This is a genomic window from Streptomyces sp. 2A115 (assembly GCF_052245575.1).
Classification (GTDB): Bacteria; Actinomycetota; Actinomycetes; order Streptomycetales; family Streptomycetaceae; genus Streptomyces.
The window spans coordinates 170208-227620 of sequence record NZ_JBQQCG010000006.1 but is presented as its reverse complement, the minus strand read 5'-3'; the positions used below and the strand labels follow the sequence as shown (position 1 = coordinate 227620).

49 protein-coding genes and 2 pseudogenes (2 of these 51 cut by a window edge) are annotated in these 57413 nt (G+C 70.7%); 27 read left to right on the top strand and 24 right to left on the bottom strand.

Going from position 1 to position 57413, the window contains the following annotated elements; all coding sequences use genetic code 11:
* From ACTWQR_RS08380 to ACTWQR_RS08365, 4 genes are all read right to left on the bottom strand, one after another.
* Positions 1–325: the 5' portion of a 1,4-dihydroxy-6-naphthoate synthase gene (locus ACTWQR_RS08380; protein ID WP_443226284.1), read on the bottom strand. Its footprint begins 572 nt before the window's first position; the window shows 325 of its 897 coding nt (coding positions 1–325); the start codon lies at positions 323–325; its stop codon lies off the left edge, out of view.
* Positions 315–1019 carry a futalosine hydrolase gene (locus ACTWQR_RS08375; RefSeq protein ID WP_443226283.1) on the bottom strand — a complete coding sequence of 235 codons (705 nt, stop codon included), beginning with the start codon at positions 1017–1019 and terminating at the stop codon, positions 315–317. Before ACTWQR_RS08375 ends, ACTWQR_RS08380 begins: the two co-directional genes overlap by 11 nt.
* Positions 1020–1047: 28 nt before the next feature.
* Positions 1048–1560, bottom strand: coding sequence for a hypothetical protein (locus tag ACTWQR_RS08370; RefSeq protein ID WP_443226282.1), 513 nt, complete (start codon positions 1558–1560; stop codon positions 1048–1050).
* A gap of 73 nt (positions 1561–1633) precedes the next feature.
* On the bottom strand, positions 1634–3061 hold the full coding sequence (locus tag ACTWQR_RS08365) for an MFS transporter (RefSeq protein ID WP_443226281.1): 1428 nt from the start codon (positions 3059–3061) through the stop codon (positions 1634–1636).
* Between the two features lie 367 nt (positions 3062–3428).
* Between ACTWQR_RS08365 and ACTWQR_RS08360 the strand changes: the two genes are divergently transcribed.
* The 3 genes from ACTWQR_RS08360 to ACTWQR_RS08350 all read left to right on the top strand — a co-directional run bounded on the left by ACTWQR_RS08360 (position 3429) and on the right by ACTWQR_RS08350 (position 8902).
* Entirely contained in the window at positions 3429–4349 is a 921-nt protein-coding gene (locus tag ACTWQR_RS08360; RefSeq protein WP_443226280.1) for a DUF3027 domain-containing protein, read from the top strand.
* Between the two features lie 242 nt (positions 4350–4591).
* Entirely contained in the window at positions 4592–7738 is a 3147-nt protein-coding gene (locus ACTWQR_RS08355; protein ID WP_443226279.1) for a sacsin N-terminal ATP-binding-like domain-containing protein, read from the top strand.
* A gap of 231 nt (positions 7739–7969) precedes the next feature.
* Positions 7970–8902 carry a hypothetical protein gene (locus ACTWQR_RS08350; protein WP_443226278.1) on the top strand — a complete coding sequence of 311 codons (933 nt, stop codon included), beginning with the start codon at positions 7970–7972 and terminating at the stop codon, positions 8900–8902.
* A 163-nt stretch (positions 8903–9065) separates the two neighbouring features.
* Here the strand turns inward: ACTWQR_RS08350 and ACTWQR_RS08345 are convergent, their stop codons facing one another.
* The 3 genes from ACTWQR_RS08345 to ACTWQR_RS08335 all read right to left on the bottom strand — a co-directional run bounded on the left by ACTWQR_RS08345 (position 9066) and on the right by ACTWQR_RS08335 (position 12519).
* Positions 9066–11516 (bottom strand): HAD-IC family P-type ATPase, encoded by a 2451-nt coding sequence (locus tag ACTWQR_RS08345; RefSeq protein ID WP_443226277.1) that lies wholly within the window; start codon positions 11514–11516, stop codon positions 9066–9068.
* 121 nt (positions 11517–11637) lie between these two features.
* Positions 11638–11943, bottom strand: a complete 306-nt coding sequence (locus ACTWQR_RS08340; RefSeq protein ID WP_443226276.1) for a DUF2530 domain-containing protein — start codon at positions 11941–11943, stop codon at positions 11638–11640.
* A gap of 393 nt (positions 11944–12336) precedes the next feature.
* Positions 12337–12519 (bottom strand): ribbon-helix-helix protein, CopG family, encoded by a 183-nt coding sequence (locus ACTWQR_RS08335; RefSeq protein ID WP_443226275.1) that lies wholly within the window; start codon positions 12517–12519, stop codon positions 12337–12339.
* A gap of 176 nt (positions 12520–12695) precedes the next feature.
* Here ACTWQR_RS08335 and ACTWQR_RS08330 point away from each other — a divergent pair, with 176 nt between their 5' ends.
* The 4 genes from ACTWQR_RS08330 to thpR all read left to right on the top strand — a co-directional run bounded on the left by ACTWQR_RS08330 (position 12696) and on the right by thpR (position 16162).
* Positions 12696–13133: a MarR family winged helix-turn-helix transcriptional regulator gene (locus tag ACTWQR_RS08330; RefSeq protein WP_443226274.1), complete on the top strand. Its 438-nt coding sequence runs from the start codon at positions 12696–12698 to the stop codon at positions 13131–13133.
* 107 nt (positions 13134–13240) lie between these two features.
* Entirely contained in the window at positions 13241–14662 is a 1422-nt protein-coding gene (locus ACTWQR_RS08325; protein WP_443226273.1) for an MFS transporter, read from the top strand.
* A 158-nt stretch (positions 14663–14820) separates the two neighbouring features.
* A complete protein-coding gene (locus tag ACTWQR_RS08320) occupies positions 14821–15468 on the top strand; it encodes a CatB-related O-acetyltransferase (RefSeq protein ID WP_443226272.1) in 648 nt (215 codons plus the stop codon).
* 118 nt (positions 15469–15586) lie between these two features.
* A complete protein-coding gene (thpR, locus tag ACTWQR_RS08315) occupies positions 15587–16162 on the top strand; it encodes an RNA 2',3'-cyclic phosphodiesterase (protein WP_443226271.1) in 576 nt (191 codons plus the stop codon).
* A 296-nt stretch (positions 16163–16458) separates the two neighbouring features.
* Here the strand turns inward: thpR and ACTWQR_RS08310 are convergent, their stop codons facing one another.
* From ACTWQR_RS08310 to ACTWQR_RS08300, 3 genes are all read right to left on the bottom strand, one after another.
* Positions 16459–17454: an aldo/keto reductase gene (locus ACTWQR_RS08310; RefSeq protein ID WP_443226270.1), complete on the bottom strand. Its 996-nt coding sequence runs from the start codon at positions 17452–17454 to the stop codon at positions 16459–16461.
* A 267-nt stretch (positions 17455–17721) separates the two neighbouring features.
* Positions 17722–18414 (bottom strand): glycoside hydrolase family 11 protein, encoded by a 693-nt coding sequence (locus ACTWQR_RS08305; protein ID WP_443226269.1) that lies wholly within the window; start codon positions 18412–18414, stop codon positions 17722–17724.
* A gap of 383 nt (positions 18415–18797) precedes the next feature.
* Complete coding sequence (locus ACTWQR_RS08300) at positions 18798–19478, bottom strand: GDSL-type esterase/lipase family protein (RefSeq protein ID WP_443226268.1); 681 nt, start codon at positions 19476–19478, stop codon at positions 18798–18800.
* A 131-nt stretch (positions 19479–19609) separates the two neighbouring features.
* On the opposite strand from ACTWQR_RS08300, the gene ACTWQR_RS08295 reads away from it, so the two are divergent.
* On the top strand, positions 19610–20593 hold the full coding sequence (locus ACTWQR_RS08295) for a WD40 repeat domain-containing protein (protein WP_443226267.1): 984 nt from the start codon (positions 19610–19612) through the stop codon (positions 20591–20593).
* Positions 20594–20850: 257 nt separating this feature from the next.
* Here ACTWQR_RS08295 and ACTWQR_RS08290 read toward each other — a convergent pair whose 3' ends face one another.
* Complete coding sequence (locus ACTWQR_RS08290; protein WP_443226266.1) at positions 20851–21285, bottom strand: PPOX class F420-dependent oxidoreductase; 435 nt, start codon at positions 21283–21285, stop codon at positions 20851–20853.
* Between the two features lie 31 nt (positions 21286–21316).
* Positions 21317–22087 (bottom strand): TetR/AcrR family transcriptional regulator, encoded by a 771-nt coding sequence (locus ACTWQR_RS08285; RefSeq protein ID WP_443226265.1) that lies wholly within the window; start codon positions 22085–22087, stop codon positions 21317–21319.
* A gap of 133 nt (positions 22088–22220) precedes the next feature.
* Between ACTWQR_RS08285 and ACTWQR_RS08280 the strand changes: the two genes are divergently transcribed.
* Positions 22221–23261, top strand: coding sequence for an ATP-binding cassette domain-containing protein (locus ACTWQR_RS08280; RefSeq protein WP_443226264.1), 1041 nt, complete (start codon positions 22221–22223; stop codon positions 23259–23261).
* A complete protein-coding gene (locus ACTWQR_RS08275) occupies positions 23258–24103 on the top strand; it encodes an ABC transporter permease (RefSeq protein ID WP_443226263.1) in 846 nt (281 codons plus the stop codon). Before ACTWQR_RS08280 ends, ACTWQR_RS08275 begins: the two co-directional genes overlap by 4 nt.
* Before the next feature lie 110 nt (positions 24104–24213).
* Here ACTWQR_RS08275 and serC read toward each other — a convergent pair whose 3' ends face one another.
* The 6 genes from serC to ACTWQR_RS08245 all read right to left on the bottom strand — a co-directional run bounded on the left by serC (position 24214) and on the right by ACTWQR_RS08245 (position 29613).
* On the bottom strand, positions 24214–25332 hold the full coding sequence (gene serC / locus ACTWQR_RS08270; RefSeq protein WP_443226262.1) for a phosphoserine transaminase: 1119 nt from the start codon (positions 25330–25332) through the stop codon (positions 24214–24216).
* A gap of 320 nt (positions 25333–25652) precedes the next feature.
* Positions 25653–26900, bottom strand: coding sequence for a cytochrome P450 (locus ACTWQR_RS08265; RefSeq protein ID WP_443226317.1), 1248 nt, complete (start codon positions 26898–26900; stop codon positions 25653–25655).
* Complete coding sequence (locus ACTWQR_RS08260; protein ID WP_443226261.1) at positions 26900–27070, bottom strand: hypothetical protein; 171 nt, start codon at positions 27068–27070, stop codon at positions 26900–26902. Before ACTWQR_RS08260 ends, ACTWQR_RS08265 begins: the two co-directional genes overlap by 1 nt.
* A complete protein-coding gene (locus tag ACTWQR_RS08255) occupies positions 27051–27407 on the bottom strand; it encodes a DUF742 domain-containing protein (protein WP_443226260.1) in 357 nt (118 codons plus the stop codon). The genes ACTWQR_RS08260 and ACTWQR_RS08255 overlap by 20 nt, the downstream gene beginning before the upstream one ends.
* A complete protein-coding gene (locus ACTWQR_RS08250) occupies positions 27404–27922 on the bottom strand; it encodes a roadblock/LC7 domain-containing protein (RefSeq protein WP_443226259.1) in 519 nt (172 codons plus the stop codon). The genes ACTWQR_RS08255 and ACTWQR_RS08250 overlap by 4 nt, the downstream gene beginning before the upstream one ends.
* Positions 27919–29613, bottom strand: a complete 1695-nt coding sequence (locus ACTWQR_RS08245; RefSeq protein WP_443226258.1) for a sensor histidine kinase — start codon at positions 29611–29613, stop codon at positions 27919–27921. Before ACTWQR_RS08245 ends, ACTWQR_RS08250 begins: the two co-directional genes overlap by 4 nt.
* Positions 29614–29873: 260 nt before the next feature.
* Between ACTWQR_RS08245 and ACTWQR_RS08240 the strand changes: the two genes are divergently transcribed.
* The 10 genes from ACTWQR_RS08240 to ACTWQR_RS08195 all read left to right on the top strand — a co-directional run bounded on the left by ACTWQR_RS08240 (position 29874) and on the right by ACTWQR_RS08195 (position 44738).
* Positions 29874–32717 carry an FAD-binding and (Fe-S)-binding domain-containing protein gene (locus tag ACTWQR_RS08240; protein WP_443226316.1) on the top strand — a complete coding sequence of 948 codons (2844 nt, stop codon included), beginning with the start codon at positions 29874–29876 and terminating at the stop codon, positions 32715–32717.
* Between the two features lie 355 nt (positions 32718–33072).
* The gene (locus tag ACTWQR_RS08235) at positions 33073–34041 is read left to right on the top strand and encodes an EamA family transporter (RefSeq protein ID WP_443226257.1); all 969 of its coding nucleotides are present in this window, start codon (positions 33073–33075) and stop codon (positions 34039–34041) included.
* Positions 34042–34299: 258 nt separating this feature from the next.
* The gene (locus tag ACTWQR_RS08230; RefSeq protein ID WP_443226256.1) at positions 34300–35097 is read left to right on the top strand and encodes a TIGR03084 family metal-binding protein; all 798 of its coding nucleotides are present in this window, start codon (positions 34300–34302) and stop codon (positions 35095–35097) included.
* A 62-nt stretch (positions 35098–35159) separates the two neighbouring features.
* Positions 35160–36971 carry an acyclic terpene utilization AtuA family protein gene (locus ACTWQR_RS08225; protein WP_443226315.1) on the top strand — a complete coding sequence of 604 codons (1812 nt, stop codon included), beginning with the start codon at positions 35160–35162 and terminating at the stop codon, positions 36969–36971.
* Entirely contained in the window at positions 36968–38575 is a 1608-nt protein-coding gene (locus ACTWQR_RS08220) for an acyl-CoA carboxylase subunit beta (RefSeq protein ID WP_443226255.1), read from the top strand. Before ACTWQR_RS08225 ends, ACTWQR_RS08220 begins: the two co-directional genes overlap by 4 nt.
* 25 nt (positions 38576–38600) lie before the next feature.
* Positions 38601–40484 (top strand): ATP-binding protein, encoded by a 1884-nt coding sequence (locus ACTWQR_RS08215; RefSeq protein ID WP_443226254.1) that lies wholly within the window; start codon positions 38601–38603, stop codon positions 40482–40484.
* An 82-nt stretch (positions 40485–40566) separates the two neighbouring features.
* The gene (locus ACTWQR_RS08210) at positions 40567–41733 is read left to right on the top strand and encodes an acyl-CoA dehydrogenase family protein (RefSeq protein ID WP_443226253.1); all 1167 of its coding nucleotides are present in this window, start codon (positions 40567–40569) and stop codon (positions 41731–41733) included.
* 103 nt (positions 41734–41836) lie between these two features.
* Positions 41837–43402, top strand: a complete 1566-nt coding sequence (locus tag ACTWQR_RS08205) for a 4-coumarate--CoA ligase family protein (RefSeq protein WP_443226314.1) — start codon at positions 41837–41839, stop codon at positions 43400–43402.
* A complete protein-coding gene (locus ACTWQR_RS08200; RefSeq protein WP_443226252.1) occupies positions 43399–44145 on the top strand; it encodes an enoyl-CoA hydratase family protein in 747 nt (248 codons plus the stop codon). The genes ACTWQR_RS08205 and ACTWQR_RS08200 overlap by 4 nt, the downstream gene beginning before the upstream one ends.
* On the top strand, positions 44133–44738 hold the full coding sequence (locus ACTWQR_RS08195) for a TetR/AcrR family transcriptional regulator (protein WP_443226251.1): 606 nt from the start codon (positions 44133–44135) through the stop codon (positions 44736–44738). Before ACTWQR_RS08200 ends, ACTWQR_RS08195 begins: the two co-directional genes overlap by 13 nt.
* Positions 44739–44875: 137 nt before the next feature.
* Here the strand turns inward: ACTWQR_RS08195 and pdxH are convergent, their stop codons facing one another.
* The gene (pdxH, locus tag ACTWQR_RS08190) at positions 44876–45550 is read right to left on the bottom strand and encodes a pyridoxamine 5'-phosphate oxidase (RefSeq protein WP_443226250.1); all 675 of its coding nucleotides are present in this window, start codon (positions 45548–45550) and stop codon (positions 44876–44878) included.
* A gap of 339 nt (positions 45551–45889) precedes the next feature.
* Here pdxH and ACTWQR_RS08185 point away from each other — a divergent pair, with 339 nt between their 5' ends.
* Positions 45890–46990, top strand: coding sequence for a citrate synthase 2 (locus ACTWQR_RS08185; RefSeq protein ID WP_443226249.1), 1101 nt, complete (start codon positions 45890–45892; stop codon positions 46988–46990).
* A 347-nt stretch (positions 46991–47337) separates the two neighbouring features.
* Here the strand turns inward: ACTWQR_RS08185 and ACTWQR_RS08180 are convergent, their stop codons facing one another.
* Positions 47338–47733 (bottom strand): hypothetical protein, encoded by a 396-nt coding sequence (locus ACTWQR_RS08180; protein ID WP_443226248.1) that lies wholly within the window; start codon positions 47731–47733, stop codon positions 47338–47340.
* 8 nt (positions 47734–47741) lie between these two features.
* Here ACTWQR_RS08180 and ACTWQR_RS08175 point away from each other — a divergent pair.
* The 3 genes and pseudogenes from ACTWQR_RS08175 to ACTWQR_RS08165 all read left to right on the top strand — a co-directional run.
* A pseudogene (locus tag ACTWQR_RS08175) lies at positions 47742–47891 on the top strand (GNAT family N-acetyltransferase); the annotation flags it as partial.
* Positions 47892–47920: 29 nt separating this feature from the next.
* Positions 47921–48157, top strand: a pseudogene (locus ACTWQR_RS08170) (hypothetical protein); the annotation flags it as partial.
* 88 nt (positions 48158–48245) lie between these two features.
* Positions 48246–49640, top strand: coding sequence for a PAS domain-containing protein (locus tag ACTWQR_RS08165; protein ID WP_443226247.1), 1395 nt, complete (start codon positions 48246–48248; stop codon positions 49638–49640).
* 137 nt (positions 49641–49777) lie between these two features.
* Here the strand turns inward: ACTWQR_RS08165 and ACTWQR_RS08160 are convergent, their stop codons facing one another.
* Positions 49778–50533 (bottom strand): SIS domain-containing protein, encoded by a 756-nt coding sequence (locus ACTWQR_RS08160; protein WP_443226246.1) that lies wholly within the window; start codon positions 50531–50533, stop codon positions 49778–49780.
* Positions 50534–50922: 389 nt separating this feature from the next.
* Here ACTWQR_RS08160 and ACTWQR_RS08155 point away from each other — a divergent pair, with 389 nt between their 5' ends.
* Positions 50923–51615, top strand: coding sequence for a metal-dependent transcriptional regulator (locus ACTWQR_RS08155; RefSeq protein ID WP_443226245.1), 693 nt, complete (start codon positions 50923–50925; stop codon positions 51613–51615).
* A 730-nt stretch (positions 51616–52345) separates the two neighbouring features.
* Positions 52346–53212 (top strand): alpha/beta fold hydrolase, encoded by an 867-nt coding sequence (locus tag ACTWQR_RS08150; protein WP_443226244.1) that lies wholly within the window; start codon positions 52346–52348, stop codon positions 53210–53212.
* A gap of 46 nt (positions 53213–53258) precedes the next feature.
* Here ACTWQR_RS08150 and ACTWQR_RS08145 read toward each other — a convergent pair whose 3' ends face one another.
* The 3 genes from ACTWQR_RS08145 to ACTWQR_RS08135 all read right to left on the bottom strand — a co-directional run bounded on the left by ACTWQR_RS08145 (position 53259) and on the right by ACTWQR_RS08135 (position 56435).
* A complete protein-coding gene (locus ACTWQR_RS08145; RefSeq protein ID WP_443226243.1) occupies positions 53259–54881 on the bottom strand; it encodes a transporter in 1623 nt (540 codons plus the stop codon).
* Positions 54878–55669, bottom strand: coding sequence for an ABC transporter ATP-binding protein (locus ACTWQR_RS08140; protein WP_443226242.1), 792 nt, complete (start codon positions 55667–55669; stop codon positions 54878–54880). The genes ACTWQR_RS08145 and ACTWQR_RS08140 overlap by 4 nt, the downstream gene beginning before the upstream one ends.
* 106 nt (positions 55670–55775) lie before the next feature.
* Positions 55776–56435 (bottom strand): bifunctional DNA primase/polymerase, encoded by a 660-nt coding sequence (locus tag ACTWQR_RS08135; RefSeq protein ID WP_443226313.1) that lies wholly within the window; start codon positions 56433–56435, stop codon positions 55776–55778.
* A 324-nt stretch (positions 56436–56759) separates the two neighbouring features.
* Here ACTWQR_RS08135 and ACTWQR_RS08130 point away from each other — a divergent pair, with 324 nt between their 5' ends.
* Positions 56760–57413 carry the 5' portion of a transcriptional regulator gene (locus tag ACTWQR_RS08130; RefSeq protein WP_443226241.1) on the top strand. 732 nt of this gene lie beyond the right edge of the window, so only the first 654 of its 1386 coding nucleotides appear in the window; the start codon lies at positions 56760–56762; its stop codon lies off the right edge, out of view.

The following is a 57413-nucleotide window of genomic DNA, read 5'->3' as shown; positions in this document are numbered from 1 at the left end:
CGGGCTCCCGGGTGAGCACCAGGGGCCCGCAGCCCCGGCCCAGCGCCCCGCCGCACGGCAGCAGCGCGTACTCGTCCAGGACGTACGGCAGGACGGCGTACGACACCTTCAGCACGTCCAACTCGCCGCGTTCCGCCATGCCGTTGGTGATGTCGATGTCCGCGAAGGTCACGTCGAGCGCGGGCGCCCCGGGGACCCGGCCGTGGGCCCAGGCGTCGAAGACGAACGTGTCGTTCGGGCAGGGGGAGTACGCGATCTTCAGGGCTTCGGACTCGGCTTCGGCTTCGGACTCGGACTCGGACTCGGACAGCTTCTCAGGACTCATGTGGGCTCCAACTCTCCAGTACGGGCGCGAGCTTCCCGAACGCCTCCGTGAGCGCCGCCAGGGCGTCCGCGATCCGCCAGGCGGCGCGGTCGCGGGGGCCGACCGGGTTGGACACGGCACGGATCTCGAGCACGGGCACGCCGTGCGCGGTGGCCGCCGCCGCGACCCCGAACCCCTCCATCGCCTCGGCGAGCGCCCGAGGATGGCGCCGGCGCAACTCGGCGGCGCGCTCGGTGCTTCCGGTCACGGTGTTGACGGTGAGGACGGTCCCGGCGCGTCCACCGGTGACGACCGCGAGGTCTCGTACGAGTGTTTCCGGCGGACGGTGGGTGACGGCCCCGAAGCCCAGTTCGGTAACGGGGACGAACCCGTCCGGGGTCTCCGCGCCGAGGTCCACGACGGTGATCTCGTCGGCCAGGACGAGTGACCCGACGGGCGCCTCGGGCTGGAAGCCGCCGCCGATGCCGGCGCAGACGACGAGGTCGTACGGCTCCCCGGCCAGCGTGGCGACGGTGAGCGCGGCCGCGGCCGACGCGGCGGCGGCCGCCGGGCCCACGCCCGCGGCGACCAGATCGAAGAGGGAGATCCTGTGCAGGCTCGCCCCCGGAATCGCATGTTCCCGCGCCTCGGCCGTGAACGCCCGTGCCACCGCGTCCCGTTCGGCCGGGACCGCGGTGGCTACCAGGATGCGCATCGGCGGCGGGTCACGCTGCTCGGGCGGCTCAGGCGTCCGCGTTCTCGAGCTTGAAGTTCCAGACGCCCTGGAACTTCTGGCCGGACTCGTTCTGCTGGACGATGCTGACGTTCAGCGTCTTCGGGGCGGCCTGGCCCTGCTGGTCGGCGAAGAGATCGACGCCCTGGAAGGCGTAGTACGTCTTCTTGAACGGCGCCGTGGCCTGCTGACCGTTGATCCACAGGGCCCAGCCCTCGTCCGCGATCTCCGGGTCGACACCGATCCGCAGCGTCTCGCCCTGCGGGACGCTGATCGTGTCCGAGGCCTTCTCACCGACGCACTTGGTCGCTTCTTCGCGACTGATGTCGTCGCCGTCCTCGTAGCACTCGGCCTCGGCACTCACCGAGGTCGAGCCGATCGTGACGGTGGCCATCGGCGTCGGCTTCTCACAGGCGGACAGGACGAGAAGTCCGGCGGAAACAGCGCCGACAGCGGCGACGGCGCGGCGACGGCGGGCGGGGCCGTGTCCATTAGCGGCTCTGCCGCGGGGCAGGGAGGTCATGGCCGAAGGCTATCGGGCGCGTCCGGCGGCCCGGCCACCTGGGGTACGCGGCGAGCCGCCCGCCCCGGTCGCGTCAGGCGACCCGCGTGTGCGCCCGGCTGCTGTTCCGGGCCGTGCTCACCAGGCCGCGGACCGTGGTGAGCCAGCCGATGGCGATGACCGCGGCGGCCACCGACAGGCCCAGCGTGCCGTTGAGCGGCAGCGCCATGGCGACCGCCCCACCGACCACCCACGCCATCTGCAGCAGCGTCTCCGAGCGCGCGAACGCCGACGTACGCACCAGCTCCGGCACGTCCCGCTGGATCAGCGCGTCCAGCGACAGCTTGGACAGCGCCTGCGAGAAACCGGCGAACGCGGCGAGTACCGCCACCACGATCACCCCGAAGAACACCGCCGCCGTGATCGCCACCCCGAGCACCACCGCTATGACCGTCACGATGATCAGCTCCGGCGACCGTGACCTCAGCGCCGCCCCGACCGTCGTGCCCAGCGCGTTGCCGACGCCCGCCGAGACGGCCACGATGCCGAGCGAGACCGCAGCGCTCGCGCCCGCGAGCGGATGCTCGCGCAGCAGGAACGCGAGGAAGAACGTCAGGAACCCGGACAGCCAGCGCAGTGCCGCGTTCGCCGCGAGCGCGTGGGTGACCGCCGTGCCGACCGTGCGCAGCCCGGGCCGCCGCAGTTTCTCCTTGATCAGATGTGGCCCGTGCAGATGCTCCTCGTCCGCGGCGAGCAGCGCCTTGTCCTCGCCCTTGGCCGAGTCGACCTTGTGCGGGAGCGTGAGGGACAGGAACGTACCCGCCACGAAGATCAGGAAGGCGCCGTAGAGCGGATAGCGCGGCCCGAGTGCCTGGAGCCCCGCCCCGATCGGCGCGGCCACACCTGTGGCGAGGAGACCGCCCAGCGTGACCCGCGAGTTCGCCTTCACCAGGGAGAACGTGGGTGGCAGCAGCCGGGGTACCACGGCGCTTCTGACCACGCCGTACGCCTTCGACGCCACCAGCACGCCGAGCGCCGCCGGATACAGCTCGATGCTGCCCGTGACGACCGCGCCCGACAGCAGCAGCGCCAGGAACGCGCGGGCCATGAACGCGCCCGCCATCGCGGCGCGGCGGCCGTGCGGGAGGCGGTCCAGGAGCGGGCCGATGACCGGGGCGAGGAGCGTGAACGGGGCCATCGTGATCGCGAGGTAGAGCGCCACGCGGCCGCGGGCCTCGTCCGTGGGGACCGAGAAGAAGACCGTCGAGGCGAGCGCCACGGTGATCATCATGTCGCCGGCGCCGTTCACACCGTGCAGCTCGATCAGCTTGCCCAGGCCCGACTCGCCCGCGCCGTGCGCGTGGGTCGCCTTCCTGATCCCCCTCGCCGTCCCCGTGAACGGCAGGTGCAGGGCACGCCCGACCGAACGGACGGCCCCGCGCACCGGGCCCGAACCGCTCACCCGTCCTGCCCCGGCACCACCGATCCCGGTGGCATCATGGGGCGACCTCGCAGCTGCCACTCCGCAATAGTGCCCCGAGAAGGGCATAGGTAGTGCGGTTACCGCCCGTATGGGGGCTGAGTGAACCCTGTGAATTTGTAGACGGGCGGTCCTGAGCGGTCTTGAATGGCCTTCGGGCGGGAGAACGCCGCAGAGCGGCGAAGAGACCGCGGTGTAGGCCCAGCGCCGACGAGACGGTAGCGTGCGTAGCGCGCCCGCGGCAGTTGTTCTCGGCCGCGCGCCTCTCGGCCATCCCGCAGAATGGATGCTGTAGGTGCGCCCGAGTGCGATCGGGCGCGGACGTCGACGCGGCCCACTGGTCCGCTCCGTCCGCACCCCGTCGAGGGATGGCGCACTCGTGAGACGGCGTAGGAGAGAAGCGATACCTGTGAGCGCGACAACGCGAAGCCGAACCCCCGACCGTCTGTGCGCCGAGGCAGTCGACCTCGCCCGGGCCGCCGCCGAGGAGGCCGCCGCGCCCGGCGTCGTCGGCGAGCACGCGGGACTCGTCTCCGAAGGAGACCGTGTTGTCACGCACTTCTTCGAGTGCAAGGAACTCGGTTACCGGGGCTGGCGCTGGGCCGTGACCGTCGCGCGGGCGTCCCGGGCGAAGATCGTGACGCTCGACGAGACGGTTCTGCTGCCCGGGCCGGATGCCCTGCTCGCCCCCGAGTGGGTGCCGTGGAGCGAGCGGCTCCGGCCGGGGGACATGGGCCCGGGCGACCTCCTCCCCACGGATGCGGAGGATCTCCGTCTGGAGGCCGGGTTCTCCGGTGAGGACGAGCCCGCGCCGAACTCGCCGATCTCCGAGGAGATGGCCGAGCTGGTCGAGGCGGAGGACGTCGAAGTCACGGCCGGGACGCCGGCCAGCCTTCCGGCCGTGCCCACCCGCGGCTCGATCGCGTCCGTCGCCGAGGAACTCGGGATGCGGCGGGCGCGTGTGCTGTCGCGGTACGGGCTGCATGTGGCCGCCGACCGGTGGGAGGAGTCCCACGGGCCCAAGACCGCCATGGCCCAGGCCGCCCCTGCCACGTGCGTCAGCTGTGGCTTCCTGAACCCCATCGGGGGCTCCCTCGGGCAGGCCTTCGGTGTCTGCGCGAACGAGTTCTCGCCGGCGGACGGGCGTGTGGTGTCGTTGTCGTACGGGTGCGGGGGGCACTCGGAGGCGGCGGTCATGCCCTCGCCGCCGCGGCCCGCTCCACCGGTGATCGACGAGACTCGGGTGGACCCGTTCCCGCTGCGGCCTTCGCCGGACTCGGGGTCGGTGCCGTTGGCTCCGGACGAGTCGGCGGAGTTCGGTCACTCCTGAGCTTCCGCCGGTCTGATGTGATGTGCGGGGTTGTAGTGGGCTGAGCGCGCCCACGCGGCGGAGCCGCACGTGTCACAGTCTCGCGCCCCTGACAGGTCGGCGGCATCCCCATTCAGACAGTCGGCCCCACCCCTGCATCACCCACGCCCACACCGGGAACCCGCACACCACCCCGCGCGGTACCTTCTTGCGGCGACCGAGCCACCGCGTGCGGCCGTACAACGTGAGAGGGAGAGTGGAGCGTGAGCAAGTTCGTGCGGCCGGCGGCCGAGGGCGCGGACCCCTTCGGGACGGCGCGGCTTCGGCGAGGGGTGCTGGACGCCTGGGCGACGAGCCCGGCGCGGTTCCGTGAGGACGCCAACGCCGAGGAGGACCTGGTCCTGGGCGGCTACCGGGACAGGCTGGTCGTCGAGCTCGCGCAGAACGCCGCCGACGCCGCGGCCCGGGCGGGAGTGCCCGGACGCCTCCGGCTCACCCTCCGCGGCGGTGTCCTCGTCGCCGCGAACACCGGCGCCCCGCTGGACGCGACCGGTGTCGAGTCGCTCTCCACACTGCGTGCCTCCGCCAAGCGGGACAGCGACGACGGCACGGTCGGCCGCTTCGGCGTCGGCTTCGCGGCCGTCCTCGCGGTGAGTGACGAGCCCGCCCTCGTGGGGCGGCACGGCGGTGTGCGCTGGTCGCTCGCCGAGGCTCGTGAGTTCGCCACCGACACCGCCCGCCACAGCCCGGGACTCGGCGACGAGCTCCGGCGTCGCGACGGGCATGTGCCGCTGCTCCGGCTGCCGTTCGCGGCCGAGGGCACCGCCCCGGACCCGTACGACACCGCCGTGATCCTGCCGCTGCGGGACCCCGCGGCCGAGGACCTGGCCGAGCGGCTCCTGGGCGGTATCGACGATGCCCTGCTGCTCGCCCTGCCCGGGCTCGAGGAAGTCGTCGTCGAGATCAGGGACGGCGATGTCCGTACGATCCGGCGCCGGGCCGACGCCGAGGGCGGCGTGTTCGTCGAGGACTCCCGCGACGGCATGACGGGTACGACCCACTGGCGCACCGTTTCCGCACACGGGCCACTGGAGCCCGCGCTGCTCGCCGACCGGCCCGTCGAGGAGCGGCTGCGCCCCCACTGGTCGGTCACCTGGGCCGTTCCGGTCGACGCCGACGGCACCCCGGTCAGGCCTCGCACCAGCCCCGTCGTGCACGCGCCCACGCCCAGCGACGAAGCCCTCGGCGTACCCGCCCTGCTCATCGCCTCCCTGCCGCTCGACACCACCCGCCGCCACGCCGCCCCCGGCCCGCTGACCGACTTCCTGGTGCAGCGCGCGGCGGACGCGTACGCCGCCCTGCTGGCCGCCTGGCGGCCGGTGACCTCCGGGATCATCGGCCTGGTGCCGGGCCCGCTCGGCAAGGGCGAACTGGACGGGGCCCTGCGCCAGGCGATCCTCGACCGGCTGCCGCGTACGGCCTTCCTGCCGCCCGCGGTCGACCCGGGCGACGACCCCGACCTCCCCGAAGCCCTCCGCCCCCGCGACGCCGAGGTGGTGGAAGGGGCGGGCGCGGAGACGGTGCGGGTGCTCGCCGAGGTCCTGCCCAGTCTGCTGCCCGCCGGGCTCGAACGGCGCGTGGAGCTACGGACGCTGGGTGTCGCGCGGGTGCCGCTGACCGAGGCCGTCGACCGGCTCGCCGGGCTGGAGAAGGATCCGGGCTGGTGGCGGCGGCTGTACGACAGCCTCGCCGGAGTCGACCCGGACCGGCTCTCGGGACTGCCCGTGCCGCTGGCCGACGGGCGTACGACGATCGGCCCCCGCCAGATCCTGCTGCCGGTCCCCGATGGGCCCACCCCCGACGACACCTGGGCCGCCACCTCCGAAACCCTGGCCCGCCTCGGCCTCAAGGTCGCCCACCAGGACGCCGCCCACCCGCTCCTGGAGAAGCTGGGCGCCCTCCCGGCCACGCCCCGCGCCGTCCTCACCACCCCACAGGTACGCGCCGCCGTCGCCGCCTCCATCGACGACGACCGCGGCTGGGACGAGGACACCCCGGACGCGGAGGAACTGGCCGACACCGTCCTCGCCCTCGTCCGCGACGCCAACCTGGAACCCGGCGAAGAGCCTTGGCTCGGCGCCCTCGCCCTCCCGGACGAGGAGGGCGAACTCGTCCCCGCCGGCGAGCTCGTCCTCCCCGGCAGCCCCTTCGCCCAGGTCATGCGGGAGGACGAACTCGCCTTCGTGGAAGCCGAGTTGGCCGAACGCTGGGGCGAGCAGCCGCTCGCCGCCTGTGGCGTGCTGGCCACGTTCGCCCTCGTACGCGCCACCGATGTCGTCCTCGACCCGGACGAACTGGAGCCGAGGGAAGGGGACTTCGCCGAGCCCGACGACGCGGGACTGCTGGACGCCGTCGACGTGTGGTGCGAGGACGTCCTCGACCGGCTGCCGGACTCACCGGTGCCGCCCGTCGCCACCGAGCTCGTCGCCGTACGGGATCTCGACCTCGTGGACGACGACCGCTGGCCCCAGACCCTCGCCCTGCTCTCCCGCCCGCCGCTGCGGGACGCCATCACCCAGCCGGTCCGCGTCCTGCTGCCGGACGGCACGCACGAGATCGTCCGGCCGTACACCGCCTGGTGGCTGCGCGGGCATCCCGTCCTCGACGGCCGTCGCCCGGCCGGCCTGCGCGCCGAGGGCGGCGACCCGCTCCTGCACGGCCTGTACGACCCCGCCGACGCCACCGGCTTCAACGACGAGCAGGTGCTGCGCGCCCTCGGCGTCCGCACCTCCGTGGCCGCCCTCCTCGCCGAACCCGGCGGCGCCGCCGAACTCCTCGACCGCCTCGCCGACCCCGACCGCGAGGTATCGGCGGCCCAGCTCCACGCCCTCTACGGAGCGTTGGCCGACCTGAACCCCGAGCAGGTGACCCTGCCGGACGAGCTGCGGGCCGTCGTGGACGGACAGGTGACGGTCGTGGACGCGGCCGACGCCGTGGTCGTCGACTCGCCCGACCTGCTGCCCTTCACCGGCGGCACGCCCCTGCTCCCCGTACCCCCTTCGCGGGCCGCCGATCTCGCCGAGCTGTTCCAGGTACGGCGGCTGAGCGAATCGGTGACCGGCGAGGTCACGAGCGAGGGCGTCGAACACGACGTACCGGAGTCCGTACGGGCCCTGCTGGGCCCGTCGACCCCCACGATGTACGTCGAACACGAGGAACTCTTCGTGGGCGACACCGAGCTCGACTGGCGCCGTACGCGCGACGGCGTGCTGCACGCCGCCACCGTGGAGGGCGTCGCCGCGGGCCTCGCCTGGGCCGCCGGGCAGTGGCCGCGCCGCTTCGAGGTCGCCGCGCTGCTCGAAGATCCGTCCCGGACGGAGGAGTTGGAGCGGGACCGCTGGTTCGACTGACGGCGTAGTCGCAGGGGCTCAGAGCGGCGGTACCCCGGCCGCCGCTCGCCGCCCGGGGCGAGAGGCGAGATGGCGCTGATCTTGGTCACGAATGGACAACAGATTCAGGCCACGCACAACCATCAACCCTCGCCCCGCATCTGTTCACCTGAGTCAACAGACTCTTCGATCACTCGGGCCCCGACGTGAAGACGACCACCGTCGGGGTCCCTTTCTCCATCAGGGGAACGCATGCGCATACGTGCCACTGTGGCTGCCGTCACCGGCGCCCTGGCTCTCTCCGCCTTCGCCGTTCCGGCTGCGCAGGCCGACGACTCGGCCGCCGCCTCGCGCGCGGACGTCGCCAAGGTCCTCGAAGCCGCTCACGCCGCCTCCGGCAAGACCGGTGCACGCATTGTCGCCGCCGCCGAAGACGAGCCGTACGCCCTCGACGCCAGCTTCTCGGACGTGAAGATCAACGCCGGCAAGGCGATCGTGGTCGGCACCAGCAGGCAGGTCACCGTCCCCACGACGTTCACGCTGACGCACGGCGCCGACGTCGACATCACCGCCGACGACTTCATCGTCGACCTCGAGATCCACCGCGGTTCCTTCGCGGAGCCGGACAACCTGCTCTTCGGCGACCTCCTGCCGACCTGCACGCCGGTCAGCACCACCGTCGCCTCCTGCAAGGGCACCATCGACGTCCGCCCGGGCGAGAACGAGCTCATCAACTCCGACGCCGGCACCTGGACGGCCGACGCGTACGCCGTCGCCCTCAACGGCCAGGACCCGTCCGCCGACGACTTCGACGTCACCAAGGTCGGTGTCGTCGAGCAGGACGGCCTCGGCACCACCAAGGTCCAGCGCTACTCCAAGCTGACCGTCAACGCCTCCCCGGAGCCCGTGAAGAAGGGCAGGACCATCACGGTCACCGGCGCCCTGACCCGCGCCAACTGGGAGACGCACAAGTACGCGGGCTACACCGCCCAGCCCGTGAAGCTCCAGTTCAAGAAGAAGGGCACGACCACCTACGTGAACGTCAAGACGGTCACGTCGGGCTCGGCCGGCGCCCTCAAGACCACGGTCACGGCCTCCACGGACGGCTACTACCGCTACAACTTCGCGGGGACCACGACCACTCCGGCGGTCAAGGCGGCGGGCGACTTCATAGACGTCCAGTAACGCCCGAGCGTCAACGGCTGCGCACGCGCCCCGTCAGGGGCGCGTGCGCAGCCGTTTGTCGTTCAGGGGCGCGGGGAACTGCGCGACCAGCCCCCACGGCCCCGCAGACAGCAAACCGGCCCCAGCAAACCGGCCCCAGCAAACCGGCCCCCGCGCGGAGCGCTCACGCGGGGACGCGACGGTCGACCCACCTCCACGCGAACTCCAGGCAGGCCGCTCCCACCGCGGCGATCCCGACGGCGGTCCACGGCAACGTCGTCCCCACCAGCTTCAACGCGAAGAAGTCCTGCAGCCAAGGCACGACGAGCACGAGCAGGAATCCGGCCCCCATCGCGGCGACCAGACAGATCCGCCACCAGGTGTAAGGCCGGGCGATGATCGCCAGCACCCACATGGAGATCAGGAACAGCGTCAACGTCGCGGCACTGGTCTCCGCGTCCAGGGCCCCCTCGCCGGTGTAGTGGTGGCGGGCGATCAGGTACGTGGTGAAAGTGGCCGTCGCGGCGATGACCCCGCCCGGGATCGAGTACCGCATCACTCTGCGCACGAAGTGAGGCTGGGCCCGTTCCTTGTTGGGAGCCAGCGCCAGGAAGAACGCCGGGACACCGATCGTCAGGGTCGACAGAAGCGTCAGGTGCCGCGGCAGGAACGGGTACTCCACCTGCGAAACCACCACCAGCACCGCCAGCAGCACCGAGTAGACCGTCTTCACCAGGAACAGCGTCGCCACCCGCGTGATGTTCCCGATCACACGACGGCCCTCGGCCACGACCGAGGGCAACGTCGCGAAGCTGTTGTTGAGCAGCACGATCTGGGCGACCGCCCGGGTGGCCTCGGAACCGGAGCCCATCGCGACGCCGATGTCGGCGTCCTTGAGGGCGAGCACGTCGTTCACGCCGTCGCCGGTCATGGCCACCGTGTGGCCGTTCGACTGGAGCGCGCCCACCATGTCGCGCTTCTGTTGCGGGGTGACCCGCCCGAACACCGCGCCCTCGTCCAGGGCCTTCGCCATCTCCGCCCGCTCGGTGGGCAGCCGGCGCGCGTCGACCGTGGCCGAGGCGCCGGGCAGACCGAGCTTGGCCGCGACCGCTCCGACCGAGACGGCGTTGTCACCGGAGATCACCTTGGCCCGTACGTCCTGCTCCTCGAAGTACCTCAGCGTGTCCGCCGCGTCCGGGCGCAACCGCTGCTCCAGCACGACCAGCGCGGTGGGCCGGGCGCCCTCCGCGACCAGCGGGTCGTCGAGGTCCTTGGCGGCCCGGGCAAGGAGCAGCACCCGCAGACCCTGCTCGTTGAGCTGCTCGGTCTCGGCGAGCGCCGGGTCCTCGTCGCCCAGCAGCACGTCCGGGGCGCCCAGCAGCCACGTACTCGACTCGCCGTCGCCGTCGCTGCCATTGCCATTGCCACTGCCACGATTGCCGTTGCCGTCACTGAAGGAGGCCCCGCTGTACTTGCGCGCGGAGGAGAAGGGCAGCGACTTGGTGGAGCGCCAGTCCTCGCCGTCCGGGTAGGCGTCGATGATCGCCTGCAACGACGCGTTCGGGCGCGGGTCCGACTTCCCGAGGGCGCCGAGCACCTTCCGTACGTACGCCTCGTCGCTGCCGTTGAGAGGCCGCAGATCGGTGACGTCCATGCCGCCCTCGGTGAGCGTCCCCGTCTTGTCGAGGCAGACGGTGTCGACGCGGGCGAGGCCCTCGATGGCCGGCAGTTCCTGCACCAGGCACTGTTTCCGGCCAAGTCTGATGACTCCGATCGCGAAGGCGACGGAGGTGAGGAGGACCAGCCCTTCCGGGACCATGGGCACGATGCCGCCGACCGCGCGCGCGATCGAGTCCTTGAGGTCGTTGTCCTTGACGAAGAGTTGGGTGATCACCAGGCCGGTCGCGGCCGGCACCAGCATCCAGGTGACGTACTTGAGGATCGTGGAGATACCGGTCCGCAGCTCGGAGTGGACGAGCGTGAAGCGGCTCGCCTCCTCGGCGAGCTGCGCCGCGTACGCCTCGCGCCCCACCTTCGTCGCGGTGAACGCGCCGCCGCCCGCCACCACGAAGCTTCCCGACATGACCTGGTCGCCGGGCTGCTTGACGACCGGGTCGGCCTCACCGGTGAGCAGCGACTCGTCGATCTCCAGACTGTCGGTCTCCGCGCACACCCCGTCGACGACGATCTTGTCGCCGGGCCCGATCTCGATCAGATCCCCGAGCACGATCTCGGAGGTGCTGACCTCGAAGGCCTTCCCGTCTCTTCGTACGGTCGGCCGGGCCTCGCCGATCACCGCCAGCGAATCCAGGGTCTTCTTGGCCCGCCACTCCTGGATGATGCCGATGCCGGTGTTCGCGAGGATCACGTAGCCGAACAGGCTGTCCTGGAACGGCGCGACGAACATCATGATCAGCCACAGCACGCCGATGATCGCGTTGAACCGGGTGAAGACGTTCGCGCGGACGATGTCGGCCGTGGACCGACTGCTGCGTACGGGTACGTCGTTGACCTCGCCCCGCGCCACCCGCTCGGCGACCTCGGCCGCGCTGAGGCCTCCCGCGCGTGGCGCGGGGGCCGGTATGGGTACAGGGTGCACAGGATCGAGTTCGGCGCCCGCGTCGATGTGCGTCATGCCTCCGACGGTACGGGGGGATATACGGCTTCACCCGCCGAGTGCGGCAAAGATCCGACCAGGGGAGGAGTTGGGGAGGAGCCGGAGTGATGCCGTGGTTGTACGGAGTCGGCCGAAACTCTTATTCCGTGGCAGGTTCGGTGGTGGATCCGGTGGTGGTGGATCCGGCGGTGGCGGACGTCTTCTCCGTGTCCCGTTTGACCGCCGCGTCCCACTTGCGTACGTACCAGATGCCGATCAGGCCGAGACCCGCGCCGGCCAGGCAGGTCCAGAGCCACCACAGGTACCCGTGGTCGTCGAACCAGCCGTAGAAGGGCAGCTGCGCCAGGAAGAGGACGAACCAGAGGATCGTGCCGCCCGTGACGGTGGCGACCACGGGCCCCTCCAGGGGTGCCGGTGCCTCGTGCTTGGGGGTCCACTTCGCCATGGGGACAGCTTACGGGGGGCTTTGCGGGGGGCCTGCGGTGGCTTACGGGGCCAAGGCCCCCGTGCCCGGCAGCAGGCCCCCTGGTCCACTCACGGTGCCCTCGACCGCTACTTCAAGATCTCGGAGACCGCGCTGATCGCGCTGATCACGCTGCCGCGCTGACCGCGTGAACACGGTCGTCGCGCTTCAGCCCGCCCCCCCCGGATGTCCTGGCCGGACGCCATGGGCATGGTGGTGCCGGCGGGCTTCGTGGTGATGCTCCGCGTGCCGGTGGCGATGTACGTGGTGTCGGCGGTGTTCGGTTTCTACTGCCTGACACCCGGCCCTGGGTCTCATCTGAGCTCCGACCGGCTGCGGGCTCACGTCCGAGCGGCTGCGGGCTGGCGAGAGGGTTCACGTCACGCCGTAGAACCTTTCCGTCTCCTCGACCGCGGTCTGGAACCGCTCGTCGAAGTCGTCGCGAATGAGTGCCCGGACGACATAGTCCTGGACGCTCATTCCCCTCTTCGCCGCATGGTCCCGGAGCCGATCGAGCAGCTCCCCGTCTATCCGCAGGCTGAGCACGCTGGTCCCCATGGGGATGAGGGTCGCTGGCTCGTACGGGGCGGCGGGTCACTTTCCGCATCCAACTCACTCATATGGGTGAGATATGGGTGAGGGGAGGGGCTGGCGGGGCTCAGTGGTCGGAGTCACGGGCATTCGCGTGCCGTTCGAGTGGTCTTTAGGGAGAGTAATGAGTTAATCTAAGGAACATGGCTGACCTGACCCATGGCGACGACGCTGCCGCCGTGAACTCCCTGCGATCCGCCGTGATGCGCCTGTCACGCCGACTCAAGCACCAGCGAGTCGACGAGTCGCTGAGCCCGACCGAAATGTCGGTTCTCGGCACCCTCGCCCGCTGCGGCACGGCCACGCCGGGCGAGCTCGCCCGCAAGGAGCACGTGCAGCCGCCCTCGATGACCCGCATCGTGGCGCTGCTCGAAGCCAAGGGCCTGGTCAAGCTGGAGCCGCACCCCGAGGACCGGCGCCAGAAGGTCGTCACGCAGACCGAGCGGGCCGAGGCCATGCTCATAGAGAGCCGCCGCAAGCGGAACGCGTGGCTGGCCGGACTGGTCGACGGCCTCGACGAGGACGAGTGGGCGAAGCTCCGCGAGGCCGCTCCCGTCCTGGAGAAGCTCGCGCATCTGTAATCAGGAACCTGAAGCAGGTCCTGCTTCAGGTTCTGAAGCAGGACGTGAAGAAAGACCTGAAGAAAGACCTGAAGGAAACACCCCGATTCGCAAGGAGGCGAACGCCGTTGAGTACGGGACCCGGAGCAGACTCCGCCCCCGGACCGCAGCAACCCGACCACACCACCACCCCCGCCGCCCCCACGACCCCCACCACAGACACCGGGGCCGGGGCCAGGACCGACAAAGCGGCCGGTACCGGTGCCAGGACCGGCACCTTCGGCTCCCTGCGAATCCGTAACTACCGGCTTTTCGCCAGCGGGGCCATCGTCTCCAACACCGGCACCTGGATGTCCCGCATCACCCAGGACTGGCTGGTCCTCAGCCTGACCGGCTCCTCGGCCGCGGTCGGCATCACGACCGCGCTGCAATTCCTGCCGATGCTCCTCTTCGGCCTGTACGGCGGTGTCATCGCCGACCGTGTCCCCAAGCGCCGCATGCTGTTCTTCACCCAGGGCGCGCTGGGCGTGTGCGGCCTGGTACTCGCGGCCCTCACGCTCTCCGGTCACGTACAGGTCTGGCACGTCTACCTGGTCGCGTTCCTGCTCGGCATGGTCACCGTCGTCGACAACCCGACCCGGCAGACCTTCGTCTCCGAGATGGTCGGCCCCGACCAGGTGCGCAACGCCGTCAGCCTCAACTCGGCCAACTTCCACTCCGCCCGCCTGATCGGCCCCGCCGTCGCGGGCGTCCTGATCTCCACCGTCGGCAGCGGCTGGGCCTTCCTGATCAACGGCCTCGCCTTCCTCGCCCCCATCACGGGCCTGCTCCTCATGCGGACGAGTGAGCTCTACAAGGTGGAGCGGGTGCCGCGCGGCAAGGGCCAGTTGCGGGAGGGGCTGCACCATGTCGCATCCCGGCCCGAACTGATCTGGCCGATCGTGCTCATAGGCTTCATCGGTACCTTCGGCTTCAACTTCCCCATCTGGCTCACCGCCTTCGCCGACGAGGTCTACCACGCGGGCGCCGGGACGTACGGCCTGCTCAACACCCTCATGGCGGTCGGCTCGGTCGCCGGAGCCCTGCTCTCCGCCCGCCGGGCCTCGGCACGGATGCGGGTCCTGGTGGGCGCGGCTCTGCTGTTCGGCGTGCTGGAGATCGCGGCGGCCCTTTCCCCGTCCTTCTGGCTCTTCGCCCTGCTCCTGGTCCCCATCGGCATGGCGGCGCTGACGGTCAACACGACCGCCAACGCCAGCGTCCAGATGGCCACCGACCCCGCCATGCGAGGCCGTGTGATGAGCCTGTTCATGATGGTCTTCGTCGGCGGTACGCCCCTGGGGGCACCCGTCGTCGGCTGGGTCACCGATACCTACGGCCCCCGCGTCGGCTTCGCGGCCGGCGGCCTGGTCTCGGCGCTGGCGGCGGCCACGGTCGGGCTGATCCTGGCGCGCGTCGGCGGCCTGCGGCTGTCGGTGGGCTGGCACCGCGGGCACCCGCAGGTGCGCTTCGTACCGCGGGAGCGGGAGCGGGAGCTGGCGACTGTGGGTTAGGTGGTCGGTGTGGTCGAGGTGGTCTGGTGGTTTGGGCGGTCTGGGCGGTCTGGTGGCCTAGGCCGCGGAGGGGGACCAGGTCGTCTAGGGAGTCTCGCTCGCATCTGTTCGCCTGTTGCCTGTTGCATTCGCTGAGTGCGTGAGGAGTCCGATTCGCCATGTCGGCTGTTCCTGCCGATCCGACCGTGGTTCACCCGATGCCCGAGCAGCCGCGTGTGGTGCTGCTGAAACCGCTGGTCGCTTCGCCGCTGATCGAGGTGGGTGACTTCTCCTACTACGACGATCCGGACGATCCGACGGCGTTCGAGACGCGCAACGTGCTGTACCACTACGGGCCGGAAAAGCTGGTCATCGGCAAGTTCTGCGCGCTGGGCGAAGGGGTGCGGTTCATCATGAACGGCGCCAACCACCGCATGGACGGCCCCTCGACGTTTCCCTTCCCCATCATGGGCGGTTCCTGGGCCGACCACTTCGATCTGATCACCGGCCTGCCCGGCAGGGGCGACACCGTGGTCGGTAACGACGTCTGGTTCGGGTACCGGGCCACGGTGATGCCCGGCGTCCGCATCGGCCATGGAGCGGTCATCGCTTCGGGTTCCGTGGTCGTCGACGACGTTCCCGACTACGGCATCGTGGGCGGCAATCCGGCCAAACTCATCCGTCGTCGCTTCGGGGACGCGGATGTAGAGCGCCTGCTCGCCCTCGCCTGGTGGGACTGGTCTGCCCAGCACATCACCGAGCACATCCGCACGATCATGTCCGGCAGTGTCGACGCGCTTGAGGCCGCGGCCCCGACGAGCGAGTAGTCGTGCTCTCCCTCATCAGCGACGCCAGGTGATCCGTTCCGTGGGCCGATCGCGTCTGGACTCTGGCTGTCAAGGGATCTGTCAAGGGATCTGTCAAGGGATCTGGCAAGGTGAGTTCATGAGACTCTTCGCCGCCGTGGTGCCGCCGGAGGACGTGTCCGCCGAACTCGCTTCGGTGGTGGGTGGGTTGAGGAAGCTGCCGGGGGCGGACGAGGGGTTGCGGTGGACCGCGCGGCCCGGGTGGCACTTCACACTCGCCTTCTACGGGGAGGTCGACGACGAGCTCGTACCGGATCTGTCGGCGCGGCTGGAACGTTCGGCGCGGCGGACCGAGCCCTTCCCGCTGTCGCTGCGGGGCGGGGGCCGCTTCGGGGGCCGGGCGCTGTGGGTGGGCGCGGCGGGTGACGTACTCACGATGCGGCTGCTCGCGGAGCGGGCGGAGGCGGCGGGGCGGAAGGCAGGCGTATCGGCGGAGCAGCAGCACCACCGGTACCGGGCGCATCTGACGCTGGCCCGCGCTCGGGAGTCGGCCGACCTCTCGCCGTACGTCTCCCTGCTGGCCGACTTCACCGGCCGGACCTGGACCGTCGGCGAGCTGTGCCTGATCCGCAGCCGGCTGCCCCGGTCGGGGGTGCCGGGTGAGCAGCCTCACTACGAGACGCTCACCCGGTGGGCCCTCGGCGCGGGTGCGTGACCCTCGGCGCGGGCGCCCGGTCGCGGCCGGTTACGCTCGAAGGCGTGGACCCGAAAACCCGTAACCGGATCATGGCCGGTGTGCTTGTGCTGATGTTCTTTGTGGTGGCGGTGGCGGCGGCGGTCGGTCAGTAGACATACCGACCTTCCCGGCGCTGGGACCGCCGGCCGGCCGTGGCTGGTCGTGTGGCTGGTCGCACGTGGGGCGCGGAGCCGCGTATTCACAGCCCCGCGCCCCTTACGGGCGTCCCTGACGTGGTTCTTGTCCCCGACGTGGCTCTGGTCCCGGACGGGGCTCTACCAGGCGAACGCCTCTGGTGACGGGCCCGGGCCCGGGAAGATCTCGTCCAGGCCGGTCAGCAGTTCGTCGCTCAGTTCCAGTTCGACGGCCCGCAGGGCGGAGTCGAGCTGTTCGGCTGTGCGGGGGCCGACGATCGGGCCCGTCACGCCCGGGCGGGTGAGCAGCCAGGCAAGGGCGACCTCGCCGGGCTCCAGGCCGTGCTTTTCGAGCAGGTCCTCGTAGGACTGGATCTGGGCGCGTACGGCGGTGTTGGTGAGGGCGTCGGCAGAGCGGCCGGAGGCGCGTCGACCGCCCTCGACCTCCTTCTTGATGACGCCGCCCAGCAGTCCGCCGTGCAGCGGCGACCACGGAATGACGCCCAGACCGTACTCCTGCGCGGCCGGGATGACCTCCATCTCGGCGCGGCGCTCGGCGAGGTTGTAGAGGCACTGCTCGCTGACGAGGCCGATCGTGCCGCCGCGGCGGGTGGCGATCTCGTTGGCCTGGGCGATCTTGTAGCCGGGGAAGTTGGAGGAACCGGCGTAGAGGATCTTGCCCTGCTGGATGAGGGTGTCGATCGCCTGCCAGATCTCCTCGAAGGGAGTCGAGCGGTCGATGTGGTGGAACTGGTAGATGTCTATGTGGTCGGTCTGAAGGCGCTTCAGGCTCGCGTCCACCGCGCGGCGGATGTTGAGCGCGGAGAGCTTGTCGTGGTTGGGCCAGGCGCTTGTGCCGTCGGCGGCCATGTTGCCGTACACCTTGGTGGCCAGGACCACCTTGTCGCGACGTTCACCGCCCTTGGCGAACCAGGTCCCGATGATCGATTCCGTACGGCCCTTGTTCTCGCCCCAGCCGTACACGTTGGCAGTGTCGAAGTAGTTGATCCCCGCGGCCAGCGCCGCATCCATGATGGCGTGGCTGTCCGCCTCGTCGGTCTGCGGACCGAAGTTCATGGTCCCGAGGACCAGTCGGCTGACCTTGAGTCCCGTGCGTCCGAGCTGCGTGTACTTCATGAGGTCTTAGCCAACGACGTGGAGTGCGCTCTAGGCAAGGTGGGGCGCGGTGGTGTGTGCAGCCGCCGGGCGGGCACAGCGACCGCGGCAAGTGACGGGGATGCCCCGGCGGCGGCCGCCGCCGGCCGGCAAGGTGATTGGAAGGCTCGGGCCCTGCGGCTGGGTGTTTGGGGGCCCAAAAGCTTCCAATCACGGCTCGGGGGGCGGGGGTGGTGGCAGGGTGGCGCGGGGCCGGAGGCCGCCGCGCCACTGGTTGGAGGTGGGTGGTCAGCCGCTTACCGTGAGGTTGGAGTTTCCGCTGCTCTGGTAGCCCTCGGTTGCGAGGATCATGTAGTAGCTGAAGCTGCCCAGCGGCATTCCGGCGCGGGCCCAGGCGTCGAAGTGGTTGCCGGTGGTGATGGTTCCGCCGGTTTTCTTCGACTGACGGACGCTCCAGTACTGGTTGAAGGTTCGCGTGCCTTCGACGGACGGGGCGTTGTACCGCGTCGTCTGGTAGATGTCGTACGTACCGCCGTCGCTGGTGACGCTGCCCTTGTACGTTCCTGTGGGCCGGTAGGTGCCCCAGTTGTCGACGATGTAGTACTCGACGAGTGGGTTCGACGTCCACCCGTAGAGGGTCAGATAGCCGTTGCCGGACGGGTTGAAGCTGCCGGAGTACCGCACGGTCCTGCGTCCGCCGTTGCTCCAGCCCTTGCCGCCGACCCAGTTCCCGCAGTTGGTCCACGAGGACCGGTAACTGCCGCCGGATGCCAGGGTCATGGAGACCTGGCCGCCGCCGTCGGTCCAGAACGAGTAGTAGTAGCCGTTGTTGGTGCCGGTCTGGTTCGTGGTGATGGTCGTGTCCGCATGGGCGGCGCTGGGCAGTATCAGCCCGGACGCGGTGCCCAGCGCTAAGGCGCCGGCGCCGCCGATCAAACTCCTGCGGCTGACCGCGCGGGCGGGAGCGTCGTCCTCGGGCATGCTTCCTCCTTGTGAAAGCCGACGGCGGCCAGGCAGCTTTGTGCGACCCGGCGGGCCTGTTGTGCCAGGTCGCGGGGCTGTGCGTGGTCGACGATCGGGTGCGGGTCTTTCGGTGCCGCCAGTGTTTGGGCGAGGTCGTGAACCTGTCAACAGTTTCGGCACGGATTACGAAATCTTCTCCTGGGTGAATGAGTGATTGCGGCGCCATATTGGCTGGTCAATGACCTGGTCGGAATGTCGAAACGCTTGATTGATCGAAAAGGCTGGGTTCACAGATCGGAATATCGGGTCAACTTTCTCGAATGTTTCGAGAGTCGTTCCGATTGCTTATGGGTGGGCGAAGGGACCGCGATGGCTTGCCGGGGGCGCGAAATGTGTTGGCGTCAGGCGGGCAGCGCGTACGGTTCGCCCAAGTCCCATGCCTGGTACATCGCTTCGGCGAAGGCGGCGGCTATTTTGTGTTCGCCGGATGCGGTCGGGTGGGTGCCGTCGTACGTGTCGTGGTTGATGTCGTACGACTCCGGGACCGAGGCCAGGAGGAGCGGGGACGTCGGCTCGTCGAGGTCCGCGAGCGACTTTGCCACGAGCTCGTTGAGGAGCGTGACCTCGGCCGCGAAGTCGGCGTCCGTCTCTGCCCGCGTGTTTGGGATCACCGGGAGGAGGACCATGCTGATTTGGGAGTTGGCCGAGCGGGCCTCGGTGATGAAGGTGAGGGCCTTCGCCGCCGTTCGTTCCGCGTTCGCGTGGAAGCCCAGGTCGGTGAGGCCGAGCGAGATCAGGAGGACGTCAGCCCGTGTCCGGGAGACCGCTTCGCCGATCAGCGGGGTCAGGTCGTGCCAGCTCTCGCCCCAGCCGGCGAGGTGGGCGCGGGGGAAGTCCGGGTCCGCGTACTCGTACGAGTCGGCCGCGTCCGTGGCCTTGTCGTAGAGCGTCTCGCGGGGGCCGACGATCTTGAACGGGCCGCCGTACGTCGCGCGCAGGTGCTGCCACATCCGGTAGCGCCATGTGTGTTCGCCCGCGCTGCCGATGGTCATGGAGTCGCCGACGGGCATGAACCTGAGCATCCGCACATCATGGACGATCGGCCGTCCGCCTCGTCGAACGGAGCCCTGCCGGGCGCTGTGAGCCTCACCACGAACCCGGCCGACGCCCCGCCACGCACCCGGTCACGCGGACGGGATGGCAGGCTGGGGGCATGCGTCGCTCGCTCGCGTTCCTTGTCGGAGCCCTCCTTGCCGGGGTGCTCGCCGCGCCCGCCGTTGCCGCCGATGACGACGGTTCGGAGGGGTTCACGATCAACGACCCCCGGATCACCGAGTCCAGCGGACTCGTCGCCTCCCGCGCCCACCCCGGCGTCTACTGGACTCACAACGACAGCGACGACGGGGCCTTCCTCTACGCCGTCGACAGCAAGTCCGGCGACACGGTCGCGACGGTCACCATGAGCGGCGTGGGTGCCCCGCGAGACGTGGAGGCCATTTCCATCGGGCCCAACGGCCACCTCTACGTCGGCGACATCGGCGACAACCTCGGCGGCACGTGGGATCACGTGTGGATCTACGAACTGCCCGAGCCGAAGGAGCTGAAGGACCAGACGGTCCGCGCCACGCAGTACGACGTGAAGTACGCGGACGGGGCCCGGGACGCGGAGGCGCTCATGGTGCATCCGAAGACCGGGCGGGTGTATGTCGTCTCGAAGAACGAGGACGGGGGCGGGTTGTACGAGGGGCCCGCCCAGCTCTCCGCCTCCGGCACGAATGTCTTCAAGCGAGTCGGCGACGTCGACCTCTGGGTCACCGACGGCGCCTTCTCGCCCGACGGCAAGCAGCTCGCCGTACGTGGCTACTTCGGCGGGATCGCGTACGAGTGGAACGGCGGGCAGCTGAAGAAGCAGGGGCGGCTGAGCGTGCCGCTCCAGGGGCAGGGGGAGTCGATGACGTACACCCCCGACGGATCCGCGCTGCTGTACGGGAGCGAGGGGGGCGGTAGTTCCGTGGAGTCGGGCAACGTGCCGGGGGGCGATGGCAAGTCGTCCTCGGGGGGCGACGGTTCGGCCGCGGGTGATGGCGAGGGCGATGGTGACGGGATGGAGGGCGACTTCAAGATGGGCGCGATCGCCCTGGCCGCCGCCCTCGCCGTCGTTTACGGACTGAAGCGGCTGCTGCGGCGCGGCGACTAAGCGCTCCGCTGGAAGAACGGTGATGAACCTGCGGGCCGGTGGGGGCTGGTCGCGCAGTTCCCCGCGCCCCTTGAAGGGTGCGATATCGCACCGGACTTGACCAAAGCCGCTCAGCGGCCTGGCGGCTGCCGCGACGCGACCGGCGGCCTGGCGGCTGCTTGGGTGCGACTGGTGGTCTGGCGGGCGCTGCGGCCCGACCGGCGGTCTGGCGGGCGCTGCCGTGCGACCGGCGGTCTGACGGGTGCTGTTAGAGGTTGTTAGAGGTCGGGTTCGGCGGCCTTCGCGTCCTTGTCGTCCCGTACGCGTACCTCGTAGTGCAGTGTCGGCGTGCCCATCACCTTGTGGGCGAGCGGGACGAACACGCCATGGGTGAGCGGGTACTTGTGGCGCAGTAGCTTCGCCGCGTGCTTGTCCTCCGGGCTGTCGTGGTCCAGCAGTCGGGCGCGTGCGTGGATCTCGGGTCCGGTGGGTGCGCCGCGCGCGGTGGAGGGGGCGATCTCCACCTCGGGGTCGTTGCGCAGGCGCTTGGTCTTCCAGGCCTTGCCGGGAGTGCGGAAGTACGCGTGGTCGCCCTCGACGACGATGTTGACGGGCGTGCCGACGCCGCTGCCGTCCCTCTTGTGGCTGGTGAGCAGGACGGCCCACTGCTTGACGAAGCGGGTGAGCTCGGGGCTCGGAGTCGGAGTACTCATGCCTCCATACATGCACCGAACGCCCGCTTTGTCACTCGCTGTCGCGGCCTTGGCGCTCGACAAACGCCTCCAGTCCGTCCAGGATCCGCTGCAGCCCGAACTCGAAGTGGTCGAATTCGGTGCTGAAGGCGTCATCGGAGAGCGAGGCCATCACGGGGTAGCGGCCGCTGGTCATGACCTTCTCCAGGACCGGATACTGAGCCGCCCAGAACTCCGCGTCCGTCAGGCCGGTCCGGTGCTCCGCCTCCTGGGCGTACAGCCGCGTACGGGCGGCACCGGTGACGTACGAGTCGATCATGATGACCACCGAGACCAGCTCGGGGTCGCGCAGGCCCATGGGTTTGATGCGGGAGATCACCTTCTCCATGCCGTCGATGGCGCTCGGGCCGAGCACCGGGCGGGACTGGTTGACCCGGAGCAGCCAGGGGTGGCGCTGGTAGAGGGCGAGGCTCTCGCGGGCGAGTGCCTCCAGGGTCGCGCGCCAGTTCTCGCCCAGGGCGGTCACGTCGTCACCCGGCCGCTGGACCCGGTCCAGCATGAGGTCCAGGAGCTCGCCCTTGCCGGGCACGTACCTGTACAGGGACATCGTGCCGGTGCCGAGCTCCGTGGAGATCCGGCGCATCGAGACGGCCTCCAGCCCCTCCGCGTCCGCGATCCGGACGGCCGTTTCCACGATCCGGTCCAGCGTGAGGCCCGGTTTGGGGCCGCGGCTGGGGCGCCTGCCCGTGTCCCAGAGCAGTTCGAGGGTGCGGAGGATGTCTCCGCTGCCGCTGGTCTCCGTGCCACCCGTGCCGCTCGTCATGGGCTCCAGAATAATCCCTTGGACCGAAACTGGGTACGGTGTACTCTCAAAAGGGTACGGCGTACCCAGTTTCTTGGTTTCCGGGTCCGGCTGTCCGGGCTTCCGTGGTGGATTTCAGGGGTGGAGGAGTGCTGTGAGCGGTTACGCGGTGCGGGCCGAGGGGCTCGAGAAGAGGTACGGGGAGAAGCGAGCCCTGGCCGGCTTCGACCTGGCGGTGCGGCAGGGCACGGTGCACGGCCTGCTCGGGCCGAACGGCGCGGGCAAGACCACCGCCGTCCGCATCCTGTCCACGCTGGTGAAGCTGGATGGGGGGAGCGCACGGGTGGCGGGCCTTGACGTGGCACGGCAGCCGCGTGAGGTGCGGGCGCGGATCGGGCTCACCGGTCAGTACGCCGCCGTGGACGAGGTGCTCACCGGGCGCCAGAACCTGGAGATGTTCGGGCGGCTGTTCCACCTGGGCGGGCGTCGGGCGAGGCTGCGGGCGGTGGAGCTGCTGGAGCAGTTCGACCTGACCGACGCCGCCGACAAGGGAGTCGGCCAGTACAGCGGCGGCATGCGGCGGCGCCTCGACCTCGCCGCGTCGATGATCCTCATCCCGAGCGTGCTGTTCCTGGACGAGCCGACGACCGGGCTCGATCCGCGCGGGCGGGGTGAAGTCTGGGATTCCGTACGGGCGTTGGTGACCGGCGGCACGACCGTACTGCTGACGACGCAGTACCTGGAGGAGGCCGACAAGCTCGCCTCGCACATCACCGTGATCGACCAGGGTCGGGCCATCGCCGACGACACCCCTGACGGGCTGAAGGACCTGGTGGGCGGCGACCGGATCGAGGTCGTCGTCGCCGAGCGGGCCGACATCTCGCGGGCCGTGAAGGTCGTCGCCCGGGTCACGGACGGCGAACCCGAGTCGGACGAGACCGAGTTGAGGGTGCACGCACCGGTGGCCGACCGGGTGGCGGCGCTCACCGAGGTGGCGCGGACGCTGCAGGACGAGGGCGTGCGGGTGGAGGACATCGGACTGCGCAGGCCGAGCCTCGACGATGTGTTCCTGCGCCTGACCGGACACCGTACGGACGTGCCGAAGGGCGACGGGAAGGACGCGTCGTCGAAGGGCGAGGCGAAGGACGCGAAGAGTGTGAAGGACACGAAGAGCGTGAAGGGGGCCGCGGCATGAGCACCGTCGACACCGGGGTCGACCGCAGCGTCGGTCTGACCGGGCAGCGCACCCACGGACGCGTCTACTGGGTGCTCGCCGACTGCTGGAACATCGTCCGGCGCGGGCTCACCCACTACCAGCGCCAACCCATCAACATCGCCTGGCAGCTGGGCTTCCCGATCCTGTCCGTGCTGCTGTACGGGTATGTCTTCGGCAGCGCGATGAAGGTACCCGGGGGCGGGGACTACAAGGACTTCCTGATGCCCGGCATGTTCGTGATGACGATGGCCTTCGGGTTCATCAACACAGCGACGCTCGTCGTGTACGACTCCGAGAAGGGCGTCATCGACCGGTTCCGCTCCATGCCGATGGCAGCGTCCGCCGTCGTCGCCGGTCGCGGGGTCACCGATCTCATCGTGGCCTGCGCGGAGTTGACGATCCTGGTGCTCACCGCGCTCGCCATGGGCTGGCGGCCCGACGGCGGCTTCGGCTTCCTGGCGGCGTTCGGGCTGCTGCTGTGGCTGCGGTTCGCGCTGATCTGGCTCGGGGTGTGGCTCGGCCTGCTCGTGCCCAACCCCGAGGCGGCGGGCGGCCTGTTCGCGGTCGCCTTCCCGCTGACGATGATCTCCAGCATCTTCGTCGCGCCGCAGCTGATGCCGGACTGGCTGGGCGCCGTCGCCGCCTGGAACCCGATCTCGTCGACGGCCGCGGCCACCCGTGAGCTGTTCGGCAGCCCGGTGGGCAGCGGCGAATCATGGGTCGAGCAGCACGCCCTGCTGATGTCGGGGCTGTGGCCGCTGGCCCTCACGGCGATCTTCGTGCCGCTGGCGGTACGGCGGTTCAAGAAGCTCAGCCGCTGATCTCGTCGCTACGCGAACGGGGGCGCCCGGCACTGGTGAAAGTGCCGGGCGCCCCCATCGACGTACATCCACGTACATCGACGGACGAGTCAATGTGCGGGCAGGAACCTCTACAGCTTCTCGATCACGTAGTCGACGCACTTCGTGAGCGCCTCGACGTCCGCCGGGTCGATCGCCGGGAACATCGCGACACGGAGCTGGTTGCGGCCGAGCTTGCGGTAGGGCTCGGTGTCGACGATGCCGTTGGCACGCAGGACCTTGGCGACGGCGGACGCGTCGACCTCGTCGGAGAAGTCGATCGTGCCGATGACCTGGGAGCGCTTCGCCGGGTCGGTGACGAACGGGTTCGCGTACTTGACGTCCTCGGCCCAGCCGTACAGCGTGCGCGAGGAGGTCGCCGTGCGGCGGACCGACCAGTCGAGGCCGCCCTGGCCGTTCAGCCACTCCAGCTGGTCGTTCAGGAGGAACAGCGTGGCGAGGGCCGGGGTGTTGTACGTCTGGTTCTTGCGGGAGTTGTCGATCGCCGTGGGGAGCGAGAAGAACTCCGGCACGTGGCGGCCGGACGCGTGAATACGCTCGGCGCGCTCGATCGCCGCCGGGGAGAAGATCGCGATCCACAGGCCGCCGTCCGCGGCGAACGACTTCTGCGGGGCGAAGTAGTAGACGTCCGTCTCGGCGATGTCGACCGGCAGGCCGCCCGCGCCGGAAGTGGCGTCCACGAGGACGAGGGAGCCCTCGTCGGCGCCCGCGATCCGCTTGATGGGGGCGGCGACACCGGTGGAGGTCTCGTTGTGGGTGAGGGCGTAGACGTCCACGCCCGCCTCGGCCTGCGACTCGGGGTGCGTGCCCGGGTCCGAGGAGATGATGTCGGGCTCGGCCAGCCAGGGCGCCAGCTTGGCCGCCTTCGCGAACTTCGACGAGAACTCGCCGAAGCTCAGGTGCTGCGACTTGTTCTCGATCAGGCCGTGGGTCGCGACGTCCCAGAACGCGGTCGAGCCGCCGTTGCCGAGGATCACCTCATAGCCCTCGGGGAGCTGGAAGAGGTCGCGCACACCCTCGCGGACCTTGCCGACCAGATTCTTGACGGGGGCTTGGCGGTGGGACGTACCCATCAGGGACGTGCCGGTGGCGGCGAGCGCGGTCAGCGACTCCGTACGCACCTTGGAGGGGCCCGCGCCGAAACGTCCGTCGGCGGGCTTGATGTCAGCGGGGATCTGGATATCAGCCACGACGGGAGCGTATCCGTTTCCGGAAACGTCGGCGAAACGTGGTCCGTCGGGTGAGACGGGGTCCCAAACGCCGGAGGGGTTGGATTTCAGCCCGTCCGGCGTTTGAGGACGAGGCCGTTCAGGCCGAAAGGGCGGCTGGGGGCGCAGCCCCCAGTGCTGATGGGGGTCCCCCGCTCGAGCGAAGCCGAGAGTGGGTGAGGGTAGGGGCGGCGGGGGCGAAAAGCCTCAGCGTCCCGCAAGCCGCGCGGCACGCAGCCGGGCGCTCTCGCCGTCCAGGTCGGTCACGAACGGGTCGAGGGCGATACGGGCGATCTCCGTCGTCATACGGGCGTACCTCCAAGAGCCGGAACGGGGGTGAAGCGCACGGGCAGTTCCGTCAGTCCACGCAGCCACGGCGAGGGCCGACGCGTCAACGACTCGGCGGGTACGGCGAGGTCGATGTCCGGCAGCCGGTCCAGCACGACCTCGATGCCCGTACGCGCGATGACCTCCGCGATTTCCTGTGCCGGGAACGGACACCGGTGCTCGCCGTGGCCGAAGGAGAAGTGCGCGCTGTTGCCGCCGGTGAGGGCGGAGCCGTGGGTGCGGACCTGCGGGTCGTGGTTGGCGCCCTGGAGGCCGAGCAGCAGCAGGTCGCCGGCGTGGATGGCGCGGCCGCCGAGGCGGGTGTCGCGGGAGGCCCAGCGGCCGGCCACGTTCTGGGTGGGGGTGTCCTCCCACAGGACCTCGTTCATTGCCTCGGGGACGCTGTGCCGGCCGCCGAAGAGCGAGGCCGCGAAACGGTCGTCCGTCAGCATCAGCCGCAGCGAGTTGCCGATCCAGTCGGCGGTCGGCTGGTGGCCCGCGGCCATCATGACCATGATGTCCTGGGTGATCTCCTCGTGCGTGAGGCCGCCCGAGCCCCAATGGGAATGCCGGGCGTGTCCCGCCGCGAGCATGCGGCTGACCACGTCGTCCGTGGGCCGCGCCGCCCGGTCCGCCACCAGCCGGGCCATGGAGGCGGCCACGTGCAGCTGACCGGCGATGGCGCCCTCCCGCCCGTTGATCATTGCGTTCAGGGCGCCGACCAGGTCCGGGCCCTGCTCGTCGGCGAAACCGAAGAGGGTGGCGAGGACACGTACGGGGAGCAGGGCCGCGTAGTCCGCGACGAGGTCCGTCTCGCCCTTTGCGCACACCGCGTCGATCAGCTCGTCGGCGAACCGCTCCGCGTGGGCGCGCAGTTCGAAGGGGTCGACGGCTTCGAGGGCGTCGCTGATCACCGCGGCGCGCTCGCGATGGCGTTCGCCGACGGTGTAGAGGACGGAGGACTGCCCACGGCCGATCATCGGCAGCAGCGGCCAGTCGTCGGGGATGCGGTGCCACTGGTTCCACAGCCCCGAGTCGCGGCTGAACAGCACCGGGTCGCCGGTGACCTGGTGCAGCTCGCGGTAGCCGAGGACGAGCCACGCCGGTACGTCCCCGTCGAGCAGCACCGGCGCCACGGCGCCGTGCTCGCGCCGCAACTCCCGGTAGAGCTCGGCGGGTTCGGTCCGGAACCGGGGGCCGCCGAGGGATACGGGGTCGGGGATCACTGGGCCAACTCCTGGACGAATGCGGCGACTTGGGGCGCGTACTGCTTGGTGGCGGCCTGCGGACTCTTGGCGTCCCGGGAGCGGGCGTCGCAGTCGAGCGGCGGGGGTGCCTCGGAAGTCGCGGCTGAGGTCGCGGCTGAGGTCGCGTCAGAGGTTGCGGAGTCCAACGAGCACCTGCTCCAGGATGTCGGGATCGGGAAGGCCGGCGAAGTCCGCCTTGCGCGGGTGGCGGGCGCTGACGCGGCCCTCGGCGAGGAGGTCGGAGAGCAGGATCTTCGTGATGCTCACCGGCAGCTCCAGCTCGGCGGCGACCTCCGCGACGGCGGTGGGCCGTTCGGCGAGGCGCAGGATCACCGCGTGCTCCGACTGCATGCCCGGGACGGGATCGCACTCGGCGACGATCAGCGTCACCAGGTCGAACGGGGTGGCGGGCGCGGACCGGCTACGGCCTCCGGTGAGCGTGTAGAGCCGGTCGGGCGCGTCGTCCCTGCCCGGCCGGCTCATGACGTACGCGGCGGCGCGCTCAGTGACGTACGAGGCTGCGCGCTCAGGTGTGTGCCGAGCTGCTCCACGAGCTCGCCCATGTTGTGCCCGACGAGCCCGGCGTCGGCCTCCTCGGCAGTGACCAGGGCCAGGTGCGTGCCCTGGCCCGCCTCCACGATGAACAGGACCCCGCCGTAGAACTCGGCCATCGCCGACCGCACCCCCCCGCTGCCGTCCCCGAACTCCGCGGACGCACCGTGGGACAGCGACTGGATACCGGCGGCGATCGCGGCGAGCTGGTCGGCCTGGTCGACGGAGAGCTCCGGCGTACGGCACAGCCTCAGGCCGTCCCGCGAGAGCACGAGCGCGTGCCGGGCACCGGGGGTGCGCGCCAGCAGGCCCTCGATGAGCCAGGTGAGCTTTTCGTCGGTGGCCGCGGTGGCCGCGGTGGCAGCGGTGGGGGTGGAAGTCGCGTGGGTGGTGATGGTGGTTGCTGTGATGCCGGCGGGGCCGGTGGTGCCGGTGGTGCCGGTCATGAAGTGGGGTCGCCTTCCGGGTGGGAGGTGGCAGGGTCCGTGGGGGCCTGCAAGGGCTCGTCCGGCGGAGTGCCTCGCGTGCTCCGGACGGCCTGGCGGAAGCTGCTGAAGCGGGCGGCGCGGATCAGTACGTCGTCGGGGTCGGCCGGGACCTGGGCACGGGAACGTTCGGCCTCGACCTGGGCCTGCCGGGCCTGGGCCTCGGCTTCCGCCTCGGCGAGGGTGCGGCCGCGGTGGCGCTTCGGGAGGGTGCCGGTGAGATCGGCGGCGGGCTGGACCGGAGACGGGGACTCGTGGGTCGGGACGGGATCCGTGTCCAGGTCGTAGAGGTCACGGGCGGCGGCGTACGACTGCTGGGGATGGGGCTGGGGATGGGGCGGCTGGGGCTGGGGCGTCGGGAAGGAAGCCGCAGGTTCGTAGGCGGCCGGTGGCGGTGGCGGTACGGGTGCCGGTGCCGACGCCGGAGTTGGGGCCTGGGCCGGGGCCTGAGCCCGGCCAGGGGCCTGCTCCTGGCCCGGGTTCGCGAGGATGTCCTGGGGGATGAGCACCAGGACGCCCGTGCCGCCGCGCGCGGAGGGGCGGAAGGAGACCTTCAGACCGTACTTGCGGGCGAGCCGGCCGACGACCGCGAGGCCGAGCCGGGTGCCGGTGAGGCCGCCGAGCTCCATCTCCTCACCGGAGACGGCGCGCTCGGCGCGGCGTAACTGCACCTCACCCATCACCAGGCCGCTGTCCTCGACGGAGACGATGACGCCGGCCGGCACCTCTTCTACGTAGACGTGCACTTCGGCCGTCGGCGGTGAGAAGTTCGCGGCGTTGTCGAGGATTTCGGCGAGTGCGTGCATCACGCCCTCGGCGGCGTGCCCGGCGACGGCGGCCTCGCTGGCCGAGTGGGCGCGTACGCGCTGGTAGCCGCTGATGCGGCCCATCGCGCCGCGCAGGATCGACTCCATGGCGATGGGCCGCGCCCAGCGGCGGCCCGAGCGCGCCCCCGCGAGCACGGCGACGGAGTCGGCGAGGCGGCTCGCCTGCGCGGTGCGGTGGTCGAGGTGGAGGAGGTCGGCGAGTACGTCCTCGTCGGAGTGCCTCTCCTCCATCGCGCGCAGGTCGGCGAGCATGCTCGTGGCCAGGGCCTGCATCCGGCCCGCCGTGTTGGCGGCCGCCGAGACGGCGGCGGCGCGGTCGGTCCTCGCCTGCCGCAATTCGTCGACTACGCGCGCGTAGTCCGCGCTCAGGCGGGTGCGCTCCCGGTCGAGTTCGGCGGCCAGGCGGACCTTCTGGTGGGCGTTCTGCTCAGCCATCCGGGCGCGTTGCCGGTCGAACTCGTCGGTGAGCCGCTCGCGTTCGCGGGCGGACTCCTCGGTGACGCGGGCTCGTTCCCGGAGGAGTCGACTGGCGTCCTGGGCGACCGCTTCGAGACGGCGGCGGAGTAATCGCGCCCGCTGGACGGCGTAGCTCGCCACGGCGACGGCCACGCACAGCAGGACGGCGGCCGCGGCCGCGCCCCACGCGAGGGGCGCGCGCACCGAACCGGGGGCCAGGGCGACCGCGGCGCCGACGGCGAGCGCGGCCGGTACGGCGACGAGGAGCGGGACGGGTGCGACGGCACGCAGGCTGGGGCGTTCGTCTCCGGGGTGCGCGAGGGACGGCCGATCTGGGGTGGGGCGCGCTTGCGGGGTGGGCGCGGTCATGAATCGTGTCCTCGGTCGTGTCCTGGGCGGGATGCGACACCTGGTGCTCAACTGGCGGTCACTATATGGGAGTTCGTGATCGGAACGGGACGGTTTCGGAACCCCGCCCACAATTCGTCCACGACCAGGGGCGGCCCTTCATCGACCTCCGGGGGTCACTGTCAGTGACGGGAGGCATCCTTGGAGACATGACGGAAGAAACGGCGGAGGGCGCGGCGAAAGGCACGGCGGAGAGCGTGGCGGAGGGCACGGCGGAGGGCATGGCGGAAACGGATCTCGGGGAGCTGCGGGCCGGCCTGGTGAAAGCCGTGCGCGGAGAGGTCTCCTTCGACGTGACCGCGCGGGCGCTGACCACCATGGACGCGTCCAACTACCGGCGCGTACCGCTCGGCGTGGTCGCTCCGAGAGACGCCGACGACGTGGCGGCGGCACTGTCCGTGTGCGCACGGCTCGGGGTGCCGGTCGTGGCACGCGGCGCCGGCACGTCGATCGCGGGGCAGGCGACCGGCACGGGGGTGGTCCTGGACTTCACCCGGCACATGAACCGGATCGTGTCCCTCGACCCCGCGTCACGAACGGCCGTGGTCCAGCCGGGAGTCGTACTGGACCGCCTCCAGGACGCGGCAGCCCCGCACGGCCTGCGGTTCGGGCCCGACCCCTCCACCCACAGCCGGTGCACGCTCGGCGGAATGATCGGCAACAACTCGTGCGGGTCGCACTCGGTGGCCTGGGGCACGACGGCCGACAGCGTGAGCGAACTCTCCGTGGTGACGGCCAGGGGCGAGTCCTTGACGCTCGGCCAGTCCTGGACGGGCGCTCCGGAAGGGCTACGGGCTTTGGTGGAAGGGGAGTTGGGGCGGCTGCGTACCGGCTTCCCGGACCTGCCGCGCCGCATCTCGGGGTACGCGCTGGACGCGCTGCTCCCCGAGAAGGGCGCCGACGTGGCCCGTTCCTTCTGCGGCTCCGAGGGCACCCTGGGCGTGTTGACGCAGGCGGTCGTACGGCTGGTGGAGTCCCCGCGCGCGCGTGCGCTGGCCGTGCTGGCGTACGCGGACGAGAGCGCGGCGGCCTCGGCCGCGGCGGGCCTGCTGTCGTACAGGCCGCTGACGGTGGAGGGCATGGCGGCCGATCTCGTACCGCCGGACGCGGGGCTGCCCAAGGGCGGGGCCTGGCTGTTCGTGGAGACGGGTGGCTCGACGGCGGCGGAGGCACGCGCGCGTGCGAACGCGATCGTGCGCGCGGCGGACGTCGTCGACTCCCTCGTGGTCACCGACCCGGCCGGGCAGCGCACTCTGTGGCGCATCCGCGAGGACGCGAGCGGCACGGCGACCCGCATGCCGGACGGGACCGAGGCGTGGCCCGGCTGGGAGGACTGCGCGGTACCGCCGGCCCGGCTGGGGGCGTACCTCAGGGACTTCAGGGGGTTGCTGACCTCCCACGGGCTGCGCGGGACGCCGTACGGGCACTTCGGGGACGGCTGCATCCATGTACGCATCGACTTCGACCTGCTCTCCCGTGAGGGCATCGCCCGCTTCCGCGGCTTCTCCGAGGAGCTGGCGGAGCTGGTGGTCTCCCACGGAGGCTCACTCTCCGGGGAGCACGGGGACGGACAGGCGCGGGCCGAACTTCTCCCGAAGATGTACGGAGCGGAGATGGTGGCCCTCTTCGAGCGCGCGAAGGCGGTGTGGGACCCGGACGACCTGCTGAACCCCGGAATGCTGGTGCGGCCAGCGCCCTTGGACTCGAACCTCCGCTTCGCCGTCCTCCCGCGCGAGCCGGTCGACGTGGCCTTCGGTTACCCGCACGACGGCGGGGACTTCTCTGCGGCGGTGCGCAGGTGCGTGGGCGTGGCCAAGTGCCGTACGGAAACGGCTGGTTCGGGCTCCGGCGTCATGTGTCCTTCCTTCCGGGCGACCGGCGAGGAGGAGCACTCCACGCGCGGGCGCGCGCGCCTGCTGCACGAGATGCTCGCGGGCGAGGTGGTGACCGACGGCTGGGCGTCCACGGAGGTCCGGGACGCGCTCGACCTGTGTCTGTCCTGCAAGGGCTGCCGCTCCGACTGCCCGGTCGGCGTCGACATGGCCACGTACAAGGCGGAGTTCCTGCACCACCACTACGAGGGGCGGCGGCGTCCGGCCGCGCACTATGCGATGGGGTGGCTGCCGGTGTGGCTGCGAGTGGCCTCGCGCCTGCGAGCGGCCCGGCTGGTCAACTCCCTCGCTTCGGTACGGGCGTTGGCGGGAGCGGCGAAGCGGCTGGGCGGTATCGCGGCCGAGCGGACGATTCCTCGCGTGGCGGGGGAGACGTTCCGGCGTTGGTTCGGGCGGCGTGAGGTGGAGCTGCCCCTGGACCGGCCTCGGCCCACCACCCTCCTCTTCCCCGACACCTTCACGAACCACCTCTCGCCCGAGGTGGGCAAGGCGGCCGTACGGGTCCTGGAGGACGCGGGCCGCCGGGTGGTCCTGCCCCCGCCCGGAGTGTGCTGCGGCCTGACGTACGTTTCCACGGGCCAACTCGACCGCGCCCGTACGGTGATGAGGCGCACCCTCGACCGCATGGAGCCCCATCTCGGTGGCGGGGACGATCCGTCCGCGACTCCGCTCGTCGTCCTGGAACCGAGTTGTGCCGCCGCCCTCCGCACGGACCTACCCGAACTCCTCCACGACGACCCGCGCGCCCGGCGCCTCGCCGACTCGGTGGTGACGTTCGCCGAGGCCCTGGAACAGCAGGCGCCGCACTGGACCCCGCCCCGCGTCGACCGCCCGGCCGTCGGCCAGACCCACTGCCACCAGCACGCGGTCCTCGGCGACGCGGCCGAACGCCGGCTGCGCGCGGCGGCGGGCCTGGAGGGCGAACTCTCCGGCGGCTGTTGCGGCCTGGCGGGCAACTTCGGCTTCGAGAAGGGCCACTACGAGGTGTCGGTGGCGTGCGCGGAGGAACAGCTGCTTCCGGCGGTGCGGGCGGCCGGGGAGGAGGCGGTGGTACTGGCGGACGGCTTCTCGTGCCGGACGCAGTTGGAGCAGGTGGGTGAGGTGAGGGGGCGGCATTTGGCGGAGGTGCTGGCGGAGGGACTGGACGGCGGAGAGGGGGACGGCCGTGGTTGACCGAGGGAAGACGGTTGGCCGAAGGAGGGAGGCGGTCGGCCGAAGGGAGTGGGTCGGCCGACGGGACGGGCGGGGCGAGGCGGGTCGGCCCACTCGACCCGAGCGGCGACGGACAGCCGCCGCTCGTCCCGCGCTGCGCGCAAGGTGATTGGAAGATTTGGGACAGTTCGGAAGCGGCGTGGGTGTCCCAAACCTGCCAATCCTTGCTTGTCGGCCGTGGGGGGTGGGGTGGGGTGGGGTTTGTAAGTTGCGAAGTGGGTTTACACTCCTTGCTTGGTTCATTACTCTGGACTCTGTAGTGCATCGTGGTGAACTGGTTCGATCTTCCCGCCCTTGTCGCTCTTCGACCTTCTGGATGGCCGTCGTGAACCTCCCCCGTCTGGACCGGGCCCCGTCGGCCGGCGCGGTTGCCGGTGTGGTCGCGCGGCCGGAGGGCGCGCTCGGTGGCCGCCCCGTCCGGGGGCGGGGGGCCCTCGGGCCCGTAGGCCTCGTGCTCGCCGGAGGCGTCTCCGTTCAGTTCGGTGGCGCGCTCGCCGTGACTCTCATGCCGCGCACCGGAGCGCTCGGCGTCGTGGCGCTGAGGCTCGCGGTCGCCGCGATCGTGCTGCTGGTGATCTGCCGCCCCGGGCTGCGCGGGCACTCGCGCGCCGACTGGGGCACCGTCGTCGTCTTCGGCGTCACGATGGCCGCGATGAACGGCCTCTTCTACCAGTCGGTCGCCCGCATTCCGCTCGGCCCCGCCGTCACCCTGGAGGTGCTCGGCCCCCTCGTACTCTCCGTCCTGGCCTCTCGCCGCGCCGTCAACCTCGTCTGGGCAGGCCTCGCCCTCGGCGGCGTCTTCCTCCTCGGTGGCGGAGGCTTCAGCAGTCTCGACCCGGTCGGCGTCGCCTTCGCCCTGTCCGCCGGCGCGATGTGGGCCGCGTACATCATCTTCAGCGCCCGTACGGGCCGCCGCTTCCCGCAGGCCGACGGCCTGGCGCTCGCCATGGCCGTCGCGGCCGTGCTGTTCCTGCCCCTGGGCATCGTCGAGTCCGGCGCGAAGCTCCTGGACCCGACCACGATCGCCCTGGGCGCCGCCGTGGCAGTCCTCTCCTCCGTCCTCCCGTACACCCTCGAACTCCTCGCCCTCCGCCGCCTTCCCGCCTCCACCTTCGCGATCATGATGAGCCTCGAACCGGCCGTCGCCGCGACCGCCGGCTTCCTGGTCCTGAGCCAGACGCTGTCCGTACCGGAGGCGCTGGCGATCGGGCTGGTCATCGCGGCGAGCATGGGGGCGGTGCGGACGCAGGTGGGGCGGGGACGGCGAAGAACGCGGGGGAGGTGAAGGACGTGGGGTGAGCGGGGCGGGCTCCCCGGCGACGTGCTGTTGCCGCTGATCCGCCGCTGACCCGCCGCTGAGGCCCGGGCCTGGATTCGTGCTGCTTGGGGCAGTCCCCGACTGGTCGCCCAACTCGCACGCCGACTGTCGAAACCCAATGCAAGCACGCTTGCTTGTTTCTGTGCGCGCTGCCATGCTCCGGGACACACCGCGCCGCACACAGCCGCACACTGCCGCGCACCGTCGTGCCGAGGGGAGCGCATCGTGGCCGATCCGTCGTCGTCCGTGATCGACGATCTGTACCAGGAGAGCGAGGAACTCGACCTGCTGGTAAGAGAGTTGGAGGAGGAGCGCTGGGCGCTCGCCACTCCCGCTCCGGGCTGGAGCATCGCCCACCAGATCGCGCACCTGACCTGGACCGACCGGTCCGCGCTGCTCGCCGTGACCGACGCCGACGCCTTCGCGAAGGAGATCGAGAAGGCGCTGGCCTCGCCGGACGACTTCGTGGACGAGGGGGCGCGGGAGAGGGCCGCGATGCCGCCCGCCAGGCTGCTCGCCGAGTGGCGTGCGGGTCGGGAGGCCCTGGCGGAGGCACTGCGCGCGGCACCCACTGGGACGCGCTTTCCCTGGTACGGGCCGCCCATGTCGGTCGCTTCCATGGCCACCGCGCGTCTTATGGAGACCTGGGCCCACGGCCAGGACGTGGCGGACGCGTTGGGTGTGATGCGCACACCCACGGACCGCCTCCGGCATGTGGCGCGGATCGGGGTGCGGGCGCGGAACTTCGCCTTCGGGGTACGAGGCCTCACCGCGCCCGGCGACGAATTCCGCGTCGAACTCGTCGGCCCCTCGGGGGAGTTGTGGACGTACGGTCCTGAGGACGCCGCCCAGCGTGTCACCGGCCCCGCCCTCGACTTCTGCCTCCTCGTCACCCGACGGGCGAACCGCGCCGACCTCGCCGTACGCGCCGAAGGCCCGGACGCCGACCGCTGGCTGGACATCGCGCAGGCCTTCGCGGGACCGCCTGGTGCGGGGCGTGAGCCGAAGGGGGCCGCGCGGTGACCCGCCCTGTGCCGAGCCCCAAGGCAGCAGACCCGACGACCGGCCCTCTGTCCACCGACCCTGTGCCCACCGGCTCTCTACCCACGGGCCCTCTGCGTACTGACCCACTGCGCATCGGCAACGCCTCCGGCTTCTACGGCGACCGCTTCGACGCGATGCGCGAGATGCTCACCGGCGGCCCCCTGGACGTCCTCACCGGCGACTACCTCGCCGAACTGACCATGCTCATCCTGGGCAGGGACCGCCTCAAGGATCCGAAACAGGGCTACGCCAAGACCTTCCTGCGTCAGCTGGAGGAGTGCCTCGGCCTCGCACACGAGAAGGGCGTACGCATCGTCGCCAACGCCGGCGGCCTCAACCCGGCCGGACTGGCCGACGCCGTACGGGAGTTGGCCGACCGTCTCGGCATCCCCGCGCGCGTCGCCCACGTCGAGGGCGACGACCTCAAGCGGAGATACCCGAAGAGCGTCACCGCGCACGCCTACCTCGGCGGCGAGGGCATCGCGACCTGCCTCCGCGCGGGCGCGGACATCGTCGTCACCGGCCGTGTCACCGACGCCGCGCTGGTCACCGGCCCGGCAGCCGCGCACTTCGGCTGGGCACCGGACGCGTACGACCGCCTGGCGGGCGCGGTCGTCGCCGGGCACGTCCTGGAGTGCGGCACCCAGGCCACCGGCGGCAACTACGCCTTCTTCGCCGACCACGACCCGAGCGTCCTCCGCCGCCCCGGCTTTCCGCTGGCCGAGATCCACGAGGACGGGTCGAGCGTCATCACGAAACACGACGGCACCGGTGGTGTCGTGGACGTCGGCACGGTCACCGCGCAGCTCCTGTACGAGACCTCCGGCGCCCGGTACGCCGGCCCCGACGTCACCGCCCGGCTCGACTCGGTCCGGCTCACCCAGGACGGCCCCGACCGCGTGCGCATCGACGGTGTACGCGGTGAGGGTGCAAGCGGCGACGGCGCACGTGGCGACGGCGGAGCGCGTGAGCAGAGCGCACGTGGCGAAGGCGTGTGCGGTGAAGCCCCGCCGCCGACCCTCAAGGTCGGGCTCAACAAGCTCGGCGGGTTCCGCAACGAAATCGTCTTCGTGCTGACGGGGCTCGACATCGAGAAGAAGGCCGCCCTCGTACGGGACCAGATGGAGACCGCGCTCACCGAAGCCAAGTCCCGGCCCGCACAGGTCAGTTGGGAACTCGCCCGCACCGACCACCCCGACGCCCCCACCGAGGAGACCGCGAGCGCCCTGCTTCGGCTCGTCGTGCGGGACGCCGACCAGGACGCGGTGGGCCGGACCCTCAGCGGAGCCGCCGTCGAGCTCGCGCTCGGCAGCTATCCCGGATTCCATGTGATGGCACCACCGGGAAAGGGCTCCCCTTATGGGGTGTTCGAGGATGTGTACGTCCCCCATGCGGACGTGGACCATGTGGCGGTCCTGCACGACGGGCGCAGGATCCATGTCATCCCGGCCCAGGACACCCGCGTACTCGAACCACCGCCGGAACCACCCCTGCCCGAGCCACTGCCGAGCGTCGACGCCCCCACCCGACGCGCCCCTCTCGGCCTCGTCGCCGGAGCCCGCAGTGGCGACAAGGGTGGGAACGCGAACGTCGGGGTGTGGGTACGGTCGGACGAGGCGTGGCGCTGGATCGCCCACGAGCTGACAGCCGACAGATTTCAGACTCTGATACCTGAGAGTCGTCATCTGTCAGTCGTCCGTCACGTTCTGCCGAACCTCCGCGCCCTGAACTTCGTCGTCGAAGGCATCCTCGGCGACGGCGTCGCCGCCCAGCACCGCTTCGACCCGCAGGCCAAGTCCCTCGGCGAATGGCTGCGCTCCCGCCACCTGGACATCCCGGAGGCCCTCCTGTGACCGTCCTCCCCTCCGCGCTCGACACCAGGAGCCCCGAGTACGCGGCCCACCGCGAGGCCATGCTCGCCAAGCTCGCGGAACTCGACGCCGAGCACGCGAAGGCCCTCGCGGGCGGCGGCGAGAAGTACGTCGCCCGGCACCACGGCCGCGGCAAACTGCTCGCCCGCGAACGCATCGAGCTGCTGCTCGACCCCGACACGCCGTTCCTCGAACTGTCGCCGCTCGCCGCCTGGGGGAGCGCCTCCCCCGAGTACACCGTGGGCGCCTCGCTCGTCACCGGCATCGGCGTCGTCGAGGGCGTGGAGTGCCTGATCACGGCGAACGACCCGACCGTACGCGGCGGCGCCAGCAACCCCTGGAGCCTGAAGAAGGCCCTCCGGGCGAACGACATCGCCCTCGCCAACCGTCTGCCCTGCATCAGCCTCGTCGAGTCCGGCGGCGCGGATCTGCCCTCCCAGAAGGAAATCTTCATCCCCGGGGGAGCGATTTTCCGCGACCTGACCAGGCTGTCCGCCGCCGGGATCCCGACCGTCGCGGTCGTCTTCGGGAACTCCACGGCAGGCGGCGCGTACATTCCCGGCATGTCCGACCACGTGATCATGGTCAAGGAGCGGGCGAAGGTCTTCCTCGGCGGTCCGCCGCTGGTGAAGATGGCCACCGGCGAGGAGAGCGACGACGAGTCCCTGGGCGGCGCCGAGATGCACGCGCGCGTGTCGGGCCTCGCTGACCACTTCGCCGTCGACGAGCAGGACGCCCTCAGGCAGGCCCGGCGGGTGGTCGCCCGCCTCAACCACCGCAAGGCCTACGCCGATCCGGGCCCGGCCGCCCCGCCCAAGTACGACGAGAACGAGCTCCTGGGGATAGTGCCGGGGGATCTGCGTACCCCCTTCGACCCCCGGGAGGTCATCGCCCGCATCGTCGACGCCTCCGACTTCGACGAGTTCAAGCCCCTCTACGGGACGAGCCTCATCACCGGCTGGGCGACCCTCCACGGCTACCCGGTCGGCGTGCTGGCCAACGCGCGGGGCGTGCTCTTCAGCGAGGAGTCCCAGAAGGCCGCCCAGTTCATCCAGCTGGCCAACCAGCGCGACATCCCGCTGCTGTTCCTGCACAACACCACCGGCTACATGGTCGGCAAGGAGTACGAGCAGGGCGGCATCATCAAGCACGGCGCGATGATGATCAACGCGGTGTCGAACTCGACCGTCCCGCACCTGTCCGTCCTCATGGGCGCCTCCTACGGAGCCGGCCACTACGGCATGTGCGGCCGCGCCTACGACCCGCGCTTCCTGTTCGCCTGGCCCAGCGCCAAGTCCGCCGTCATGGGCCCTCAGCAGCTCGCAGGCGTCCTGTCGATCGTCGCCCGGCAGTCGGCGGCCGCCAAGGGGCAGCCGTACGACGAGGACGCCGACGCCGCCCTGCGCGCCATGGTCGAGCAGCAGATCGAGTCCGAGTCCCTGCCGATGTTCCTGTCCGGGCGGCTGTACGACGACGGGGTCATCGACCCGCGCGACACCCGCACCGTCCTCGGCCTGTGCCTGTCCGCCATCCACACGGCCCCGTACGAGGGCGTACGCGGCGGCTTCGGCGTCTTCCGGATGTGAGGTCCCCCCCATGAGGTTCCCCCACGTGATTACGTCCCTCCTCGTCGCCAACCGCGGCGAGATCGCCTGCCGTGTCTTCCGCACGTGCCGTGAGCTGGGCATCCGAACCGTCGCCGTGCACTCCGACGCCGACGAAAACGCCCTCCACGCGCGCGTGGCCGACACCGCGGTACGCCTCCCGGGCGCGACCCCCGCCGACACGTACCTGCGCGGCGACCTGATCGTGAAGGCCGCCCTCGCGGCGGGCGCGGACGCCGTCCACCCCGGATACGGCTTCCTGTCCGAGAACGCCGACTTCGCGCGGGCCGTCCTCGACGCGGGCCTCGTCTGGATCGGCCCACCGCCCGAGGCGATCGAGGCGATGGCCTCCAAGACACGCGCGAAGGAAGTGATGGGTCTCGAGCCCCTGAAGGAGGTCACCGCGGACGATCTCCCGGTGCTCGTGAAGGCGGCCGCGGGCGGCGGCGGACGCGGCATGCGGGTCGTACGGGAACTGGCGGACCTGGACGCCGAGTTGGCGGCTGCCCGCGCCGAGGCCCTCAGCGCCTTCGGGGACGGCGAGGTCTTCGTCGAGCCCTACGTGGAGGGCGGCCGGCACGTGGAGGTGCAGATCCTGGCCGACACGCACGGCACGGTATGGCCGCTCGGCACCCGCGACTGCTCCCTCCAGCGCCGCCACCAGAAGGTGATCGAAGAGGCCCCAGCGCCGGGTTTGAGTTCCGAACTGACCGACTCCTTGTACGCGATGGCCGTACGCGCCGCCCGCGCGGTCGCCTACGTAGGCGCGGGCACGGTCGAGTTCCTGGTCGCCGACGCGCAGGGGACCGACCCCGAGGCCGATCCCCTGGCCGGGGCGAAGGCCCACTTCCTGGAGATGAACACCCGCCTCCAGGTCGAACACCCCGTCACGGAGGAAGTGTTCGGCGTGGACCTGGTGGCACTCCAGATCCGCGTCGCCGAAGGACAGCCCCTCGAAAACGACCCCCCACGCGCGCGAGGCCACGCCGTCGAGGCCCGCCTCTACGCCGAGGACCCCGCGACCGGCTGGACCCCGCAGACCGGCACCCTGCACCGCCTCACCGTCCCCGGGACCCGCCTGGACACGGGCTACACCGACGGCGACGAGATCGGCGTCCACTACGACGCGATGCTCGCCAAGGCAGTCGCGTACGCCCCCACGCGCGCGGAGGCCATCCGGAAACTCGCCGGATCCCTGGAGAAGGCCACGATTCACGGCCCCGCCACCAACCGTGACCTCCTCGTACGCTCCCTGCGCCACGCGGAATTCACGACGGCCCGCATGGACACCGGCTTCTACGAACGCCACCTGACCAAGCTGACCGAGTCCGCCCCCGACCCGTACGCCCCCTTGGCCGCCGCCCTCGCCGACGCGCACGGCCGCTCTCGGTTCGGCGGCTGGCGCAACCTGCCGTCACAGCCGCAGACAAAGCGCTACCTGATGAACGGCGATGAGCACGAGGTCCGCTACCAGCACAGCCGGGAAGGCCTGACCGCGGACGGGGTGCGCGTGGTGAGTACCGGGACCGACCTGGTCGTACTCGAAGCGCACGGCGTTCAGCGGAAGTTCGAGATCGCGCGATACGGCGACCGAATCCACGTCAACGCCACCTCACTCACCGCCCTTCCCCGCTTCCCGGAGCCCACGACCGACCGTGCCCCCGGCTCCCTGCTGGCCCCCATGCCAGGAACGGTCGTCCGAGTCGCCGAGGGGCTGGCCGTGGGAGCCGCTGTACGGGCCGGAGAGCCCCTGCTGTGGCTGGAGGCGATGAAGATGGAACACAAGATCTCCGCGCCGGTCCCAGGCACGCTCACGGCCCTGCATGCCACCCCTGGTCAACAGGTCGAGGTCGGCACCCTCCTGGCAGTCGTCCACAGCGCGCCCCTTTAAGGGGCGCGGGGAACTGCGCGACCAGCCACAACGAACCCGCTCCCTCCAAACGGCACAAGCCCCCTCCCCCTGAGGAGCCCGCATGAGCCCGGTCACCGACTCCGAAGAGCACAAAGCCCTCCGATCCGCCGTATCCACCCTCGGCACCCGCTACGGCCGCGAGTACCTCACCAAGGTCGTCGCAGACGGCGGCTACCCCGACGAACTCTGGTCGGAGGCAGCCAAACTCGGCTACCTGGGCGTCAACCTGCCGGAGGAATACGGAGGCGGAGGCGGCGGCATCGCGGAACTCTCCATCGTTCTCGAAGAACTCGGCGCCGCAGGCTGCCCCCTCCTGATGATGGTCGTCTCACCGGCCATCTGCGGCACGGTGATCGCCCGCTTCGGCACGGACGACCAGAAACAACAATGGCTCCCCGGCCTCGCCGACGGCACCCGCACCATGGCCTTCGGCATCACCGAACCGGACGCCGGCTCCAACAGCCACCGCATCACCACCACCGCCCGCCGGGACGGCAACGGCACGGACTGGGTCCTCACCGGCCGCAAGGTGTTCATCTCGGGCGTGGACATCGCCGACGCCACACTCATAGTCGGCCGCGCAGAGGACGCCCGCACAGGAAAGCTCAAGCCCTGCCTGTTCATCGTCCCGCGCGAAGCGGCCGGCTTCGAGCGGCGGCAGATCGACATGGAACTCCACGGCGCGGAGAAGCAGTTCGAGCTCACCCTCGACGACGTACGGCTGCCCGCCGACGCGCTCGTGGGCGACGAGGACGCGGGCCTGCTCCAGCTGTTCGCGGGCCTCAACCCCGAGCGCATCATGACCGCCGCGTTCGCGATCGGTATGGGCCGCTACGCCCTCTCCAGGGCCGTCGCCTACGCGCGCGAACGCACCGTCTGGAAAGAACCCATCGGCGCCCACCAAGCCATCGCCCACCCCCTGGCACAAGCGCACATCGACCTCGAACTCGCCCGCCTGATGATGCAGAAGGCGGCCTTCCTGTACGACTCCGGGGACGACGCCGGAGCCGGAGAGGCCGCCAACATGGCCAAGTACGCGGCCGCCGAAGCCTGTGTGAAAGCCGTCGACCAGTCCGTGCACACCCTCGGCGGCAACGGCCTGACCGGCGAGTTCGGCCTCGCCTCACTCATCACCGCGTCCCGGGTGGCCCGGATCGCCCCCGTCAGCCGGGAGATGATCCTCAACTACGTGTCGCACCAGACCCTGGGCCTACCGAAGTCTTACTAGGACTATCTCCCTACAGGCCCCGGCATCCGGGTTCAGGTCTCCCTCTCCCGGCTCCCGGCTCCTGGCAGAACCTCCGGTCCGACTCTCGAAAGGGCCCGCCATGGTGTTCCGCAGCGAGTACGAAGACGTTCCCGCCGTCGAAGAACCCATCCACGAAGCGGTGCTCGGCCGCGCCGCCTCCCGAGGCGACACACCCGCCCTCGTGGACGGCGTGGACGGTACGACTCTCACCTACGCCCAACTCGACACGTTCCACCGGCGGATCGCCGCCGCCTTCACCGACCTCGGCGTCCGCAAGGGCGACGTGCTGGCCCTGCACAGCCCCAACACGGTCGCCTTCCCGACCGCCTTCTTCGCCGCCACGCGCGCGGGGGCCTCGGTCACGACCGTCCACCCGCTCGCCACACCCGACGAGTTCGCCAAACAGCTGCGGGACTGCGCCGCCGAGTGGATCGTCACCGTGTCACCACTCCTGGACACAGCCCGCACGGCGGCCGAACTCGCGGGCGGCGTACGGGAGATCTTCGTCTGCGACCAGGCGCCCGGACACCGATCGCTGCTCGACATGCTGGGCTCCACAGCCCCCGAACCGCAGATCGACATCGACCCCGGCGAGGACGTGGCGGCCCTCCCGTACTCCTCCGGCACGACCGGCATCCCCAAAGGCGTGATGCTCACCCACCGGTCCATCGCCACCAACCTGGCCCAACTGGAACCCACCCTGCCGATGGGACCCGGCGACCGCATCCTCGCCGTCCTGCCGTTCTTCCACATCTACGGGCTGACGGCTCTCATGAACGCGCCCCTCAGGCAGGGCGCCACCGTCGTCGTACTGCCCCGCTTCGACCTCGACACGTTCCTCGCCGCCATCGAGAAACACCGCATCACCGGCCTGTACGTGGCCCCACCAATCGTCCTCGCCCTCGCCAAGCACCCGGCCGTCGAGGGCTACGACCTGTCGTCCCTGAAGTACATCGTCAGCGCGGCGGCACCCCTGGACGCCGACCTGGCGGTCGCCTGCTCACGCAGGCTGGGCCTGCCGCCGGTCGGCCAGGCATACGGCATGACGGAACTCTCACCCGGCACCCACGCCGTCCCCCTGGACGCCGAGAACCCGCCCCCCGGAAGCGTCGGAAAACTCATCGCCGGCACGGAGATGCGCATCCTCTCCCTGGACGACCCCGACAAGGACGTCGGCGTAGGCGAACGCGGCGAGATCGCCATCCGCGGACCCCAGATCATGAAGGGCTACCTGGGACGCCCCGACGCCACCGCCGCGATGATCGACGAGAACGGCTGGCTGCACACCGGAGACGTCGGATACGTCGACGCCGACGGCTGGCTGTTCGTCGTCGACCGCGTCAAGGAACTCATCAAGTACAAGGGCTTCCAGGTGGCCCCCGCCGAACTGGAGGCACTCCTGCTCACCCACCCGAAGATCACCGACGCCGCCGTCATCGGCGTCTACGACGACGACAACAACGAAATCCCACACGCATTCGTGGTCCGCCGGCCCACCGCCACCGACCTCTCCGAAGGAGAGGTCATGATGTACGTCGCCGAACGCGTCGCCCCCTACAAGCGCGTCCGGCAGGTCACCTTCATCGACGGCGTGCCCCGGGCCGCCTCCGGCAAGATCCTGCGCCGACAGCTCAGGGAACACGCGTGACGGCCCTCGTCCACCTCGCGCACGAGCGTGGCATCGCCACCCTCACCCTGGACTCACCACACAGCCGCAACGCCCTGTCGGCCGCACTCGTCGGCGAACTCGCGGACGCCGTCAAGCGATGCGGCAAGGCCCCCGACGTACGCGCCATCGTCCTCACCCACACCGGGAACACCTTCTGCGCGGGCGCCGACCTGCACGACCCGCCGTCCCCGAAGGCGTTCGTCAAACTGCTGCGGCAGATCGTCGAACTGCCCAAACCCGTCGTCGCCCGGGTCACCGGACACGTACGGGCCGGTGGCCTCGGCCTCCTCGCCGCCTGCGACATCGCGGTCGCCACCGGCACGGCCACCTTCGCGTTCACCGAGGTGCGCATCGGGGTCGCCCCCGCCGTCATCTCGCTGCCGCTCCTGCCCCGTACGGACCCGCGCGCGCTCGCCCGCTACTACCTCACCGGCGAGTCCTTCGACGCGGCCGAGGCGGCACGCATCGGGCTCATCACGACCACCGCCGGCGCCGACGCCGACATCGACGAGGTGCTCGCACCCGTCCTCGACGGCCTGCGCCGCGCCTCCCCCCGGGCCCTGGACGAGACGAAACGACTGCTCACGGCTAAGGTCCTGGAGTCCTTCGACCATGAGGCAGGCGAACTGATCCGCCTCTCGGTCGAGATGTTCGCCTCCGCCGGGGCCCGTGAGGGCATGACGGCCTTCCTCGAACGAAGGGATCCCCCATGGGTGCTCTGAACGCCGGGGTGGTGGACCGCATCCCCAAGCAGGACCGCAGCCGGGCCACCCGGCAGCGCCTCCTCGAAGCCGCCGTCGCCTGCCTCGCCGAACACGGCTGGGCGGGCTCCACGGTCTCCGTCGTCGCCGAACGCGCCGGCGTCTCCCGGGGCGCCGCCCAGCACCACTTCCCGACCCGCGAGGACCTCTTCACGGCAGCCGTCGAGTACGTCGCCGAGGAGCGTTCCACCGCCCTGCGCGCCCTCTTCCCCGAGGGCGTCACGGACCGCCGCGCGGTAGTCGCCGCCCTGGTCGACCTCTACACGGGCCCGCTGTTCCGCGCTGCCCTCCACCTCTGGGTCGCCGCCTCCAACGAGGACCAGCTGCGGCCCCGCGTAACCGAGTTGGAAGCCCGCGTCGGCCGCGAAACCCATCACATAGCCGTAGACCTCCTGAAGGCCGACGAGTCCCGCCCCGGCGTCCGCGAAACCGTCCAGGGCCTCCTCGACATGGCCCGGGGCCTCGGCCTCGCGAACCTGCTCACGGACGACACCGGGCGGCGGGAACGCGTGGTCGCGCAGTGGGCGGGGATCCTGGACGGGGCACTGGACTGAGGGCGTTGTCAGTGGCGGTACGTAACGTGTGAAGCCAGTGACCGTCCGTGCCCGGAGGGCACCCTCATGAACTCACCTGACCCCGTGAACTCACTAGGCCCCATGGACTCACTCGGCCCCATGGACTCGGCTCAGCCTCATGGACTCAGCCGCTCCACCCGCCACGACCCGTCCGCCTCCGCCACGTACCGCAAGCGGTCGTGCAGCCGGTTCTCCCTGCCCTGCCAGAACTCGACCGACTGGGGCGCGACGCGGAAGCCGCCCCAGTTCGGGGGAACCGGGACCTGTTCCCCCTCGGGGTAGCGAGCCGCCAGTTCGGCGTAGGAGGCATCGAGTTCGGCACGCGAGAAGATCACCGAGGACTGGGCGCTGGCCCACGCACCGAGCTGGGAGCCGTGCGGGCGAGTGCGGAAATAGGCAGCCGTCTCGTCACGCCCCGTGCGCCGCGCGATGCCGGTCACGACGACCTGCCGGGCCATCGGATGCCAGGGGAAGAGGAGGGAGACGTACGGGTTCTCGGCGAGGTCAAGCCCTTTGCGGGACTCGTAATTGGTGAAGAAGACGAAACCCTGCTCGTCGTACTGCTTCAGAAGCACCGTGCGCGAGCTGGGCCTCCCCTCGGCGTCGGCCGTGGAGACGACCATCGCGTTGGGCTCGTACACCGCCCCCTGCGCCGCGGCCAGCGCGGCCTGGGCGAACCAGCGCGCGAACTGCTCCATCGGATGGTCGGCCAGCTCTGTCTCGTCGAGTCCCTCGGCCCGGTACTGCTTGCGCATCAACGCGGGGTCGAGGACAGGGTCACGGTCGGTCACGCCGTCATCTTGCCGTATCCGGCGGGACGCCCGACGGGCAGCTCGGCGGCGTGCGCTTCATCACTGCCTGGCACTGAGTGCCGCGAACCCTCCCCAAAGATGGCACCAACGGATATCGTCCTGCTGCCGAAACGGTTGGGTGACCGTCGGCCGCACCGGGCATCACCGAGATGACGTACTGGCGTACGGACCGCGAGTCCACGAGCGACCGCGGAACCGGACGACCACCATCCACACCACAGACACACGGCCACAAGCACTTCGCACCACCCTCACCACCCGCGCCACCCTCACGACCCCCACAAACCGTCTGTCGTACACATCATGAGGAGCCGCCTGATGTCCGACTTCGTACCCGGACTCGAAGGAGTCGTCGCTTTCGAGACGGAGATCGCCGAACCGGACAAGGAGGGCGGCGCCCTGCGATACCGGGGCGTCGACATCGAGGATCTGGTCGGCCACGTCTCCTTCGGCAATGTCTGGGGGCTGCTCGTCGACGGAGCCTTCAACCCCGGCCTGCCGCCCGCCGAACCGTTCCCGATCCCCGTCCACTCCGGCGACATCCGCGTCGACGTCCAGTCCGCGCTCGCCATGCTCGCCCCCGTCTGGGGCCTCAAACCCCTCCTCGACATCGACGAGCAGCAGGCCCGCGCCGACCTCGCCCGCGCCGCCGTCATGGCCCTCTCGTACGTCGCCCAGTCCGCCCGCGGCCCCGGCCTGCCCATGGTCCCGCAGCGCGAGATCGACAAGGCACAGTCCGTCGTCGAACGCTTCATGATCCGCTGGCGCGGCGAACCCGACCCCAAACACGTCGCGGCCGTCGACGCGTACTGGACGTCCGCGGCCGAACACGGCATGAACGCGTCCACCTTCACCGCGCGCGTGATCGCCTCGACGGGCGCGGACGTCGCGGCGGCCCTCTCGGGCGCCGTCGGCGCCATGTCCGGCCCCCTGCACGGCGGCGCCCCCTCCCGCGTCCTCGGCATGATCGAGGAGATCGAGCGCACCGGAAACGCCGAGGCATACGTCAGGCAGGCCCTCGACAAGGGCGAACGCCTGATGGGCTTCGGCCACCGCGTCTACCGCGCCGAAGACCCCCGCGCCCGGGTGCTCCGCCGCACCGCCCGCGAACTCGGCGCCCCCCGCTTCGAGGTCGCCGAGGCCCTGGAGAAAGCCGCCCTCGCCGAACTCCACGCCCGCCGCCCCGACCGCGTCCTCGCGACCAACGTCGAGTTCTGGGCCGCCATCGTCCTCGACTTCGCCGAGGTCCCGGCCCACATGTTCACCTCGATGTTCACCTGCGCCCGCACCGCCGGCTGGTCCGCCCACATCCTGGAGCAGAAGCGCACAGCACGACTCGTACGACCGTCCGCACGCTACGTGGGCCCCAGCACACGCAATCCACGCGAGATCGAGGGCTACGAGGACATCGCCCACTGAGTTCATGTGAGTGAGTTCGTGTGACTGAGCTTGTGTACGTACGGCCTGTGTGGCGGCGCTCTATGGGGTGCCGCCACATACGCGTCACCCCCGCGAACGCAGACGACCCGCGAGCTCTGGTCCCCTCCGAGGAGGGAGCCGGCCGGACGTACCGGCGAGCCCGCGGGTCGGGTGACTGCTTGAGATTGGGCCGGTTGCGCGTTCGTCTCACACGCTGGTCCGGCACCGCACTGGATGTGGTGACGGGCCGCTAGCCCGCAGCCACCTCTTCCGTCCGGTATGAATACATCTGCCGAACCACCTCCTCTCCGAAGTACAGCCCACCCTAGGTATCCGGTTCTCGCGCTTCAACCGATTTTTGGAGATGGTGATGGCACAGGTTCTCGCCGGGTGGAGTACCCGTAGCCATCGCCCCGCTGTACGAGCCTGAGGTTCCAGTAGGACACGTTGAAGCGGCCCGCCGGTGTCGTGAGGCTGTGCTGTCCCCTGGCGCGTACGGAGATGCGTCCCGCCCACGTGCCCGCCCACTTGCCGCTGGGCACGGTGGCACGTACGAGATCTCCAGTGACGTATCCGAAGTGCTGCTCAACCCGGCCACGCCGTAGGCGAGGGAACCCGAACCGGTCCGGAGTAGTGCGGGTATACGAGCCGCGTCCAGTGGCCTTGACGATGAGGACCTGCTCCGGCAGGACGATCGTGTCGCCGTCTTCGTGGTCCAGACGTCCGACGCACAGGGCATCCAAGGTGTGGGATCCTTGCCGAAGGCACCGGGATCCTCAGCGCGCAGGATGTCCCCCGCATCCGGGCAGCCACGGATCTCGGCAACATCCCCATGGCGAACGCCTTCCAGCGCATCGGGTACGTCAACTTCGCACGCCGGATCTGCATGATCTGGAGCTGACCGAGGGCGCGGGGCTCCTGCAACGGCGTCCCGCGGCCCTGGGTCATGTGCGAGCGCTGCGGCGTGCGGGCCACGGCCCCGTCGACGGCGTATGGCCGTCCGACCGCGCGGCCGTCTGGCGGACCTGGCCTCGCCCCACCGAAGCTGACACGGACTGGGACGCCCGCTCCACGCCACCGCGCCGGGATCTTCCGAACACAACGATTTCCTCAATCTTGTGGGAACCAGATGTGGGCTGCGTCACGTTCGAGTTGAATGATTGCTAGTGAGTGATTCGTAGTGAGTGAACGTGAGTGAACGGACGCGCGGGCACACCGCGCAGGACACGCCGACACGGCCTGCAGGGGGTGCCAGGTGAGTGCTTCCCGGCGTAGTGGGACCACGGACGAGCTCGGGCCGCAGGAGCCCGAGCGGGACGGGGCCGATCTGCTTGCCGCTCTGCTCGACGGGATGGACGCGGCGTTGTGCGCGTTCGACGCCGACGGAGTGGTCACGCACTGGAACCGGGAGGCGGAGCGGATCCTCGGATGGACCGCGAAGGAGGCGGTCGGACGGCACGGGTTCGCCGGATGGGCCGTGCGGCCCGCGGACGCCGAGGAGGTCGAGGGGCGGCTGCTGTCCGCGATGCGGTCGCCCGGGCGGCATGTGAACGAGTTCGCGCTGCTCACCAAGGACGGCGGCCGAGTGCTCGTACGGACTCAGTCGGCCGCGGTGCCGGGGCCGGACGGGAAACCGGCCGGGGTGTACTGCGCGTTCAGTGAGGTGCACGCGCAGATAGATCTCGAGCGGTCGATCGCTCTGAGCGAGGCGCTGTTCGACGACGCTTCCTGGGGTGTTGTGGTCGTCGACGCAGACCTGCGGCCCGCCGTTGTCAACGCGCACGCGGCGCGGGCGCTCGGGATCGGGCGTACGGCGGTCTTGGGGCGCCCCTTGGGGGAGTTGCTCTCGCAGGGCGTCGAGGAGCTGGAGAGCGCGCTCACGCATGTGCTCGCGGAGGGGGCGCCGCCCGCGCCCGCCGAGATGTGGGTGACCGTGCGGTCGGCCGAGGGTGAGCAGCAGCAGCGGCGGTGCTGGCGGAGCGGTTTCCTGCGGCTCGCCTCGCCGCTTACGGAGGAGCCGGTTCCGCTCGGTGTCGGCTGGCTCTTCCAGGACGTGACCGAGAGCAAGCAGACCGAGCAGGAAGCGGCCCTGCTGCGGTTCCGGGCCAATCAGCTGCACCGGGCCGCGCGCGCGGCGGCCGAGAGCGAGAACCCGGCGGAGGCGGCCTCCGTCCATCTGGACTTCGCGTTGGCCGGTTTCGCCGATCACGCGCTGATCGACCGCGTGGCGGGCGGCGCCGTGCCCGACGGCGAGGCGCCGGTACGGCTCGTGCGGGCCGCCGCCACGCCCTCCGGCGCACCGGGCCCGAGCGTGCACGCGGGGGACCGCGCCGGCCTGCCTGTGCGGTACGTCGATGGGCATCCCGCCCTGCAGTGCGTCGAGCGGATCGGGTCCGTACGGGCCAGCGCGGGCACGACCTCTCCCGACCGCGCCCGCGAGTGGGCCGTCGCCCGCCAGTGGCCCGCGGACTCGGTGCACGCCTTGTGTGCGGTCCTGCGCAGTCGTGGCCGCACCCTGGGTGTCGTGACGTTCCTGCGGGGCGCCAGCCGTACCCAGTTCGAGCGGGCCGACGCGCAGTACGCGGAGGATGTCGCGGTACGGATCGCGATGGCGCTGGATCTGGCGGAGGTGCTGGAGAAGCGGGGCTGAGGCGGGCAGGCGACAGCGCGGCTCACATGCTCTCCCTGGCGCTTTCGGTGGCGTTGTGCGGCGCACGCGGCCCGTTCGAGGTCTCGGCGCCGGCAGCTCAGTAAGGGATCTCGGCGCCGGCAGCTCTGTAGGGGATCTCAGCGCCGGTAGAAGATCCGGTCCGCGTACTTCTCGAACACGCGGCTGTTCCACTCGTGGCCGCCGTCCACGTTCCCCGAGCGCAGGAGCGGAGGCTCGATGCCGCGGTCCGCCAGGATGCCCGCCGCCGTGGCCATGGCCGCCTGGAGGAGGGCCGACGTGACGACCGTGGAAGCGGGGGCGAAGGGGGCCGGGATGGTGTCGAGGGCGAGTTCCGCGTCGCCGACCGCGATCTTCGAGTCGAGGACGACGTCGCAGTGGTCCTTCAGGTATGTGCCCGAGGCGTGCCGGGACTCCGTCTCGGTGGCGTAGGCGACCGAGGTGACGCCGATGACCTTGAGACCCAGCGCGTGGGCGTGCATCGCCATCTCGACGGGGAGGGGGTTGCGCCCGGAGAGGGAGATGATCACCAGTAGGTCTCCGGAGCGTGCCGGGCTGCAGTCCAGGACCGCGCTCGCCAGTCCGTCGATCCGCTCCAGTGCGGAGCCCAGCGGCGCGGGCGTGACATCCACCCCGACCGCGCCCGGTACGGCGAGCAGGTTCATCAGCGCGAGGCCGCCCGCCCGGTAGACCAGGTCCTGCGCGGCCAGCGAGGAGTGCCCGGCGCCGAAGGCGAACAGCCGCCCCTCGGCGGCGACCGTGTCCGCGATCAGTGTTCCGGCGGCCTCGATGGCCCCGGCCTCCTCGTCCCGCACCCGCTGGAGCAGGCCGATCGCGGCATCGAAGAACTGCCCGGCCAGCTTGCTCTCGCTCATTGGCGAACCCTTCGAAGTCTCAGCGTTTCAGCGTCTCGGCATCGCGGTCTCGGCGTCGCGTCGGCGCACGGTCGGTGACGGGGTGAACGGAGGCCCGACACGAACGTACTTTCGTCGTGTCGCGATTTTCGTCGTGGCGCGCCGTATCGCGTCTTGTCGTGCCGTGTCGCGCCCTGCTTTCGTCGTGTCGCGGATCACGTTGCGGTCTGGACCAGTGCGCTGTCAACACGGCCCGCGGAGCCCGGTGCGCGTCGGTCGGCGAACGCTCGTAACCACCTGGTTTCAACGGTGCGGCACGGTTGTCAGTGGGATGCGTCAGAATTGGTGCAGGGCCAGCGCACACGCCGGTGAGCCACCCAGCCTCCGGCAGAGCTAATCGAGGGGCACGTATGTCCGGACTGATCGACACCACGGAGATGTATCTCCGCACCATCCTCGAGCTGGAGGAGGAAGGTGTGGTCCCCATGCGCGCCCGGATCGCCGAGCGGCTCGACCAGAGCGGCCCGACGGTCAGCCAGACCGTGGCGCGGATGGAGCGCGACGGGCTGGTGGCGGTCGCCAGCGACCGGCACCTGGAGCTCACGGAGGAGGGCCGTCGGCTGGCCACGCGTGTGATGCGCAAGCACCGGCTCGCGGAGTGCCTGCTCGTCGACGTGATCGGCCTGGAGTGGGAGCAGGTGCACGCCGAGGCGTGCCGCTGGGAGCACGTGATGAGCGAGGCGGTGGAGCGGCGCGTGCTCGAGCTGCTGCGCCACCCGACCGAGTCGCCGTACGGGAACCCGATCCCGGGCCTGGAGGAGCTGGGCGAGAAGGACAGCGCGGATCCGTTCCTGGACGCGGGCATGGTCTCGTTGGCCGATCTCGACCCTGGCCTCGACGGCAAGACCGTGGTCGTCCGCCGTATCGGTGAGCCGATCCAGACGGACGCGCAGTTGATGTACACGCTGCGGAGGGCGGGCGTGCAGCCCGGCTCGGTCGTCAGCGTGACCGAGTCGGCGGGCGGGGTTCTCGTGGGCAGCGGTGGGGAGGCTGCGGAGCTGGAGTCCGACGTGGCGTCCCACGTGTTCGTCGCCAAGCGGTAGCGCGTTGGCGCTCCGCTCGGAGGGCGGTGCGTTGTGTGCCGGGTGCGGGCCGGTGGGGGCTTGTCGCGCAGTTCCCCGCGCCCCTGAAAGGGGTCCGTTGTGCGCGGCGCATGCCTGAAGGGGCTCCCGTAACCCGACGACCCGCGGTGATCCCCGCCCGCCTCTCACCCCATCCTCAACTCCCATAACCCGCCCCCCAGTTACCCCATCCCGCCATTCCCCTAGAAACCAAGATTCAGTGTGCGGAATCGCAGCGGCCGAACGTTTTGCGTGCGAGGCTGTCGCGAGAGGCATATGACCTGAGGGCTCTTGGCCGTGGCGGGCAGCGGCGTCTGCGTGCGGTCGGGGAGGGGGCGGGGCGGATGTGCCGCAGACGCGAAAAGGGCCCCGGCGCCTTGCGGCGCCGGGGCCTGTCCTCCCCTGTGCTGACCCAGAGCCCCGAGCTCCCAGGGTCATCCCCTTCGGACCGTTTTCCCCGAGCGGCCCGCCTCCCGTTGAAGATCTCCCCTCGGCGGCGGCGGTCAATCCTTGAGCGAGGTCACTCGAACGAGGGGTGTTACCGCCAGGGACCCCACTTTCGAATACACATTCGATAGCGTGTGGGTGACAGAACCACCACGGATTGCGCAGGGACAAGCAGCAGGAGCAGCGGTACGACCGCAGGTACCAGTGGACCGGCCGGCGCGTGCGGGACGAGCCGGCCGCGCGGATCTAAGGGGGGTGCCAACGTATGGTGCGGCGCATCGACGTGACCGGTGCGGGCGGCGTGCGCCTGGCCGCCTGGGAGTTCGCCGATCCTCCCAAGACCAGGACCGAGGGGGTCGAGCGCGCGCCCGGCGTGCTGTTACTGCACGGCCTCATGGGTCGCGCCTCGCACTGGGCGTCCACCGCCCGCTGGCTCTCCGAGCGGCACCGCGCCGTCGCGCTCGACCAGCGGGGCCACGGCCAGAGCGACAAGCCGCCGGACACGGAGTACACCCGCGAGGCGTACGTCGATGACGCCGAGGCGGCCCTCGAACAGCTCGACCTGGCCCCGGCCGTCCTCATCGGGCACGCCATGGGAGCGCTGACCGCCTGGCAGCTCGCCGCGAAGCGCCCCGACCTGGTGGCCGGCGTGATCATCTGCGACATGCGGGCCTCGGCGCTGGGTGCCGCCTCGCAGCGTGAGTGGGAGCACTGGTTCAAGGCCTGGCCCGTCCCCTTCGCCACGCTCGCCGACGTACGGAAGTGGTTCGGCGAGGACGACCCCTGGGTGGAGCGCCCGAACCCGGCGCGCGGCGAGTTCTACGCGGAGGTCATGGCCGAGTCCGAGGACGGCTGGCGCCCCGTCTTCGACCCCGAGCAGATGCTCAAGTCCCGCGAGACATGGGTGTACGACGCGCACTGGGAGGAGCTGGCGCAGGTCCGCTGCCCCGCCCTGGTCGTCCGCGGCCTCGACGGCGAGCTGGGCCGGGCCGAGTCGCAGGAGATGGTCCGTGTCCTGCCCCACGGCCAGTACGCGGAGGTGGCCGACGCCGGCCACCTCGTGCACTACGACCAGCCGGAGGCGTGGCGCGCGGCGGTGGAGCCGTTCCTGGACGGCGTGCTCACCTCTTGAGCGTCACTGTTCCCCTCACATTCAGCCCTTGCTGACGGCCGCCCCGTCAGCCCTTGCTGACGGCCGCCAGGATCTCCGGCAGCCGCCGCGCCGTCCGCGGCGCGGCGAGCCGAAGCCCCGCCAAGGTGATCAGCGCGCCGTACGCCGTCCCCAGCGGCAGCAGCACCCACGTCCAGTCCTCCCCGCTCGCCGAGACGTTCAGCCAGACCGTGAGGGCGATGACGGGCGCGCACAGCAGCGCCGCCGAGACCATGCCGCCGAAGATCGAGATCCAGGCCAGGCCTGCCTGCCCGGGAGCCACGTTCTTGTAGCTCTCCTGCGGGATCGAGTACGGGAAGCGGGCCGAGGACCAGGCCCCGGTCGCCAGCATCGCGCCGAGCAGCGCGAAGGACAGGCCCAGCACCTCGGGCAGGGCGGGCCAGTCGCTGAGCAGCGCCGTCGTCAGGACGGTCACCAGCGCCGTGTACGGGAGGGTGATCACCAGGAGCGCCAACGCCCGCCCGCGCAGCTCGACGTACGCGTCCCGGGTGGACGAGATCGTCATCGCGACCATCCAGAACGCGGACGTGTCCTGCCCGAACTGGTTGTACATCTGGATGCCGAGCAACCCCGCGGCGAAGCACGCGAAGTAGATCGAGCCGGTGCCCTGCAGCGCGTTGAACAGCGGCACGATCAGGCCGATCGCGAGCGAGGTCACCCAGGCGGCCTTGGTCTTCGGGTCGCGCCACACGTACCGCAGGCTGCGCTCCATGACCGTGCCCGTGCGCCCCGCGGGCAACAGCCGCCCAAGGCCCGAGGAGCGGCCGGCCTTGTCCCGTGAGGGCTCGGCGGCCTGGAGTGTCGAGCCGTCCGGAGATGTCATCAGCCGGGTCAGACTCCGCTGCCAGAAGGTCAGCAGCGCCGCCAACGCCGCGCCGCTCAGGGCGAGCTGGGCGACACCGACGGCGTACGAGCCCTCGCTGACGGAGTCCACCGCGCCGAGCGCCGACGCGGGCGGCACCCAGCGCAGCACGTCGGCCGTCGGGTCCAGCGTGGACAGGCCCGACGAACCGAGCTTCTGCGCCCCGAAGTTGACGACCTGCGCGCCCACGGCGATCACCAGACCGCTCAGTACGGCCAGGTCGCGGCCCTTGCGGCTGGTCAGCAGGCGAATGTTGGCGGCCGCGACGGCGCGCGCGAGGGCCACGCACACGAGGAGCGCGAGGACGATCGCGACGACCCCGGTGACGTACGCGGCCGTGCCGTGCGCCATCGCGACGACCGAGCCGACGAGCAGGCACAGCGTGAACAGCGGGCCTATGCCAACCAGGGAGGCCGCCAGCAGGGCGCGTACGAGCGGGCGCGGGCGCAGCGGCAGCATCACCAGGCGGGTCGGGTCGAGGGTCTCGTCGCCGCCGGGGAAGAAGAGGGGCATCACGGCCCAGCCGACCGCCAGTACGGCGGTGAGCAGCACCGTGACGGACACCGCGTGAGTGTTGCCGCGCAGCGCGATCAGGCCGATGAGCTGGAGCGCGGCCAAGAGCAGGACGACGACGAGCGATGCCACGTACGCGGCCCGTCGCCCGGCCGACTGCCGTAGGCCGTTGCGCAGGAGGGACAGCTTGAGGCGTACGACGACGGTGGTGACGGAAGCGGTGGAGGTGGCTGCCGTGGCGGTCTGGGCGCTCATCGTGTGCCGCCGCCCAGCCAGTCGAGGTCGGAGCCGGTGTCGCGGCCGTTCGCCCCGACGAGTTCGAGGAAGGCCTGCTGGAGGGAGGGCGCGGTGCCGCGTACGTCGGCGAGCGGTCCGTGTGCGCGGATGCGTCCCGCGGCCATGACGGCCACCCAGTCGCACAGCGACTCGACGAGCTCCATGACATGGGAGGAGAAGACGACGGTCGCGCCGGAGGCCGTGTAGCGCTCCAGGACGCCGCGGATCGTCTGCGCGGAGATCGGGTCGACGCCCTCGAACGGCTCGTCCAGGAAGAGCACTTCGGGGTTGTGGAGCAGCGCCGCGGCGAGACCGATCTTCTTGCGCATGCCGGTCGAGTAGTCGACGACGAGCTTGTGCTGGGCGCCGGCCAGGTCGAGCACGTCGAGGAGTTGAGTGGCCCGCTTGTCGACCTCGGCGCCGGGCAGACCGCGTAATCGCCCGGTGTACGCGAGGAGTTCGCGTCCCGAGAGCCGCTCGAAGAGCCGCAGCCCTTCGGGCAGTACGCCGATCCGGGCCTTCACTTCTGTCGGATCACGCCACACGTCGTGCCCGACGACCTCCACGCTCCCCTGATCCGGCCGAAGCAGCCCGGTCACCATCGACAGCGTTGTCGTCTTCCCGGCCCCGTTCGGCCCCACCAGCCCGATGAACTGCCCCGCGGGCAACTCAAGATCGATCCCGGCTACGGCAACCTGCTCCCCGAACCGCTTCCAGAGTCCCCGCACGCGCACGGCAACCGCACCCACCCGCACTCCCTCTGTCATGCGCTGCACGATACGGGGATGCGGTGACAAAGGGCGCCCCCCAGGGGCGCGGGGAACGGCTCAGCCCAAGACGGCCCGCAGATCCCCACCCGCCGCGCGCGAAGCGCTAACGCCGGGCGTCACGCCCACAGGCGTAGGCCAAGGGCGAGATCAATTCCTCCGCATCCGGCAGCCACCGATTCGCGGGCGTGGGCCGGCAGGCCCACTGCACAGCCCCCCGCGCCCCGAACCGAGTGGGCGGCGCGGGCACATACGTCCCCTCACCGAGCACGCTCAGATCGAGTGACGCCAGCGGCCACCCCAACTTCCGCACAAGATCGGGCACCTTGACGGCGGCCCCGGGCAACACGAAGAACTGCATCCGCCGATCCGGGGTACAGGTCACGGGCCCGAGCGTCAGATCCATCCGCTTCATCCGGGCGAGCGCGAGAAACCCCGAGGTCTCAGGAACGTCGATCGCGTCGAACGTCCGCCCCGTGGGCAGCAGGATCGACGCAGACGGCTGCTTCGACCACAGCCGACGTGCGACGGTCGCGCTGCCCGTCGCCTGCGTCGGCCAGTCCTCGCGCGCCGGATGCGCGCCGGGCACGGCGCACGAGGGCTCCCCGCACGAGCAGCACTGCACCCCGTCGACGGCTTCCAGCCAAGTGCCGGGGAACACGTCCCAATGGCGCTCTTCGGCATAGCGCACGGCGGTGTCCTGCAGCGACTCGCCGCGCTGCTTCGGGATCTGGGCGGTCTCGGTGCCTGCGATCGTCTCTTCCACGCCCAACTCAACTCCCGCGCTCACCTCGGGTTACGGGCTCACGCGCGCGCGGGGGAGGAGCACCGATTCCACACGTGGGGCGCATGGATGCATGTGTGGGGGCGCGCATGGGGAACGGCAGCGGGGGCTGGGTAACCACGGGAGGGGAAGGCGGCAGCCTTTACCCCGGCAATCCTCGCATGTCTCGCATCTTCGGTATGTCCGCGGGGCATTGATCTTCGAGGCCGGATCTTTTCGTTCCCTTCACGGACGCGGGAGGTCGCGGCCACTGAGGACACGTCAACTCGGTGCGTGGGCAGGCACCGCAGCCACAGGGGGTACGCCATGGCCGCAAGGCCTCTCGTCGCGCGGCAGCCGAACGAACGACTGCAGGCGCTCATTCAGGAAGCGGGCTGTTCGAACGCCGGGCTGGCCCGCCGGGTCAACATGTGCGGCGCGGAACACGGTCTCGATCTGCGCTACGACAAGACGTCCGTGGCGCGCTGGCTGCGCGGACAGCAGCCACGCGGCCGGGCGCCCGCGATCATCGCCGAGGCGCTGGGCCGCAAGCTGGGCCGGACCGTCACGATCGACGAGATCGGCATGGCGAACGGCAAGAACCTCGCCTCCGGCGTGGGACTGCAGTTCTCGCCGACCGTCCTCGGCGCCATCGAGCAGGTCTGCGAGCTGTGGCGCAGTGACGTGGGCCGCCGGGACTTCCTGTCCGGCTCCTCCGTCGCGGCCTCCGCTCTCGTCGAGCCGAGCCGGGACTGGCTGATCTCCGCGCCGGACGCGCAGGTGTCGCGCTCGGCCGGACCGCGGGTCGGCCTGTCCGACGTGGCGGCGGTGACCGCGATGACCCAGGCGCTGGTGGACCTCGACCACCAGTACGGCAGCGGGCACGTACGCCCCGTCGTCGTGCACTACCTGAACAGTGTCGTCTCCGGGCTGCTGGCGGGCTCGTACCGGGAAGCGGTCGGGCGTGAACTCTTCGCGGCC

Coding starts and splice junctions, on each gene's coding strand:
- ACTWQR_RS08185 (WP_443226249.1), top strand. CDS start 45,890: ATGTCCGACTTCGTACCCGGACTCGAAGGAGTCGTCGCTTTCGAGACG.
- ACTWQR_RS08340 (WP_443226276.1), bottom strand. CDS start 11,943: ATGGCGAAGTGGACCCCCAAGCACGAGGCACCGGCACCCCTGGAGGGG.
- ACTWQR_RS08350 (WP_443226278.1), top strand. CDS start 7,970: ATGCGCATACGTGCCACTGTGGCTGCCGTCACCGGCGCCCTGGCTCTC.
- ACTWQR_RS08305 (WP_443226269.1), bottom strand. CDS start 18,414: ATGCCCGAGGACGACGCTCCCGCCCGCGCGGTCAGCCGCAGGAGTTTG.
- ACTWQR_RS08285 (WP_443226265.1), bottom strand. CDS start 22,087: ATGACGAGCGGCACGGGTGGCACGGAGACCAGCGGCAGCGGAGACATC.
- ACTWQR_RS08255 (WP_443226260.1), bottom strand. CDS start 27,407: ATGAGCCGGCCGGGCAGGGACGACGCGCCCGACCGGCTCTACACGCTC.
- ACTWQR_RS08210 (WP_443226253.1), top strand. CDS start 40,567: ATGAGCCCGGTCACCGACTCCGAAGAGCACAAAGCCCTCCGATCCGCC.
- ACTWQR_RS08375 (WP_443226283.1), bottom strand. CDS start 1,019: ATGCGCATCCTGGTAGCCACCGCGGTCCCGGCCGAACGGGACGCGGTG.
- ACTWQR_RS08160 (WP_443226246.1), bottom strand. CDS start 50,533: ATGAGCGAGAGCAAGCTGGCCGGGCAGTTCTTCGATGCCGCGATCGGC.
- ACTWQR_RS08245 (WP_443226258.1), bottom strand. CDS start 29,613: ATGACCGCGCCCACCCCGCAAGCGCGCCCCACCCCAGATCGGCCGTCC.
- ACTWQR_RS08310 (WP_443226270.1), bottom strand. CDS start 17,454: ATGAAGTACACGCAGCTCGGACGCACGGGACTCAAGGTCAGCCGACTG.
- ACTWQR_RS08290 (WP_443226266.1), bottom strand. CDS start 21,285: ATGAGTACTCCGACTCCGAGCCCCGAGCTCACCCGCTTCGTCAAGCAG.
- ACTWQR_RS08250 (WP_443226259.1), bottom strand. CDS start 27,922: ATGACCGGCACCACCGGCACCACCGGCCCCGCCGGCATCACAGCAACC.
- ACTWQR_RS08335 (WP_443226275.1), bottom strand. CDS start 12,519: ATGGGGACCAGCGTGCTCAGCCTGCGGATAGACGGGGAGCTGCTCGAT.
- ACTWQR_RS08370 (WP_443226282.1), bottom strand. CDS start 1,560: ATGACCTCCCTGCCCCGCGGCAGAGCCGCTAATGGACACGGCCCCGCC.
- ACTWQR_RS08300 (WP_443226268.1), bottom strand. CDS start 19,478: ATGCTCAGGTTCATGCCCGTCGGCGACTCCATGACCATCGGCAGCGCG.
- ACTWQR_RS08345 (WP_443226277.1), bottom strand. CDS start 11,516: ATGACGCACATCGACGCGGGCGCCGAACTCGATCCTGTGCACCCTGTA.
- ACTWQR_RS08295 (WP_443226267.1), top strand. CDS start 19,610: ATGCGTCGCTCGCTCGCGTTCCTTGTCGGAGCCCTCCTTGCCGGGGTG.
- ACTWQR_RS08195 (WP_443226251.1), top strand. CDS start 44,133: ATGGGTGCTCTGAACGCCGGGGTGGTGGACCGCATCCCCAAGCAGGAC.
- ACTWQR_RS08275 (WP_443226263.1), top strand. CDS start 23,258: ATGAGCACCGTCGACACCGGGGTCGACCGCAGCGTCGGTCTGACCGGG.
- ACTWQR_RS08320 (WP_443226272.1), top strand. CDS start 14,821: ATGTCGGCTGTTCCTGCCGATCCGACCGTGGTTCACCCGATGCCCGAG.
- ACTWQR_RS08155 (WP_443226245.1), top strand. CDS start 50,923: ATGTCCGGACTGATCGACACCACGGAGATGTATCTCCGCACCATCCTC.
- ACTWQR_RS08150 (WP_443226244.1), top strand. CDS start 52,346: ATGGTGCGGCGCATCGACGTGACCGGTGCGGGCGGCGTGCGCCTGGCC.
- thpR (WP_443226271.1), top strand. CDS start 15,587: ATGAGACTCTTCGCCGCCGTGGTGCCGCCGGAGGACGTGTCCGCCGAA.
- ACTWQR_RS08145 (WP_443226243.1), bottom strand. CDS start 54,881: ATGAGCGCCCAGACCGCCACGGCAGCCACCTCCACCGCTTCCGTCACC.
- ACTWQR_RS08330 (WP_443226274.1), top strand. CDS start 12,696: ATGGCTGACCTGACCCATGGCGACGACGCTGCCGCCGTGAACTCCCTG.
- ACTWQR_RS08235 (WP_443226257.1), top strand. CDS start 33,073: ATGGCCGTCGTGAACCTCCCCCGTCTGGACCGGGCCCCGTCGGCCGGC.
- ACTWQR_RS08240 (WP_443226316.1), top strand. CDS start 29,874: ATGGCGGAAACGGATCTCGGGGAGCTGCGGGCCGGCCTGGTGAAAGCC.
- ACTWQR_RS08140 (WP_443226242.1), bottom strand. CDS start 55,669: ATGACAGAGGGAGTGCGGGTGGGTGCGGTTGCCGTGCGCGTGCGGGGA.